This is a genomic window from Streptomyces sp. B5E4, assembly GCF_039871555.1.
Classification (GTDB): Bacteria; Actinomycetota; Actinomycetes; order Streptomycetales; family Streptomycetaceae; genus Streptomyces.
Genome location: NZ_JBDPMI010000026.1, coordinates 54,536 through 109,598, shown reverse-complemented (window position 1 = coordinate 109,598; position 55,063 = coordinate 54,536). Strand labels below are relative to the sequence as shown.

General features: G+C 73.7%; 53 protein-coding genes and 1 pseudogene (1 of these 54 only partly in view). 30 read left to right on the top strand and 24 right to left on the bottom strand.

Going from position 1 to position 55,063, the window contains the following annotated elements:
- Positions 1-222: the final stretch of a sugar phosphate isomerase/epimerase gene (locus ABGA99_RS27625; RefSeq protein ID WP_347583657.1), read on the top strand. It extends 648 nt beyond the left edge of the window; 222 of the gene's 870 nt are visible here — the last part of the coding sequence; the start codon falls outside the window, past its left edge; it ends in the stop codon at positions 220-222.
- A 228-nt stretch (positions 223-450) separates the two neighbouring features.
- Positions 451-3,555: a ThuA domain-containing protein gene (locus tag ABGA99_RS27620; RefSeq protein WP_347583656.1), complete on the top strand. Its 3,105-nt coding sequence runs from the start codon at positions 451-453 to the stop codon at positions 3,553-3,555.
- Positions 3,556-3,626: 71 nt separating this feature from the next.
- Here ABGA99_RS27620 and ABGA99_RS27615 read toward each other — a convergent pair whose 3' ends face one another.
- Positions 3,627-4,373 (bottom strand): peptidoglycan DD-metalloendopeptidase family protein, encoded by a 747-nt coding sequence (locus ABGA99_RS27615; protein ID WP_347583655.1) that lies wholly within the window; start codon positions 4,371-4,373, stop codon positions 3,627-3,629.
- A gap of 51 nt (positions 4,374-4,424) precedes the next feature.
- Entirely contained in the window at positions 4,425-4,838 is a 414-nt protein-coding gene (locus ABGA99_RS27610; protein WP_347575299.1) for an organic hydroperoxide resistance protein, read from the bottom strand.
- Positions 4,839-4,924: 86 nt separating this feature from the next.
- On the opposite strand from ABGA99_RS27610, the gene ABGA99_RS27605 reads away from it, so the two are divergent.
- Positions 4,925-5,491 (top strand): TetR family transcriptional regulator, encoded by a 567-nt coding sequence (locus ABGA99_RS27605; protein ID WP_347575298.1) that lies wholly within the window; start codon positions 4,925-4,927, stop codon positions 5,489-5,491.
- A gap of 45 nt (positions 5,492-5,536) precedes the next feature.
- Here ABGA99_RS27605 and ABGA99_RS27600 read toward each other — a convergent pair whose 3' ends face one another.
- Positions 5,537-6,982, bottom strand: coding sequence for an MFS transporter (locus ABGA99_RS27600; RefSeq protein ID WP_347583654.1), 1,446 nt, complete (start codon positions 6,980-6,982; stop codon positions 5,537-5,539).
- Between the two features lie 98 nt (positions 6,983-7,080).
- On the opposite strand from ABGA99_RS27600, the gene ABGA99_RS27595 reads away from it, so the two are divergent.
- Positions 7,081-7,689 (top strand): TetR/AcrR family transcriptional regulator C-terminal ligand-binding domain-containing protein, encoded by a 609-nt coding sequence (locus ABGA99_RS27595; RefSeq protein WP_347575296.1) that lies wholly within the window; start codon positions 7,081-7,083, stop codon positions 7,687-7,689.
- A 21-nt stretch (positions 7,690-7,710) separates the two neighbouring features.
- Here ABGA99_RS27595 and ABGA99_RS27590 read toward each other — a convergent pair whose 3' ends face one another.
- From ABGA99_RS27590 to ABGA99_RS27575, 4 genes are all read right to left on the bottom strand, one after another.
- Entirely contained in the window at positions 7,711-8,592 is an 882-nt protein-coding gene (locus tag ABGA99_RS27590; RefSeq protein ID WP_347575295.1) for a phosphatidylinositol-specific phospholipase C/glycerophosphodiester phosphodiesterase family protein, read from the bottom strand.
- 218 nt (positions 8,593-8,810) lie between these two features.
- Positions 8,811-9,218, bottom strand: a complete 408-nt coding sequence (locus ABGA99_RS27585; protein WP_347575294.1) for a nitroreductase family deazaflavin-dependent oxidoreductase — start codon at positions 9,216-9,218, stop codon at positions 8,811-8,813.
- A 94-nt stretch (positions 9,219-9,312) separates the two neighbouring features.
- The gene (locus ABGA99_RS27580; RefSeq protein ID WP_347575293.1) at positions 9,313-10,056 is read right to left on the bottom strand and encodes an ABC transporter permease; all 744 of its coding nucleotides are present in this window, start codon (positions 10,054-10,056) and stop codon (positions 9,313-9,315) included.
- Positions 10,057-10,085: 29 nt separating this feature from the next.
- Complete coding sequence (locus ABGA99_RS27575) at positions 10,086-10,289, bottom strand: hypothetical protein (protein ID WP_347575292.1); 204 nt, start codon at positions 10,287-10,289, stop codon at positions 10,086-10,088.
- 134 nt (positions 10,290-10,423) lie between these two features.
- Between ABGA99_RS27575 and ABGA99_RS27570 the strand changes: the two genes are divergently transcribed.
- The gene (locus ABGA99_RS27570) at positions 10,424-11,017 is read left to right on the top strand and encodes a TetR/AcrR family transcriptional regulator (protein ID WP_347575291.1); all 594 of its coding nucleotides are present in this window, start codon (positions 10,424-10,426) and stop codon (positions 11,015-11,017) included.
- Between the two features lie 329 nt (positions 11,018-11,346).
- Here the strand turns inward: ABGA99_RS27570 and ABGA99_RS27565 are convergent, their stop codons facing one another.
- A complete protein-coding gene (locus ABGA99_RS27565) occupies positions 11,347-13,020 on the bottom strand; it encodes an acyl-CoA dehydrogenase family protein (protein ID WP_347575290.1) in 1,674 nt (557 codons plus the stop codon).
- On the bottom strand, positions 13,004-13,648 hold the full coding sequence (locus tag ABGA99_RS27560; protein WP_347575289.1) for a TetR family transcriptional regulator: 645 nt from the start codon (positions 13,646-13,648) through the stop codon (positions 13,004-13,006). Before ABGA99_RS27560 ends, ABGA99_RS27565 begins: the two co-directional genes overlap by 17 nt.
- Before the next feature lie 80 nt (positions 13,649-13,728).
- Between ABGA99_RS27560 and ABGA99_RS27555 the strand changes: the two genes are divergently transcribed.
- The 4 genes from ABGA99_RS27555 to ABGA99_RS27540 all read left to right on the top strand — a co-directional run bounded on the left by ABGA99_RS27555 (position 13,729) and on the right by ABGA99_RS27540 (position 17,100).
- On the top strand, positions 13,729-14,181 hold the full coding sequence (locus tag ABGA99_RS27555; RefSeq protein ID WP_347575288.1) for a GNAT family N-acetyltransferase: 453 nt from the start codon (positions 13,729-13,731) through the stop codon (positions 14,179-14,181).
- A 93-nt stretch (positions 14,182-14,274) separates the two neighbouring features.
- A complete protein-coding gene (locus tag ABGA99_RS27550) occupies positions 14,275-15,459 on the top strand; it encodes a helix-turn-helix transcriptional regulator (RefSeq protein ID WP_347575287.1) in 1,185 nt (394 codons plus the stop codon).
- Between the two features lie 107 nt (positions 15,460-15,566).
- A complete protein-coding gene (locus ABGA99_RS27545) occupies positions 15,567-15,989 on the top strand; it encodes a recombinase family protein (protein WP_347575286.1) in 423 nt (140 codons plus the stop codon).
- Positions 15,990-16,281: 292 nt separating this feature from the next.
- Positions 16,282-17,100 (top strand): SAM-dependent methyltransferase, encoded by an 819-nt coding sequence (locus ABGA99_RS27540; RefSeq protein ID WP_347575285.1) that lies wholly within the window; start codon positions 16,282-16,284, stop codon positions 17,098-17,100.
- A gap of 1,306 nt (positions 17,101-18,406) precedes the next feature.
- On the opposite strand, the gene ABGA99_RS27535 is transcribed toward ABGA99_RS27540, so the two are convergent.
- Positions 18,407-18,628 carry a DUF2277 domain-containing protein gene (locus ABGA99_RS27535; RefSeq protein ID WP_347575284.1) on the bottom strand — a complete coding sequence of 74 codons (222 nt, stop codon included), beginning with the start codon at positions 18,626-18,628 and terminating at the stop codon, positions 18,407-18,409.
- A gap of 69 nt (positions 18,629-18,697) precedes the next feature.
- The gene (locus tag ABGA99_RS27530) at positions 18,698-20,143 is read right to left on the bottom strand and encodes a hypothetical protein (protein ID WP_347583653.1); all 1,446 of its coding nucleotides are present in this window, start codon (positions 20,141-20,143) and stop codon (positions 18,698-18,700) included.
- Positions 20,144-20,256: 113 nt separating this feature from the next.
- Between ABGA99_RS27530 and ABGA99_RS27525 the strand changes: the two genes are divergently transcribed.
- On the top strand, positions 20,257-21,546 hold the full coding sequence (locus ABGA99_RS27525) for a molybdopterin-dependent oxidoreductase (protein ID WP_347583652.1): 1,290 nt from the start codon (positions 20,257-20,259) through the stop codon (positions 21,544-21,546).
- Between the two features lie 257 nt (positions 21,547-21,803).
- Positions 21,804-22,322 carry a hypothetical protein gene (locus ABGA99_RS27520; RefSeq protein ID WP_347583651.1) on the top strand — a complete coding sequence of 173 codons (519 nt, stop codon included), beginning with the start codon at positions 21,804-21,806 and terminating at the stop codon, positions 22,320-22,322.
- On the opposite strand, the gene ABGA99_RS27515 is transcribed toward ABGA99_RS27520, so the two are convergent.
- The 3 genes and pseudogenes from ABGA99_RS27515 to ABGA99_RS27505 form a co-directional block, all read right to left on the bottom strand.
- Positions 22,210-23,133: a class I SAM-dependent methyltransferase gene (locus ABGA99_RS27515; protein ID WP_347583650.1), complete on the bottom strand. Its 924-nt coding sequence runs from the start codon at positions 23,131-23,133 to the stop codon at positions 22,210-22,212. The genes ABGA99_RS27520 and ABGA99_RS27515 overlap by 113 nt on opposite strands.
- The gene (locus ABGA99_RS27510) at positions 23,130-23,843 is read right to left on the bottom strand and encodes a DUF2064 domain-containing protein (protein ID WP_347575279.1); all 714 of its coding nucleotides are present in this window, start codon (positions 23,841-23,843) and stop codon (positions 23,130-23,132) included. The genes ABGA99_RS27515 and ABGA99_RS27510 overlap by 4 nt, the downstream gene beginning before the upstream one ends.
- A gap of 326 nt (positions 23,844-24,169) precedes the next feature.
- A pseudogene (locus ABGA99_RS27505) lies at positions 24,170-24,820 on the bottom strand (glycosyltransferase family 2 protein); the annotation flags it as partial.
- A 124-nt stretch (positions 24,821-24,944) separates the two neighbouring features.
- Here ABGA99_RS27505 and ABGA99_RS27500 point away from each other — a divergent pair.
- Positions 24,945-25,751 (top strand): response regulator transcription factor, encoded by an 807-nt coding sequence (locus tag ABGA99_RS27500; RefSeq protein WP_347583649.1) that lies wholly within the window; start codon positions 24,945-24,947, stop codon positions 25,749-25,751.
- Positions 25,748-26,896 (top strand): HAMP domain-containing sensor histidine kinase, encoded by a 1,149-nt coding sequence (locus ABGA99_RS27495; protein WP_347583648.1) that lies wholly within the window; start codon positions 25,748-25,750, stop codon positions 26,894-26,896. The genes ABGA99_RS27500 and ABGA99_RS27495 overlap by 4 nt, the downstream gene beginning before the upstream one ends.
- 4 nt (positions 26,897-26,900) lie before the next feature.
- On the opposite strand, the gene ABGA99_RS27490 is transcribed toward ABGA99_RS27495, so the two are convergent.
- On the bottom strand, positions 26,901-27,953 hold the full coding sequence (locus ABGA99_RS27490; RefSeq protein WP_347583647.1) for an NAD-dependent epimerase/dehydratase family protein: 1,053 nt from the start codon (positions 27,951-27,953) through the stop codon (positions 26,901-26,903).
- A 156-nt stretch (positions 27,954-28,109) separates the two neighbouring features.
- Here ABGA99_RS27490 and ABGA99_RS27485 point away from each other — a divergent pair, with 156 nt between their 5' ends.
- Positions 28,110-29,519: a family 2B encapsulin nanocompartment shell protein gene (locus ABGA99_RS27485; protein ID WP_347575275.1), complete on the top strand. Its 1,410-nt coding sequence runs from the start codon at positions 28,110-28,112 to the stop codon at positions 29,517-29,519.
- An 83-nt stretch (positions 29,520-29,602) separates the two neighbouring features.
- Here ABGA99_RS27485 and ABGA99_RS27480 read toward each other — a convergent pair whose 3' ends face one another.
- Positions 29,603-31,999 (bottom strand): phosphoketolase family protein, encoded by a 2,397-nt coding sequence (locus ABGA99_RS27480; RefSeq protein ID WP_347583646.1) that lies wholly within the window; start codon positions 31,997-31,999, stop codon positions 29,603-29,605.
- Positions 32,000-32,170: 171 nt separating this feature from the next.
- Between ABGA99_RS27480 and ABGA99_RS27475 the strand changes: the two genes are divergently transcribed.
- Together ABGA99_RS27475 and ABGA99_RS27470 are read left to right on the top strand one after the other, a co-directional pair.
- The gene (locus ABGA99_RS27475; protein WP_027753143.1) at positions 32,171-32,365 is read left to right on the top strand and encodes a hypothetical protein; all 195 of its coding nucleotides are present in this window, start codon (positions 32,171-32,173) and stop codon (positions 32,363-32,365) included.
- Positions 32,366-32,551: 186 nt separating this feature from the next.
- Positions 32,552-32,791, top strand: a complete 240-nt coding sequence (locus ABGA99_RS27470) for a DUF397 domain-containing protein (protein ID WP_018835984.1) — start codon at positions 32,552-32,554, stop codon at positions 32,789-32,791.
- A 620-nt stretch (positions 32,792-33,411) separates the two neighbouring features.
- Here ABGA99_RS27470 and ABGA99_RS27465 read toward each other — a convergent pair.
- Positions 33,412-33,900 carry an ATP-binding protein gene (locus ABGA99_RS27465; RefSeq protein WP_347575273.1) on the bottom strand — a complete coding sequence of 163 codons (489 nt, stop codon included), beginning with the start codon at positions 33,898-33,900 and terminating at the stop codon, positions 33,412-33,414.
- A 284-nt stretch (positions 33,901-34,184) separates the two neighbouring features.
- Here ABGA99_RS27465 and ABGA99_RS27460 point away from each other — a divergent pair, with 284 nt between their 5' ends.
- The 7 genes from ABGA99_RS27460 (at position 34,185) to ABGA99_RS27430 (ending at position 41,774) form a co-directional block, all read left to right on the top strand.
- On the top strand, positions 34,185-35,045 hold the full coding sequence (locus ABGA99_RS27460; protein ID WP_347575272.1) for a helix-turn-helix transcriptional regulator: 861 nt from the start codon (positions 34,185-34,187) through the stop codon (positions 35,043-35,045).
- Positions 35,046-35,136: 91 nt separating this feature from the next.
- A complete protein-coding gene (locus tag ABGA99_RS27455) occupies positions 35,137-36,594 on the top strand; it encodes an aldehyde dehydrogenase family protein (protein ID WP_347575271.1) in 1,458 nt (485 codons plus the stop codon).
- Between the two features lie 135 nt (positions 36,595-36,729).
- A complete protein-coding gene (locus ABGA99_RS27450) occupies positions 36,730-37,173 on the top strand; it encodes a CBS domain-containing protein (RefSeq protein WP_347575270.1) in 444 nt (147 codons plus the stop codon).
- 143 nt (positions 37,174-37,316) lie between these two features.
- The gene (locus tag ABGA99_RS27445; protein ID WP_347575269.1) at positions 37,317-37,934 is read left to right on the top strand and encodes a helix-turn-helix transcriptional regulator; all 618 of its coding nucleotides are present in this window, start codon (positions 37,317-37,319) and stop codon (positions 37,932-37,934) included.
- 81 nt (positions 37,935-38,015) lie between these two features.
- Entirely contained in the window at positions 38,016-39,056 is a 1,041-nt protein-coding gene (locus ABGA99_RS27440; RefSeq protein ID WP_347575268.1) for an ATP-binding cassette domain-containing protein, read from the top strand.
- A complete protein-coding gene (locus ABGA99_RS27435; RefSeq protein ID WP_347575267.1) occupies positions 39,053-39,889 on the top strand; it encodes an ABC transporter permease in 837 nt (278 codons plus the stop codon). The genes ABGA99_RS27440 and ABGA99_RS27435 overlap by 4 nt, the downstream gene beginning before the upstream one ends.
- Positions 39,890-40,115: 226 nt before the next feature.
- Positions 40,116-41,774 carry a threonine/serine exporter family protein gene (locus ABGA99_RS27430; RefSeq protein ID WP_347575266.1) on the top strand — a complete coding sequence of 553 codons (1,659 nt, stop codon included), beginning with the start codon at positions 40,116-40,118 and terminating at the stop codon, positions 41,772-41,774.
- A gap of 189 nt (positions 41,775-41,963) precedes the next feature.
- Here the strand turns inward: ABGA99_RS27430 and ABGA99_RS27425 are convergent, their stop codons facing one another.
- The gene (locus ABGA99_RS27425) at positions 41,964-42,458 is read right to left on the bottom strand and encodes an inorganic diphosphatase (protein WP_047016456.1); all 495 of its coding nucleotides are present in this window, start codon (positions 42,456-42,458) and stop codon (positions 41,964-41,966) included.
- An 86-nt stretch (positions 42,459-42,544) separates the two neighbouring features.
- Here ABGA99_RS27425 and dacB point away from each other — a divergent pair, with 86 nt between their 5' ends.
- From dacB to ABGA99_RS27410, 3 genes are all read left to right on the top strand, one after another.
- The gene (dacB, locus tag ABGA99_RS27420) at positions 42,545-44,101 is read left to right on the top strand and encodes a D-alanyl-D-alanine carboxypeptidase/D-alanyl-D-alanine-endopeptidase (RefSeq protein ID WP_347583645.1); all 1,557 of its coding nucleotides are present in this window, start codon (positions 42,545-42,547) and stop codon (positions 44,099-44,101) included.
- Positions 44,102-44,402: 301 nt separating this feature from the next.
- Positions 44,403-45,461 (top strand): NlpC/P60 family protein, encoded by a 1,059-nt coding sequence (locus tag ABGA99_RS27415; protein ID WP_347583644.1) that lies wholly within the window; start codon positions 44,403-44,405, stop codon positions 45,459-45,461.
- Between the two features lie 313 nt (positions 45,462-45,774).
- Positions 45,775-47,190 carry a SpoIIE family protein phosphatase gene (locus ABGA99_RS27410; protein WP_347583643.1) on the top strand — a complete coding sequence of 472 codons (1,416 nt, stop codon included), beginning with the start codon at positions 45,775-45,777 and terminating at the stop codon, positions 47,188-47,190.
- A gap of 15 nt (positions 47,191-47,205) precedes the next feature.
- Here the strand turns inward: ABGA99_RS27410 and ABGA99_RS27405 are convergent, their stop codons facing one another.
- The 4 genes from ABGA99_RS27405 to ABGA99_RS27390 all read right to left on the bottom strand — a co-directional run bounded on the left by ABGA99_RS27405 (position 47,206) and on the right by ABGA99_RS27390 (position 49,283).
- Positions 47,206-47,538: a DUF2516 family protein gene (locus ABGA99_RS27405; protein ID WP_347575262.1), complete on the bottom strand. Its 333-nt coding sequence runs from the start codon at positions 47,536-47,538 to the stop codon at positions 47,206-47,208.
- 102 nt (positions 47,539-47,640) lie between these two features.
- On the bottom strand, positions 47,641-48,273 hold the full coding sequence (locus ABGA99_RS27400) for a hypothetical protein (RefSeq protein WP_347583642.1): 633 nt from the start codon (positions 48,271-48,273) through the stop codon (positions 47,641-47,643).
- A complete protein-coding gene (locus ABGA99_RS27395) occupies positions 48,270-48,740 on the bottom strand; it encodes a helix-turn-helix transcriptional regulator (RefSeq protein WP_347575260.1) in 471 nt (156 codons plus the stop codon). Before ABGA99_RS27395 ends, ABGA99_RS27400 begins: the two co-directional genes overlap by 4 nt.
- Positions 48,741-48,902: 162 nt before the next feature.
- Positions 48,903-49,283 carry a VOC family protein gene (locus tag ABGA99_RS27390; RefSeq protein WP_347575259.1) on the bottom strand — a complete coding sequence of 127 codons (381 nt, stop codon included), beginning with the start codon at positions 49,281-49,283 and terminating at the stop codon, positions 48,903-48,905.
- 126 nt (positions 49,284-49,409) lie between these two features.
- Here ABGA99_RS27390 and ABGA99_RS27385 point away from each other — a divergent pair, with 126 nt between their 5' ends.
- Both ABGA99_RS27385 and ABGA99_RS27380 read left to right on the top strand, forming a co-directional pair.
- Positions 49,410-50,468 carry a MerR family transcriptional regulator gene (locus ABGA99_RS27385; protein ID WP_347583641.1) on the top strand — a complete coding sequence of 353 codons (1,059 nt, stop codon included), beginning with the start codon at positions 49,410-49,412 and terminating at the stop codon, positions 50,466-50,468.
- Positions 50,469-50,602: 134 nt separating this feature from the next.
- Complete coding sequence (locus ABGA99_RS27380; RefSeq protein WP_347583640.1) at positions 50,603-51,610, top strand: hypothetical protein; 1,008 nt, start codon at positions 50,603-50,605, stop codon at positions 51,608-51,610.
- Here ABGA99_RS27380 and ABGA99_RS27375 read toward each other — a convergent pair.
- Entirely contained in the window at positions 51,513-52,376 is an 864-nt protein-coding gene (locus ABGA99_RS27375) for a GNAT family N-acetyltransferase (RefSeq protein WP_347583639.1), read from the bottom strand. The two genes, ABGA99_RS27380 and ABGA99_RS27375, sit on opposite strands and share 98 nt — an antisense overlap.
- A 43-nt stretch (positions 52,377-52,419) precedes the next feature.
- Complete coding sequence (locus ABGA99_RS27370; protein ID WP_347575255.1) at positions 52,420-53,202, bottom strand: TetR/AcrR family transcriptional regulator; 783 nt, start codon at positions 53,200-53,202, stop codon at positions 52,420-52,422.
- A gap of 107 nt (positions 53,203-53,309) precedes the next feature.
- Here ABGA99_RS27370 and ABGA99_RS27365 point away from each other — a divergent pair, with 107 nt between their 5' ends.
- Together ABGA99_RS27365 and ABGA99_RS27360 are read left to right on the top strand one after the other, a co-directional pair.
- Positions 53,310-54,251 (top strand): ATP-binding cassette domain-containing protein, encoded by a 942-nt coding sequence (locus ABGA99_RS27365; protein ID WP_347575254.1) that lies wholly within the window; start codon positions 53,310-53,312, stop codon positions 54,249-54,251.
- On the top strand, positions 54,244-55,008 hold the full coding sequence (locus ABGA99_RS27360; protein WP_347575253.1) for an ABC transporter permease: 765 nt from the start codon (positions 54,244-54,246) through the stop codon (positions 55,006-55,008). The genes ABGA99_RS27365 and ABGA99_RS27360 overlap by 8 nt, the downstream gene beginning before the upstream one ends.
- Positions 55,009-55,063 lie beyond the last annotated feature (55 nt).

Genomic DNA, 55,063 nt, shown 5'->3' with positions numbered 1-55,063 from the left:
GCCAACGACCGGGGCGCACCCGGCGCGGACCACCTGGACTGGCCCGGTTTCCTCGGCGCGCTGGACGAGGCGGGCTACCGCGGCCCGCTGTGCATCGAGTCGTTCACGGCGCACAACGCGACCATCGCGGTGGCCGCGTCGGTGTGGCGGGCGCTGGCGCCGAGCCAGGACGCCATCGCCGTCGACGGCCTCGCCTTCCTGCGCCGCGCCTTACACACCTGACGTACCCGCCCATCCCCGTCCCGTACGCACCCTGACCGCGTACGCACCCCACCCCCGCATCGCACGCACCCCCCGCGCCACACGCCGCCGGGCCCGGACCTCCGGGACGCAGAGCCGGGCCCGGCGGACCACCCCTGCGCGCACTCCTGCGCGCACGGCGCCCCACGAACCCCTCTCACCGACCGGTACGCCCATCCCATTCCGCACACCGAAGGAGAGGACCGATTCATGAGCTGTCATGCTCGTGACATAGGCAGGTCGTTGGTCACCTTGCTGGCCGCCGTCCTGCTCGCGCTCACAGCGCTGCCGTCATCAGCGGCGGAGAAGGCGCCCGCCTTCAAGGCGCTGCTGTTCACCAAGGCCGTGGGCTACGTCCACGGCTCCATCCCGGCGGGCATCCAGATGGTCCAGGAGGAGGCGGAGGAGAACGGGTTCGAGGTCGACCAGACCGACGACTCGACCGTCTTCAACGACGCCGCGCTCGCCGAGTACGACGTGATCATCATGCTGCAGAACTCCGGCATGGTCTGGGACACGGACGAGCAGCGCGCCGCCATGCAGAAGTACGTGCAGTCCGGCGGCGGCGTCGCGGCCATCCACAACACGCTCGACATGGGGATCGAGAACGAGTTCCCGTGGTGGGACGAGCTGATCAACGGCGGCGCCCACATGCCGAGCCACTCGCCCGGCGTGCTGCAGGGCACCGCGAAGGTCGCCGACAAGGTGCACCCCTCGACCAAGGGCCTGCCCGAGCGCTGGGAGCGCCCCGAGGAGTGGTACAACTTCGACGTCAACCCGCGCGGCGACGTGCACGTCCTCGTCACCGCCGACGAGACGACGTACAACCCGGGCAACGACGCCATGGGCGCCGACCACCCGATCTCCTGGTGCCGTAACGCCGAGGGCGGCAAGGTCTGGGCCACCGCCATGGGCCACGACACCCCCGCGTACAGCGAGGAGGAGTTCCGCGAGCACGTCATCGGCGGCGTGAAGTGGGCCGCCGGCGCCGAGCCCGGCGACTGCGGCGGCACGGTCTGGAACGGCTACGAGAAGGTCACCCTCGACGACGACACCGCCGACCCGATGGAACTGGACGTGGCCAAGGACGGCCGCGTCTACTACGTCCAGCGCGCCGGCGAGGTCCAGGTCTTCGACCCGGCCACCCACCAGACCACCACCGCGGGCAAGCTCGACGTCTACACCGGCGGCGAGGACGGCCTCGTCGGCATGGAGCTGGATCCGGACTTCGCCAAGAACGGCTGGATCTACCTCTACTACGCCCCGGCCGGCAGCGCCGAGGACGTGAACCGGCTGTCGCGCTTCACGCTCAAGGACGGCAGGCTCGACACCGCCAGCGAGAAGAAGCTGCTCGACGTGCCCGCGTACCGGGACCGCACCTTCCCCGAGCCCGGACACACCGGCGGCGCCGTCGAGTTCGGCCCCGACGGCTCGCTCTACCTGGGCACCGGCGACGACGTGCCGCCGAACCTCAGCCCCGACTGGCAGGGCTACGCGCCGATCGACTGGCGCGAGGGCGAGGAGATGCTGGACGCCGCCAGGACCGCGGGCAACACCAACGACCTGCGGGGCAAGATCCTGCGGATCAAGCCCACCAAGGGCGGTACCTACACCATCCCCAAGGGCAACCTGTTCGCGCAGGGCACCGAGAAGACCCGTCCCGAGATCTACGCGATGGGCTTCCGCAACCCGTTCCGCTTCACCGTCGACCAGGAGACCGGCTACGTCCACGCCGCCGACTACGGCCCCGACCGCGGGCTGCCGACGACGGACCGCGGCCCGGAGGGCATGGTCGAGTACAACGTCATCAAGAAGCCCGGCAACTTCGGCTGGCCCTTCTGCCACGGTGACAACCAGCCGTACGCCCCGTACAACCCGGACACCGGCGAGATCGGCGCGAAGTTCGACTGCGACAACCTGACGAACCCCTCGCCGAACAACACCGGCCTGACCGAGCTGCCCGACGTCCAGAAGCCGGACGTCTGGTACGGCTACGGCCTCTCCGAGCAGTTCCCCGAGCTGGGCCAGGGCGGCTCGGGACCCATGGGCGGCCCGGTCTACAACTACGACCCGGACAACCCCTCCGAGACGAAGTTCCCCGAGTACTTCGACGGCGCCGGCTTCCTCTACGAGTGGACCCGCAACTACGTCAAGGAGGTCCGCTGGGACGAGAACGAGGAGCTGCTGAAGATCAACGACTTCCTGTCCTCGGCGAAGTTCAACAAGCCGATGGACATGACCTTCGGCCCGGACGGCTCGCTCTACGTCCTGGAGTGGGGCAGCGCGTTCGGCGGCGGCAACAGCGACTCGGGGCTGTACCGCATCGACTACAGCCAGGGCAAGCGCTCCCCGGTCGCCAAGGCCGCCGCCTCGGCGACCAACGGGCCCGTGCCGCTGGCGGTCGACTTCTCCAGCGAGGGTTCGAACGACCCCGACGGCGACTCGCTCAGCTACGAGTGGGACTTCGACGGTGACGGCACCTTCGACTCCACCGAGGCCAACCCCAGCCACACCTACGAGACCAAGGGGGACTTCACCGCCCAGCTCAAGGTCACCGACTCCTCCGGCAAGACCGGCTACGCCAACATCCCCATCACCGCGGGCAACACCGCGCCCGAGGTGACGATCGACACCCCGGTCAACGGCAAGCTGATCGAGTTCGGCGACCAGATCCCGTACAAGGTCACCGTGACCGACGCGGAGGACGGCGCGATCGACTGCTCGAAGGTCTTCGTCAACCCGGCGCTCGGGCACGACGACCACGAGCACTCGACGAGCGACCTGCCGGGCTGCGAGGGCACGGTGGACACCGGTGACCTCGGCGGCCACCCGGAGGGCGCGGACCTGACGTACGTCCTGAACGCGCGCTACGAGGACGGCGGCGGCGACGGCGCCTCCTCGCTGACCGGGTACGCCAAGTCGGTCCTGCAGCCCAAGCACAAGCAGGCCGAGTACCACGACGACCAGTCAGGAACCCGGATCGTCAGCCAGGCCGGGGCCGAGAACGGCAAGCGCATCGGCGACATCTCGAACGGCGACTGGGTCGCCTTCGAACCGATGTCCGTCGAGGGCATGAGCCAGGTCTCGTACAAGCTGTCGTCGCCGTACGGTGTCGGCGCCATCGAACTGCGCGCCGGCTCCCCGGACGGGCAGCTCCTCGCGACGACACCGGTGCAGAACACCGGGGGCTGGGACAACTACCAGGCCACGGCGGCCGTGCCGGTCGAGGCGCTGGAAGGGTCGCACAAGCTCTACCTGAAGTTCACGTCGCCGCAGAACAACTCGTTCGACGTCGACTCGGTGACGTTCGGCTAGTCATCGGGAGGTGAACCGACGGCGGCGCCCCGGGCGAGGAGCCCGGGGCGCCGCTGTGCCCGCGTGGTGTCTCAGATTTCGATGCCGTAGGAGGCGAGGTAGGCGACGGGGTCGATGTCCGTGCCGTAGTCCGTGCCGGTGCGCACCTCGAAGTGCAGGTGCGGCCCGGTGGAATTGCCGGTGTTGCCGGAGTCGCCGATGCGGGTGCCGCCTTCGACACGGTCGCCCGGGGCGACGGACATCCGGTCGAGGTGGGCGTAGAGGACGTAGTGGCCGTCGGCCATCCGGATCAGGAGGTGGTTGCCGTACGGGCCCTCGGTGGAGGTGCTGTGGACCTCGCCGGGGCCGACGGAGTACACCGGGGTGCCGGTGGGGACGGCGAGATCGACGCCGGTGTGGTAGCCGGCGATCCAGCTGTCGCCGGGGACGCCGTATTCCGCGGAGATCTCGTACTCGACGTCGACCGGGGCGGTCCAGCCGGGCACGGGCGCGACGAGGATCTGGCCGGGCCGCAGCAGGTCGGGGTCGGAGCCGATCACGGATCTGTTCGCCTCGTACAGGCGCTCCGGCGGCACCCCCAGCCGGCGTGCGATCGCGGTGAGGGTGTCGCCTGGGCGTACGCGGTACGGGGGCGGCGCCGGCTCCGCGAGCACGGCGCCGGCGACTTGCCGGCCGTACGCGGCGGGAGGCCCGGCCGGGGAGGCGGAGGCAGCGCCCGCGGGGCTCGCTCCGGCGACAAGGGCCGCGAGCAGGGCGGCGAGGACAACGGCGAGGGAGGCGCGCCGCTTTCGGGGGGTGACATAACGGTGAGTTGACACGGCGTCACGCTAGGTGTCCGCCTGCCCCGTTCCGGCGACGGCGCGCCGGGGTCACTCCACGACAAGTCGTACCGGGATGTTGCCGCGGGTCGCGTTCGAGTACGGGCACACCTGGTGCGTGGCCTCCAGCAGCTCCTTGCCCCGCTCGGCGGAGATGGCGTCGGGCATCTCCACCCGCAGGGTCACCTCCAGCGCGAAGCCGCCCGCGTCGTTCGGGCCGAGGCCGACCTCGGCGGTGGTCGAGACGTCGGAGACGTCGAGGTCCATGCGCTTGGCGACGACGCCCATGGCGCTGGTGAAGCAGGCGGCGTAGCCGACGGCGAAGAGCTGCTCGGGGTTGGTGCCCTCGCCGGTCCCGCCCAGCTCGGGCGGCGGGGAGAGGGTGACGTCGAGCTTGCCGTCGGAGGTGACGCCGCGGCCGTCGCGGCCGTTCGCGGTGGCGACGGCGGTGTAGAGAACGCTCATGGGAGGTGCCTCTCCGGAGGGGAAGTGAACAGACAGGTCTGTCTTGTGCCTCAGACTAGACAGACCTGTCTGCTACCGTCAACCAGGTGACCGCGCCACCGAAGTCTCCCGCTCGCAGCCGCGTCCTGGACGCCGCGACGCGGCTCTTCTACGCCGAGGGCGTGCACGCGGTGGGCGTCGACCGGATCATCGCCGAGGCCGGGGTGGCGAAGGCGACCTTCTACCACCACTTCCGTACGAAGGACGACCTGGTCGCGGCGTACGTGACCGACCAGTGCCGACGCCAGCAGCAGGCCGCCGCGGCCCTCGCGGGCGGCGCCCCGCGGGCCACGGTGCTGGCCGTCTACGACTACATCGGCGAGGCCGGCGCGGGCCCCGGCTACCGCGGCTGCCCCTTCATCAACGCCGCCGCCGAGTACCCCGACCCGGGCCACCCGGTGCGCCGCGCGGTGACGGACTACCGGCGGTGGTTCCGCGGGCTGATGCGGGACCTGCTGGCCGCGGACGGCCACCCGGACGCCGAGCGCACGGCTGACATCCTGCTGGTGCTGCGTGACGGGCTCGTCGTGGGCAACGACCTGGACGACGCGGCGGAACTGCGGAAGCTGACGCGGGACGCGGTGGAGCGGGTGCTGACCCCGCGGGCGGCCTGATCCGGGCGCGTACGCGTACGGACCGGCCGGCCGCCGGGTACGGGCTCATCGCCCCGGCGCCGTCGCCTCCCGCCGGCGCCCGAGCAGCGCCCCGGCGGTCAGGGCGCCGGCGAGGACGAGCGCGGCGTTGACGCCGACCGCGGTCCGCACCCCGGAGAGCACGGCCTCCGGGCCTGCGCCGCCGGCCGAGGTGATGCGGGCGGTCGCGAGGGCGCTCATCACCGGGATGCCCATGGTGATGCCGACCTGCTGGGTCATCGTGGCGAGGCCCGTGGCCAGGCCCTGCTCGGAGTCGGGCAGTCCCGAGGTGGCGGTGACCATGAAGCCGACGATCATCAGCATGTTGCCGACCCCGCCGGCGAACGTCGCCGCGAGCAGCAGCCAGATCCAGTCGCCGGAGGTGCCGAGCGCGAGCAGCGCCGCGGTGGCGACGGCCTGGGCAACGCCGCCGTAGACGATTGCCGCGCGGCTGCCGACGCGGCCGACGACCCGGCCGCCGAGGGTGCCGCCGAGGACGGTGCCCAGGCCCAGGACGCCGAAGGCGAGGCCGGTGGCGAGCGCGGTGTAGCCGAGGACTTCCTGCAGGTAGAGGGTGAGAAGGAAGACCAGGGAGGTCTCGGTGAGGAAGGCGACGAGCCCGGCGGCGTTGCCCCACACGACGGTGGGCCGCCGCAGGATCCGTACCGGCACGAGCGGCTTCTGCGCGCTCCGCTCGACGAACCAGAACGCGGTGAGCAGCGCGGCGCCCGCGCCGAGCGCGGCGAGGGTGACCGGCTCGGTCCAGCCGGCCTCGCCGGCGTGGGTGAGCCCGTAGACGACGGCGAGCAGCCCGCCGGTGACGGTGACCGCGCCGGGGACGTCGAGCCGGGGCCGGCCCGCGGGGCGGGAGTCGGCGATGACGGTGGGGGCGACGGCGAGGATCGCGGCGGTCACGGGCACGTTGACGAGGAAGGCCCAGCGCCAGGAGAGCAGGTCGGTGAGCAGCCCGCCGAGCACGGCGCCCGCGGTGAACCCGGCGGACATCAGCGCCCCGTTGAGCCCGAGTGCCCGCTGCCGCAGCGGGCCCTCGGGGAAGGCGGTGGTGAGCAGGGAGAGCCCGGCCGGGGTGACGGCGGCGGTGGCCAGTCCTTGCAGGACGCGGGCGACGAGCAGCATCCCGGGGGAGGTGGCGAGGCCGCCGAGCACGGAGGAGAGGCCGAGCAGCGCCATGCCGCCGAGGAAGAGCCGCTTGCGGCCGAAGAGGTCGGCGATGCGGCCGAAGAGGAGGGTGAAGCCGGCGGCGGCGAGCGCGAAGGCGGTGGCGATCCACTGCAGGTGCGCGAGGGGGAAACCGAGCCCCGTGCCGATGACGGGGAGGGCGACGTTGAGGATGGAGAAGTCCACCGCGACCATGAACTGGGCGCCGAGGAGAAGGGTGAGCACGAGCTTTTGCCGCCCGGTCATGCGCGGGGCGGGGGCCGCGCCGGTGGCGGCCTTGTCGAGCACGGACATGGAGATTCCCTTCGGGCGGGCTAACGGGACTCGTGTTCCGTTAAGCTGAGGTCGAAGGTAGCAGAGAGGGTGCGACTAATGAAACTGGAGAACCGTTAATGAGTTCCGAGCCCGATCCCGGCACCCTCCGGCCCGGCGGCCGTACCGCACGGGTCCGCGCGGCGGTCCTCCGGGCCACCGGGGACGCCCTGGCGGAACAGGGCTTCGCCCACCTCGACCTCGCCGACGTCGCCCGCCGCGCCGAGGTCGGCAAGACCACCGTCTACCGCCGCTGGGGCTCCGCCACCGGGCTCATCGCCGACCTGCTCGCGGACATGGCGGAGCAGTCCGTACCGCGTACGGAGACCGGCACCCTCCTCGGCGATCTGCGCGCCAACGCCCGTCTCGTCCTGGACACCCTCACCGACCCGCGGCAGGGCGCGCTGTTCCGCGCCGTGATCGCGGCGGCCACCTGCGACGACCGCACCGCGGCGGCCCTGCACCGCTTCTACGCCATCCGCATCGCCGAGTGGGCCCCCTGCGTCGAACAGGCGGTGGCCCGCGGCGAACTCCCCGCCGGCACGGACCCGCACGAGGTCGTTCGCGCCGTCTCCGCCCCCCTGTACTACCGCCTGCTCGCCAGCGGCGATGCCCTCGACCCCGCGGCCGCCGACCGCGCCGCCGAGGCGGCGGCAGTGGCGGCGCGGGAGGGGGCGTACGTCGTGTGAGTGCCGAGGGCCCGCGGGGCGTCAGGCGTCGTGCCTGCGCAGGAAGGTCTGCAGGCCCGGCAGGTCGTCGGTGTTGATCCAGTCCACGTTCGCGTCGAGCAGCGTGCGCCACAGGTTGTCGCGCGCCGGGCCCGGGGCGTCGGGCGTGGCCCAGAAGCGAACGGTCTGGCCCTGCTGGTGGGCGGTGTGGACGATGAGGTTCAGCCAGTTGCGCTCGGCGGCCGGCATCGTGCCGGTGCCCTGCCAGGTGAAGCTGGAGTTCCAGTTGCCGCTGACGAGCGGGATGAACGACGCGGGGACACCGGAGTTGAGGTCGTCGTGGCGGCCGTCGTAGAAGGCGTGGCGGAGCTTCTCCGCCTCCATCGGCGCGCGGGCTCCGCGGTCGCCGGAGATGACGGCGGTCACCGCGCGGCGGCGGACCCGGCCGCCGGTGGCGGAGCTGAAGATCGAACCGTAGCCGCGCAGCACCTCGGACAGCGCGCGGTACGTGGGGTCGCCTGCGGTCTTGAGGTCGATGAGCAGTTGCAGGGTCAGCTTGTGGCCCTTGTAGACGCGGCCGCCGTTGGCCCGTATGCGGCGGGCCAGCGGGTCGAGGTAGAGCGCCTGGAGCGTACGGGCCGGGTCGAGCTGCGACTCGTCGTGGGCGACGAGGAGTTGGCCGTCGACCAGCCAGATGTCCGACTCGACGCTGGCGAAGCCGTGGTCGAGCGCGTCGAGGAGCGGGCGCCCGTGGAGGTAGTCGTTGTGCGCGTGCGCCCGCTTCAGCGGCGCGGGGCCGCGGCCCCGGCCGGTGGCGCCGCGCTCGGCGGCCTGGGCGGACGCGGGGAGACCCCCGGCGAGCGCGCCGCCGGCGACGGCGGCGGACAGCGTGGCGACGGCGCGGCGTCTGGAGTAGGCGGACAAGGGTCCCTCCCCTGGTGCGGCGTGCAGGATGGACCGAAGTATCGACGGCGCGGGGCGACTTGCACAGGGTGCCCGCGGTGAACGGGAGTTGGCCGCGTACGGCACGGGCGGCCGGGTCCGGCGCGGGCGGGACAGGCCACCGGCCGGTGACGCAACTGCGGGATCGCGTCGCGAATATCGCGGGCATCCGCGTTGCGAGGCCGACATCGTGAAGAGGGTCAGGAGTTCCCGGGCCGTCCCGCCGGATCTTCGACGGTCGTGAAGGTGGCGTAGTCACGGACGCGTGCCAGCGTCATCACGGCACGTGCCCAGCGTGGCAGCAGCCGTCGTCCCGGGTTGCCGTGGACGCATTCGGGCCGGGCGAGTTCGTGGCGCCGTCCGCGGCGTACCAGATGTCCGCCGCCGGCCGCGAGCGCGTTCTGGATCCAGTGGACGTCCCTGCCGTATGCCAGGGCGATGACCCAGCCGGTCTCCGTGCGGAACGCCTGCACGGGCGTCTGGTACCGCTTGGCGCTGCGGCGGCCGACGTGTTCGATCACGGCGAGGGGTGGCATGCGGCGGGCGAGGGGGAGCACGGCCGGGTTGAGGGTGCGGCTGATCCGGCGGAAGGCGCGCGGCATGGTCATGGCTGGATCTCCTCGTACACGGGTGGCTGGGGTTCGTGGGGCAGGGGGTGTGGCGCAGCCGGCGGCGCCGGGCGGGCCCCGTCCGGGGGCCGCCTCAGGAAAGGGCTTCCTGTGGCTGCGCGCGCGACGGCCGCGGGTCGCCGATCGGTTGTGCGGGGCGGCGTGACGTACGACGGAGTCCGGCGGCGTACAGGGTGATGCCGCCGGCGAGCCAGCAGACGAGCACCAGCGCCGGGCGGAGGCCGCCGGCGCCGTCGAAGTAGGCGACGGAGCGCAGCAGGCTCCCGGTGGCGCCGGGAGGGAGCATCTGGCCGAGCGTTCCCCAGCCGGCCGGGAGGAGTTCGGGGGCGCTGGACAGACCGGACAGCGGATTGCCGAGCACGATGAGCACCACTGCGCCGCAGGCCAGGCCGGCGTTGCCAAGGGCGGTACGCAGGCCGAGGATGGCCCAGGCAGTGGCGGAGATGCCGAGGACCGCGGCGCCCGCGGTCGCCCAGTAGTCCCCGTCGAGCGAGCCGAAGGCGAACTGCAGCAACGCCGTCAGGCTCAGGCCGCCCAGGGCCGCGAAGGCCACAGCCGCCGCGGCCTGGCGCCGGGCACCGCGGACGGCCGCGAGCACGGCAACGCCGCCGATCCAGCCGCCGAGGGCCAGTGGGAGCGCCCCGGCCGCCAGGCCCGCGCCGGTGGGATCGTCGCCCGGCAGCGGACGTACGTCCTCCACGGGCCCGACGGCCCTCCGGCCCGATTCGAGGCTGCGCGCCAGATCGTGCAGGCGTTCGGCCACCACAGGACCGGCCGCGGTGGCCACCAGCAGTCTCGTCTGCGTGGGGGATGTCACGAGGGCTCCGTAGACTTCCCGATCCATGATCATTTCCCGTGCGCCGCGTCTGTTGCCGTGTGCAGCTCCCAGGCGTCCGGCTGCCGCGAGACCAGATGCTCGCGCGTGGCCGCGGCGGAGGACGGCTCACCACCCACGGCTAGGGGCACGTGGTGCGGGCCCGCGTGCAGGGGCGGCAGCGCGAAGGCCGACAGGAGGACGACCAGGAGCGCCGTCAGGATTCCGACGATCACGCCGATTCGTCCCCATTCCGTCCTCGCCGGGCTCGGTTCCGGCATGGGAGCACCTCCAAATAAGAAACTCCTAGTACCTTAAAGCCTCGCACAGGCGGGCACAATAAGAAACCAGGCGATCCTTAAGGAGTGGGATGACCGAGTCCCCCGCAACCCGGCGCCGCGGCAAGGCGCTTGAGACGGCGATCATGCATGCGGTGTGGGAGCAGCTCGCCGACGTCGGCTACGCGGCCATGACCGTCAAGGACGTGGCCGCGCGCGCCCGTACGAGCAAGGCGGTGCTCTACCGGCGGTGGCCGAGCCGCGCAGAACTGGTCTTCGCCGCGATCGTCCACGGGGTGCCGACGCCGGACGACCTTCCCGACACCGGCACCCTCCGGTCGGACACCGCCCAGTTGCTCCAGCAGATCGCCGACAGATTCGCCACCGTCGACACCGACGTGCTGTGGGGACTGCTGGCCGAGAGCGCCCGCGACCCCGAACTCCTCGGCCTGATCCGCTCCGAACTCCTCAGCGACGTACACCGCGGCCCCACGGCGGTGCTCGTCGACCGCGCCGTCGCCCGGGGCGAGGTCGATCCCTCGCGGCTGACCGAGCGACGGATCGCACTGCCGCTGGATCTCCTGCGCAACGAGATACTCGTACGGGGATCGATCACCCCGGAGGCCATCGCCGAGATCGTCGACGAGGTCTTCCTCCCGCTGGTCCGCCCGAATCCGCCGGGCTGAGGACGGGCCCACACGGGCCCTTCGCCGGTCGCCCGAGGGCTGGCGGGCGCCTCACGGAGCTTGGGGACGTCGGAACGAGAACCGCCTCCAGTCCTCATGAGGGCTGCGGATAGCCGATCCCGGAGATGTCCTGGGTCAGGTCCGCCAGAGTGCCCTCTGCGTTCAACGACGACACGAGTTCCCGGCTCAGCGGTCGCAGGGCATACACGTCACCCACCGCCCTCAGATCGATTCCGGAGCCGGACAGGTCGGCACAGGCGGGCGGCCTCCGGCTCCGTGCCGTACGAGCAGGCGGGGGCGCGCTCCGTGCCGTACGAGGGCTCCCCGCCTCAGCTCCTGCCGTACTCGCCGCCCGACGGCCGGGCCCGCTTGAGGATCGCCTCCGTGTCCACCCCCGGCGGCAGCGTGCCGAACGCCAGGCCGCCGTCGCCGTCGAGGCGGCTCGCGCAGAAGGCGTCCGCCACCGCCGCGTCGCCGTGCCGGTGCAGCAGCGCGCCCTGGAGCACCAGCGCCATCGACTCGACCACGCGCCGCGCCCGGTACTCCACCGCCGTCACGTCCGCGAGGTCCCTGCGCAGCCGCCCGATCGCCGCGTCCAGGCGTGCGTCGGCGCCCGCGGCGGCGTCGACCTCGGCGAAGAACGCCGTCACGGTCTCCGGGCTGCGGGCCATCGCGCGCAGCGCGTCGAGCGCGGCGACGTTGCCGGAGCCCTCCCAGATCGACGGCAGCGGCGCCTCCCGGTACAGCCGCGGCATGCCGGACTCCTCGACGTACCCGTTGCCGCCCAGGCACTCCAGCGCCTCCGCGGCGTGCGCGGGACCGCGCTTGCACACCCAGTACTTGGTCACCGCCAGCCCGATCCGCCGGAACAGCGCCTCCTGTTCGGCGTCCGGCCCGCCGGCGGCGCCCGTCTCGCCGCGGTCGACGGCACCCGCAAGGCGCATGCTCGCCACCGTCGCCGCCTCGGCCTCGACGGCGAGGTCGGCGAGCACGTTCGTCATCAGTGGCTGGTCGGCGAGCCGCGCGCCGAACGCCCGCCTGTGCTCGGCGTGGTGCAGGGCCTGGACGACGCCGAGGCGCATGCCGCCCGCGGTGGCGAGGGCACAGTCGAGCCGCGTCATGTTGACCATCTTGATGATGGTCTTCACACCGGCCCCTTCCTCGCCGACGAGGTGGCCGACCGCCCCTTCGTACTCGATCTCGGCGGAGGCGTTGGAGCGGTTGCCGAGCTTGTCCTTCAGGCGCATGAGGCGGAGGGCGTTGCGGGTGCCGTCCGGCAGCACCCGCGGGACGAGGAAGCAGGACAGCCCGCCGGGCGCCTGGGCGAGGGTCAGAAAGACGTCGGACATGGGCGCGGAGGTGAACCACTTGTGGCCGGTGAGCGCGTACAGCCCGTCGCCGTCACCGGTGGGGACGGCGCGGGTGGTGTTGGCGCGTACGTCGGAGCCGCCCTGCTTCTCCGTCATCGACATGCCCGCGATGAGGCCGGACTTGGTGGTGGGCGGGCGAAGGCCGAAGTCGTAGTCGGCGGAGGTCAGCAGGGGCTCGTACGCGGCGGCGAGGCCGCGCGAGGTGCGCAGGGCGGGGACGGCGGCGTACGTCATGGAGACCGGGCACAGGTGGCCGGCGTCGGTCTGGCCCCAGACGAAGAGCTTGGCGGCGCGCGCGACGTGCGCGCCGGGGGTGCGCTGCCGCCAGGGCGCGGCGTGCAGTCCGTGGGCGACGGCGGTACGCATCAGCTCGTGCCAGTGCGGGTGGAACTCGACCTCGTCGACACGGTGCCCGTAGCGGTCGTGGGTACGGAGGACGGGCGGCTGCTCCTCGACGTTGCGGCCCCACTCCTGGGCCTGCGGCCCGCCGGCGAGGAGCCCCAGCTCGCGCACCTCGTCCTCGGCCCAGCCGGCGCCGTGGGCGCGGAGGGACTCCAGGAGGGCGGGGTAGGCGGAGACGTCGTAGGAGGTGAGGGGCGGGGGCTGGTTGGTGACGTCATGCGTCGTCGGCACGGGGGACTCCCAGGGCTCTGAGGGTGAAGGCGACGAGGTGCGCGGGGGTGTGCGGACCGGGGGCGTACGGAACGGGGGCGCGGGAGCCGTCCGCCGCCGCCCCGGAAAGCGGACCGATCAGCGCCTCGGCGCAGGCCCCGACGAGCGCGGCCGCGGTGAGCTGCGGGTCCTGCCGGGGCAGCCGCCCGGAGGCCGAGCCCTCGGCGATGCGGTCGGCGAACACGTCGCGGAACGCCCGCCGGAAGACGAGGCGTTCGGCCTCGACGGCGGTGTCGACGGGCTCGGCGAGCAGCGCGTACGCCAGCCGCGGCCTGCGCAGTGCCCGGCGCGCGAATGTCTCCACGGCGGCGGCGACGCCCTCCGCGGGGTCGGCGGGCCGGCGGGCCGCGGCGGAGACGGCGTCGACCTCGGCGGTGACGACGCTGCGGAACAGCTCGACGGCGAGCACGGACTTGCTGGGGAAGTGGCGGTACACGCTGCCGGTGGCGATACGGGCCCGCGCGGCGACGGCGGCGACGGTGCAGCCGGCGTAGCCCTCGTCGGCGAGGAGCGCGCGGGCGGCGTCGAGGAGGGCGTGCCGCCGGTCGTCCATCCGCGCCTGGACGGCGGGGGTGCGGCGGTAGGGCATGGGAAGGATTGAAGCAGCGATTCACTGCTTCAACAAGACGCCGGGGTGCGATGTCAGTGGGGGGTGCCAGACTCGGAGGCATGAGTGAGGAACTGCTGCTGAGGGATGTGGCGGAGGAGGACCTGGAGGTCTTCCTCGCCCACGAGCACGACCCGGAGAACGTGCGGCGGTCGCACTTCCCGCCGCGCGAGCGGGAGCGTTTCCTGACGCACTGGCGGGAGCGCGTCCTGGGGGACCCGACGGGCCTCGTGCAGACCGTGGTGGTCGACGGGCGGGTCGCGGGGAACGTGGTGGCGTGGTGGGACGGCGACCGGCGGTTCCTGGGCTATGTCCTCGGCCGGGAGTTCTGGGGCCGCGGGATAGGCACGCGCGCGGTAGCCGCGTTCCTGGAGCTGGAACGGCACCGCCCCCTGCACGCGGACCCGTACGTGGGCAACGAGGGCTCGGTCCGGCTGCTGGAGCGGCTGGGCTTCCGCCGGACGGGCTCGGAGTGGAACGGGGAGGACGAGCACGTGATGCTGGTCCTGGGGTAGGGGGACGCTCCCGGGTGATGACGGCCGTTCGCGGGGTACGCGCGGGGTGTCCCGTGGGTACGGTTCTGGTGTCACCTCAGAACGGGAGTCAGTATGTCGGACCATCCCGAAGAGCACATCGGCGACCGTGTGCGTGCGGTTCGGAAGCGCCGCGGGCTGTCGCAGAAGGAACTGGCCGCCGCCGCTGACCTGTCCGTTTCCCTCGTCCGCAAGATGGAACAGGGTGAACGGCGCGACGTGCGGATGGAGACGGCGCACCAACTCGCCCGCGCGCTTGACGTCTCCACGACGCACCTGCTCACCAAGGCCCCGGAGCCGTGGCGGCCGAATGTCCCCGCGGACATCTGGCAGCCGGTCGTGACCGCCCTGGCGGCGCCCCCGCCGCAACTACCCGAGGCGCCCACCGCGGCCGGCGTCAGTGGTGCCCTGGCGGGCGGGCGGGCGCTGTTCGCCACGGAACGGTACGACGACCTCGGCAGAATGCTGCCTGCGCTCCTGCGGGATGTGCGCGCGCTGGAAGGCCCCCAGGCTCGCCGCCTGCTCTATCAGACGATGCAGCTCACAGTCAGCTTCCTGGGTCAGGTACGGCAGTACGAGGCGGCTGCCGACGCCGCTCAACGGACGCTGGACGCTTCGACGGACGCTCTCGACGGGGCCGCCGCGGTGGTGGCTCAGTGCCAGCAGCTCCTGCGCGGAGGTCACTTGACCGAGGTGGCGGAGCTGGCGACCCGGTGGGCCGACGACGTCGAGCCGCGGGTGTCCAAGGCGACGCCGCAGGAATTCGCCGTATGGGGCGGACTGCAGCTCCGCATCGGGGCGGCAGCCGTCCGGGACAACCGGAAGCCGGAGGCCGCAACCGCGCTTCGTATGGCGCGGATCGCCGCGGTGGGCCTGGGCACGGAGGTGGTCACCGCACCCGACTACCTACGTCACTTCGGGCCGGCGACCGTCACCCACCAGCGCGCCGAGCACGCCGCCATCCAGCGGAATCCCGTCAGAGTGCTGAAGCTCCATGACACGGTGAGCAACTGGAGCCCGGCCAGGGGCGGCGGGAAGTCCGGCAGGTGCCGCCACATGCTGGACGTCGCAGACGCCCACCTGCGCCTCCACGACGACGAGCGGTGCGTGCACGTCCTTCGGCAGGTCTGGGACGACGCCCCGCAGTGGATCACCGCGCAGAGGTACGCGCAGGACATCATGGGCCGCGTGATCGAGGGCCGACGGACACTGACACCGGAAATGCGCGAGCTGGCCGACGCGTTGGGAACCCCCATGTAGCGCTGCGTGGCACCCCCCGCCGGGGGCGGTCCAGAGTGCCATGGCGCCCATGGCAACGACGGCCTTACGGTCGGTGACGACCTGATCACCGACGACAGGCGAGCGTCATGGACACCCCCGCCCCACGCACACCCACCCGGCCCACTCTCGCGTTCCTCTACGACCGGCACGCCACGCTGGCGACCGCCGCTCTGGACGAGCGGATAACGCGATGCCGCCGGTACGCCGTCGAGCGGAACTGGGTGATCGCCGGGGAGTGGGTCGACCGGGGTGACCATGCGCTGACGAACTGGCCGCGACCGCAGTGGGACGCGATGACGTACGCCATGCGGCAGTCCGCCGCACGGGCCGTGTGTCTGGTCGACTCGTGGGACCGGATCAGCCGGGACCGGGAGGCCAGTGCGATCCTGCGGCTGGCCGTCCACCAGGCCGGTGGGTGCTGCATGACCACCACCGGCGAGAACGACCTCGAACTCGGCCACGGGCGGATCACCGTAACGGCGCCCGCGCCGCGGAAGGCGTGGCCGTGAGCGATGGTCCGTGGGTCCGTATGTCGGACCCGGTCCACTTACCCGACGTGCGGCCGCTGGTGGAGCCCGAACCCGTCGCCGGATGCGGGCGGTGTGCCGAGCTGGCCGTGGGCCGGACCGCGGCCCGTAGAGCGGGCGATCTGTCCGGCGTCAGCGACGCCAACGTCCTCCTCCGCAGACACCCCGGGCACTGAACTCCCGCCCCCTGGTCCCCGGTACTCGCGCCAGGGGGCGGGCCCGCGGCCGTATCCCGCTAGGTTGGGCCGCACAGACGCGAAGGAGGCGACTCCTCATGGACCACGACCCCCGCCCAGGGGTGGACACCGGTGTGGCGCACTCGGCGCGGGTGTGGAACTACCTTCTCGGCGGCAAGGACAACTACGCCGCCGATCGCGCCGCCGCCGATCAGTTCAAGGCCGTCTTTCCGCAGATCGTCGGCATCGCCCGCGCCGACCGGGCGTTCCTCGGGCGTGCCGTGCGGTTCGCGGTCGGCGAGGCAGGGGTGCGGCAGTTCCTGGACATCGGTACCGGACTGCCGACGATGGACAACACGCACGAGGTCGCGCAGCGCGTCGCGCCGGAGGCGCGCATCGTGTACGTCGACAACGACCCGCTTGTCCTCGCCCACGCCCGGGCTCTCCTGACCAGTGCCCCCGAGGGGCGTTGCAGCTACATCGAGGCCGATCTGCGCCGGCCGGCGGACATCCTCGCCGGGGCGGCGAAGACGCTGGACTTCGGCGAGCCCGTCGCCGTCATGCTGCTCGGCATCCTGCATTTCGTCCCCGATGTCGACGAGGCGTACGGCATCGTCGCCCGGCTGCTCGACGCCGTGCCCTCCGGCAGCTTCCTGGTCGCCACGCACGCCACCATGGATCCCTCGCTCGCCGACGAGACCGAACTGAGGGCGAACGCCGAGGCCCGGGAGGACTGGGACGAGCGGGCGGCGACTCCGCTGTTCCCCCGTGGTCCGGAGGAGTTCGGCCGCTTCTTCGACGGACTCGAACTCCAGGAGCCGGGGCTGGTCTCCATGAGCCGCTGGCGCCCGGAGCCCACCGTGTTCGGCGAGCCCCCGAAGGTCCTGGGGCTGGCCGGAGTGGGCCGTAAACCGTAGCGCTGTGCGGGCCGGGGCCGCGCAGGGCCTACGCCTTGCGCAACAGGTTCGTGTGGTGTGTGCAGGGCCCGTTTCCCCTCACGCCCGCCCAAGGGTATGCCGCTGGTCTGACAGTGCGGGGGCATCGGGGCTCTGAGCTGGTACGTCGTGTCTGTGCGGGCCGGGTGCGGGGGTACGGCGTCGGGCTTGCGGTGCTTCGCCAGGTGGGCCGGGTACGGGGGCACGGCGTCGGGCGAGCCGTGGTGCGTGGGGTGGGCCGGTGTACGGGGGAGCGGCGAAGGGAGAAGGGTGTCGTTGGGGCTCCCCCCGGGCCACCCCGCTTTTGAGTGTGCGGGCCTGCGTCCGCCGTCAAGGGCGTCCCTCTCCGCTGCGCTGCGAGGGGCGTCGCTGCGCGATGGGGCTTCGCCCCACCCCTGACTGCGGACTCCGGCCCGTGACAGACCGGCGGCTATGGGTGGCCCGGAGGGAGCGGGCGCCCTCTGCTGGGACTACGGAGGCGGAGCCCCGCGGACGGGGGACCGGGCCGCCCGGCGTTGGGCTCGTCCCGATCGCCGATGCCCCGGCCGACGTGGCCCGGCAACCGGAGGCGGGCCCGCCGTGTTCGCGGGTGCCCGCGGGGGACGGGGCCGGGCTGCCGGGAGTTGAACCGGGCCGGATCGCGACGCCCCGGAAGACGAGGGCCGGGGTGCCGGAGGCGGGCCGGCGTGGATCGCCGACGCACTCACCCCGCCGTGGCCCGCCACTGACCACCCGGGCCGCGCGACATGCGTGCCGCGGAGACGAACTCGCGGTAACCCATCCTCGAAATCGGCCTAAAACGCCCACTGGGCCGGACTTTCGCTCATCCGTACGCACTCGCGGGACGCGGGCGAGCCGGCCGCGCCTCAGGCGACTCCAAACGGAGGAAACCGAGTCGAACTCGCGGTAACCCATGCCCAATACCAGCTCAAATCGCCCGGTGGGTCAGACTTTCGCCCACCCACGCGCGGCGGCGACGGCGACCGGACAGACCCCAGATCCGTGGGTCTGCCCCCGTCCGCCGGGGAACACCGGCGAGGGGGGTGGCCCGGGGGGAGCCCACGCGACACGGCTACTCCCCTCGCCGCACCCCCGTACACCGGCCCACCTGGCAAAGCACCGCCCACCCGACGCCGTACCCCCGCACCCGGGCCCCGCACCCCCACGCCGTACCAGCTCAGCACCCCGCAGACCCCGCACTGTCGGACCAGCGGCATACCCTTGGGCGGGCGTGAGGGGAAACGGCGGCCTGCACACACCACAGCAGCCTGCCGCCGATCCCGCCGCCCTACGCCGCGCCCTTGCCGCCGCGGACGACGAGCGAGTCCAGCAGCTCCTGAGTCGCCGCCGCGATCTCCTCCACCGCCTTGTCGAACGCCTCGGCGTTGTGCGGCGCGGGGTGGCGGAAACCGGAGATCTTCCGGACGTACTGCAGAGCCGCGGCCCGCATGTCGTCGTCGGTGACGGTGTCGGCGAACGGGGGGCGCAGGGTTTTGATGCTTCGGCACATATGTACGACGGTACGCCGTACCACTGACATCCGGAGAGGACCGGACGCGGGCCGGAAAGGGCGGGGGGTCTACCAGCTCGTGATCAGCAGATGGCCCACGACCAGCGCGACCGCGGCCTGCGCCGTCAGCCAGGCGCGGTGGTCGCGGGCCGGGAGCAGGGCGGCGGCCGGAAGCAGCCAGAGCGTGAACGGCAGCCAGATCCGCTCCGTCTCCGCCTTGCTGAGCCCGGAGAGGTCGGCCGCCACGATGCATGCGAGCCCGGCGACCGCCATCACGGCCACGGCGTACGCGGACGGGGGCGCGGAGCGCCGCGGCCAGGCGGTGCGTACGGCGCGGCGGGTGCCCGCCACCGCCGCCAGGCCCGCGCTGAGCGCCGCGACCGCCAGGTTCGCCCACACCCAGTAGCCGTACGGGCGCTCTCCGCCGAAGCCCTGGTAGTAGCGCTCGTGCAGCAGCTCGTACCCCTCCCACCACCGGAAGCCCGCCGCTGTGAAGGCCACCGCGACCGGCAGCGCACCCAGCGCCGCCCACGGCACCGTCCGCAGCACCGCGCCCCGCCGCCCGCCGCGGGCGGCGTACCCGAGCACCGCCGCCACCGGCAGCACCAGCAGCGTCAGCCCGTACGAGAGGTACACCGCCCACCCCAGCAGCAGCCCCGCACCCGCCGCCGCCACCGCGGGACGCCGGGCCGTCCCCGTCGCGGCGAGCGCCAGCAGCGCCAGGGCCCACGCGGCCACCGCCGCGAAGTAGCCGTCCGCCGACACCCCGGCCCAGATCGCCCACGGCCCCAGCACCAGGAACGGCGCCGCCCGTCGCGTACGCTCCTCGCCGCCCAGCGTCCGCAGCGTCACCAGCACCGCGACCGCCGCGGATCCCCCCACCGTGATGCAGAAGACCCCCGCCCACGCCCCGCCGCCCAGTCCCGCCCGGTCCAGGCCGACGAAGGTGAGGATCGCGGCGGGCGGGTGCCCGGCGATGTGCGCGGGCCAGTTGTCGGGGGTCTGGATGAGGATGTGCCCGGTGAAGGTCCGGACGGCGTGCCCCAGATCGGCGAAGCGGGCGACGCTCTCCGGCCGGGCGTACTCGTTCGGCGCCGTCAGTTGGTCGGCGACGCCCTCCCGCCAGCCGTCGACCAGCGCCAGCGACCAGATCCACGCCATGCCCGCCCCCCACGTGGCGAGGAGCAGCCGCCGCCACGGCAGCCTGTCGGCGAGCGGCGGCCCGTACGCGACGACGGCCGCGGCCACGGCGAGCGCCGCGGGGGTACCGGGCCCGTAGTGCGGCACCCAGACGGCGGACAGGGGCGGGAAGCGTACGTGCAGGACGTCGGAGCCGTTGACGGCCCGCCCGACGACGACGGCCGCGGCGATCGCCAGGGCGGCGAGTCCGGCGGCGAGGAGGTCCCAGCGGCGCCCGGCGGCGGTGACGGCCTCCGCCACCGCTCCGGGGGCAGGGGCGGTTCCGGTTGCTGTCTCCGTACCGGCGGCGGGCGGCCGGGTGGGCGAGGAGGTCACGCCGCCACGCTAGGCAGCCGGGGGGCGCGCGCGCCGGGAACGCGCGGCGACGTCACGCTTTCGTCAGGAGTCGGTGCGGTGATACGGGCGTATCCGCGGCCTACGGTCGGTCCATGTCCGCCGTACGCCCGCCGGCCCCCCACCGGAACCCCCGCCCCGGCCCCGCCGCGGGCCCGGGGTCCGGCCTTCGCCCGCCCGGCCCCTTCCGCCCCGCCTTCTGGCGCAGCCCGCTGCGCGGCCCGTGGTTCACCGCGCTCCTCGGCACGGTCCTCCTCGCCGGCCTGCCCCTGATCCTGCTGACCGGCTTCCTCTCGTACGCCGCCTACAACCCCGGCCTCCCCGGCAACGACACCACCCCCGGCAAGGGCCTCCTCGGCTTCTACCTCTTCTCCTGGCCCACCGACCCGCACTGGCTCTACCGCCTCACCCAGGGCGTCCACGTCACCCTCGGCATCGCCCTCGTCCCCGTGCTGCTGGCCAAGCTCTGGTCCGTCCTGCCCCGCCTCTTCGCCTGGCCGCCGCTGCGCTCCGCCCGGCACGCGCTGGAGCGCGGCTCGACGCTGCTGCTGGTGGGCAGCGGGCTCTTCGAGTTCGCGACCGGCATCGTCAACATGCAGCTCTTCTACGTCTTCCCCGGCTCCTTCTACGCCCTCCACTTCTACGGCGCCTGGGTGTTCCTCGCCGCCCTCGCCGTCCACCTCGCCACCCGCGTCGGCAAGCTGCGCCGCGGGCTGCACGACCGGGGCATGGACGAGCTGCGCGCCACAGAACCCGAGCCGCCGACGATCTCGCGGCGGGGGGCCGCGGCGCTGGTGGGCGCCGGTTCGCTGGGCCTGGTCGCGGTCACCGCGGGGCAGAGCATCGGCGGCCCGCTGCGCCGCACCGCGCTCCTGGCCCCGCACGGAGGCGGGAACCCGGGCGAGGGGCCGAACGGCTTCCAGATCAACAAGACCGCCGCGGCCCTCGGCATCGAACCGGCCGACATCGGCGAGCGCTGGCGGCTGGTCGTACGCGCCGGGCGGGGCCGCCCCGCGGTGCTCACCCGGGCGGAGCTGCTGGCCCTGCCGCAGCACACGGCGGAGTTGCCGATCGCGTGTGTGGAGGGGTGGTCGACGGACGACCAACTGTGGCGCGGGGTCCGGCTCGCGGACCTGGCCGCGCTGGTGGACGCGGGGGAGGGGGACGGGGTGTTCGCGGAGTCGGCGCAGCGGAAGGGTGCGTTCCGTGCGGCGTCGCTGCGGGCCAACCAGGTACGCGATCCCCGGTCGTTGCTGGCGCTCCACGTCAACGGCGCGGCGCTGTCGCGCGATCACGGGTATCCGGCGCGGATCATCGTCCCGGCGAACCCGGGTGTGCACAACACGAAGTGGGTCACGAGGCTGACGTTCGGGGAGCTGCCGTGAGCGCGGTTCGCCCTCCGGGCGGATCCGGGCGGGAGCCGGGGGCGGAGGAGCCGGACGCGCAGGGTGCCGGGCACCCGGGTGCGCGGGATGCCGTGGGGCCGGACGCGCGGGACGTACGGCACGCACATGACGCACGGGACGCGCCCCACGCACCTGACGCACGTGACCCGGGGGGTGTGCGGGATACGCCGGACACCGAAGGGACTGCGGAGCGGCCGGACGGAGGCGGATCGCGTACGGAACGGGCCCCCGGGTCCGTGGGCCACCGCCTCCGCGCGCTCCTCCGCCGCACGCCCGCCCCCGCGGCCGTACGCCGTCTGCTCGCGCCCGGTCCGCTCCCCACCCTCGTCCTCCTCCTCGCCTCCTTCGCGCTCACCGGCTACGCCGGTGTCCGGCTCTTCGACAAGGACCCCCTCGGCGTTGCGCTGTGGCTGGCCGGTGCGGCGGTGCTGCACGACCTGGCGCTGGTGCCCCTGTACTCGCTCGCCGACCGCGGCGCACAGCGCGTCCTGGGGCCGCGGCTGGTGAACTACGTCCGCTTCCCGGCCGCCATCTCCGGGCTGCTGCTGCTCGTCTACTTCCCGCTCATCACCCGCCAGGTGGGCCGCTACGAGACGATCACCGCGCTGCCCGCCGACGCCTTCCTCCACCGCTGGCTGCTCCTCACCGCCGCGCTGTTCGCGGCGTCCGCTCTGGTGCTCGCAGCGCGGCGAACCGTCGCCCGCCCGCGGTCCAGCGGTCCTCCTCCCGCCAGCGGCCCGCCGCCGCGTACCTGAGCAGGGCGGGCAGCCCGACCCGGGCCCAGGGGAAGCCGTGGTGGGCGCGGTCGGCGCGGCGGCCGGCGGGGTGGCCGCGGGTCCCGTCGGTGACGTGGACGTGCACGCGCTCGTCCACGTCGTCGTCCGCGGCGGCCTCCACGACCAGCCGCCCCCGCGGGCGCAGCAGGGCGGCGGCACGGGCGAGGAGGGCGGCGGGGTCGCCGCCGATGCCGACGTTGCCGTCGACGAGCAGCGCGGTGCCCCAGCGGCCCTCGCCGGGCAGCGGCTCGAACACCGACCGGCGCAGCGCGGCGGCGCCCCGCGACCGGGCGTGCGCGACGGCCGCGGAGCTGACGTCGACGCCGAGCGCGGGACGCCCCAGCGCCGCCAGCGCGGCCACGAGCCGACCGGGCCCGCAGCCGATGTCCAGCACGGGCCCGGTGCACCGCCGCAGCACGGTCACGTCACCCCCGTCGGGCACGCCGCACCACCGCTCCACGTCGAGCGGCAGCAGCCAGCCGTCGCCCCGCCGGAGGAAGAGCGGCCCGGCGCCGCTGCGCAGGGCACGGGCGTAGGGGTCGGCACGGTCCCAGGCGTCGCCGGGGGAGTCCGGGGGCGAGGGCGGCGGGAGAGCGGCGGGGTGGGAAAGCGGGGGGCCCGGCGGGGCGCCGGCGGGTCGTGGGCCGTACGGACCGGGCGCGGGCGGCCGGGCGGGTGGGGTGCCCCCGGGCCGGGGCGCGCCGGGCCCGGCCGCGTCGGCCCGAGGGCCGAGGGCGGCGGCTGCGTCCGGGTGGGGGTCGGGCGGGCGGCGGGGTGAGGGCGACGTCATCCGGCGGCTCGGCCGAGTGCCACGCCGTCCGCCGCCCCATCGGCCACCGCCGCGGCGGCGGCTGCGGTCGCGCGGTCCCGGGCTGCCAGGCGGTGCGCCGTGGCGGCGAAGCGGCTGCCCGGGGCGGTGGCTTCGGCGACCGGTGGGACGTCCGCCGGGGTGTCCACGTCGCGCAGCGGCGGCAACTCCCGCACGCGCAGGCCCGCCTCCCGCAGCCTGCGGTGCTGCGCGGCGCCGGTGTGGGGCGTCGACATCGGTACGCCCCGCAGCAGTTCCGGGTCCGGCCGCGCCAGCCCCAGCGCCCAGAAGCCGCCGTCCGGCGCCGGGCCGAGGTAGGCATCGCAGGCCGACCAGGCGTCGTCGGCGAGGGCGGGCGCCAGCAGGGCGGCGGTGAGTTGCGGGGTGTCCATGCCGACGAGCAGCGCGGGGCCCGTACATCCGCCGAACGCGGCGGCCAGCCGCTCGTCGAGCCCGCCGGCGGCCTGCGGTACGACGGTGAAGCCCGGCGGCAGCCAGTCGCCGGGAGCGCCGTCGAGCACGAGCACGCGGCGCCGGGCGGGCAGGTCCCGTACGACGGCGAGGGTGTCGGCGAGCGCGGCCTCCGCGAGCCGGGCGGCTTCGGCGGGGGTGTACGCGGGGGTGAGCCGGGTCTTGACCCGGCCGGGCCGGGGCTCCTTGGCGATGACGAGCACGGTGACCCCGCCACTCACCGCCCGGCCCCCGCACCCCGGCCGCCCGCGGCACCACCACCGCCGGAGCGACGTACCGCCCCGCCGGCCCCGGACGCCCGGGTCCCGGCGCCGCCGCCCTCCGGACGGCCGGAACCCGACCGGGGTCCCGCCCCGGGACCGGAGCCCGCCCCCGAGCCCGCGGCTGCGCCCGCCCCCGCGCCTGCGCCGCCGCCACCCGCGCCCGCGCCTGGATCCCCGGCAGCCGTCGTCTCCCCCGTTCCTCCGCCCGCCTCCGGACGCGCACCCGCACCGGCTCCAGCGCACGACCCCGATCCCTCCGCGCCCCCGTGGCCTCCCGCACCCGCCGGGACGTTCCGCAGGACGCCGCTCATGTCGTGGACCGCCTGCCATGTCCCCCGCCACGTGCCCGTCACCTTCGACTTCCCCGTCCGCGGCGTGTACGGCACCGGCAGTTCCGCGATCCGCCACCCCGCGTCCGCGGCCCGTACCACCGTCTCCAGCGGGTATCCGCTGCGCCGGTCCGCCACGTCGAGATCCAGCAGCGCCGCCCGCCGGGCCGCCCGCATCGGGCCCAGGTCGTGCAGCCGCACCCCGGTGCGGCGGTACAGCATGCGGGCCAGCGCCGCGTTGCCCGCGCGGGCGTGCAGCGGCCACGCCCCGCGCGTCGTCGGGCGGCGGCGGCCGAGGACGAGGTCGGCCGTGCCGGCGGTGACGCGGTCGGTGAGCAGGGGCAGCAGGCCGGGGTCCAGCGAGCCGTCGCAGTCGCAGAAGCAGACCAGCTCGGCCGTGGCCGCCCGCAGGCCCGCCGCGCAGGCGGCGCCGAAGCCGCGCCGCGGCTCGTGCACGACGGTGGCGCCGAGGCCGCGGGCGAGGTCGCCGGAGCCGTCCGTGGAGCCGTTGTCCACCACGATCGCGCGCCAGCCGGCGGGGATCCGGTCCAGCACCCAGGGCAGCGCGGCGGCTTCGTCCAGACAGGGGAGTACGACGTCGGTCATGGCCCCCACCCTACGAGCGCAAATGACGCATACCGGACGCGAGGTTCTTACGAATCACGGACGTCGCCCGCCGCCATCCGTTCGGCCCCCGCCGCCGTCCCCCCGGCCGTGCCACGCTGACGCCATGGACCTCGTCCCGCCCGCCAGGACCCGGCCGACCGGCCGGCCGGCCCGCGTGCTCGTCGTCGACGACGACCCCACCGTCGCCGAGGTCGTCGCCGGCTATCTCGACCGTGCCGGCTACGCCGTCGACCGCGTCGAGGACGGCCCGCAGGCGCTGGCCGCCGCCGCCTCCGCGCGCCCCGACCTCGTCGTGCTCGACCTGATGCTGCCCGGCATGGACGGGCTGGAGGTCTGCGCGAAGCTGCGTGCCACCGGCCCCGTACCGGTGATCATGCTCACCGCCCGCGGCGACGAGGACGACCGCATCCTCGGCCTCGAACTGGGCGCCGACGACTACGTCACCAAGCCCTTCAGCCCTCGCGAGCTGGTGCTGCGCGTGGAGTCCGTGCTCCGCCGCAGCCGCGCCGTGGCGCCCCGCGGCGGCGAACTGAGCGGCGCCGGGCTCACCGTCGACCCCGCGGCGCGCCGGGCCGCCAAGCACGGGGCCGAGCTGGCGCTGACCCTGCGGGAGTTCGACCTGCTCGCGCACTTCCTGCGGCACCCGGGGCGGGTGTTCGGGCGGGAGGAGCTGATGCGGGAGGTGTGGGGCTGGGAGTTCGGCGACCTGTCGACGGTCACGGTGCACGTACGGAGGCTGCGCGGCAAGGTCGAGGACGACCCGGCCAGGCCCCGGCTGATCACCACGGTCTGGGGCGTCGGCTACCGCTTCGACGCCGCGGTACCGGACCGGGCGTACGACGGCGCCACGGGCCCGGAGCGCGAGACCGGCCTCCGACCCGGCCCCGGCCTCCGGGGGGAGCGCCCGTGAAGGACATCCTCCTCATGGCCGCCTTCGCCTTCCTCGGCGCCGCCGTCGCCGGCCTCCTCGGCGCGGTCGCCCTGCGCCTGCTGCGCAACCGCTCCCTCGTCGTCTCCGTCTCCGTCGTCGCCGCGACCGCCGTCACCGCCATGCTCCTCGGCACCCTCGCCGTCGCCCGGGAGATGTTCCTCTCCGGCCACGACCTCACCGTCGTCAGCATCGTCTGCCTCATGGCCGCCGTCGTCGCCCTCGCCACCGCCGTGCTCCTCGGCCGCTGGGTCGTCGCCCGCAGCAACGCGCTGGCGGCGGCGACCCGTTCGTTCGGCCACGACTTCGACGCGGGCGGTTCCTTCGCGCCCCCCGCGGGCGGCGCGACCGCCGAGCTGGCGGCGCTGAGCCGGGAGTTGGCGGCCACCGCCGAGCGGCTGGCGCAGTCGCGGCAGCGGGAGCGGGCGCTCGACGCCTCCCGGCGCGAGCTGGTCGCGTGGATCTCGCACGATCTGCGTACGCCCCTGGCCGGGCTGCGCGCCATGGCGGAGGCGCTGGAGGACGGCATGGCCGCGGACCCCGTGCGCTACCACCGGCAGATCCGCGCCGAGACCGAGCGCCTCGACGCCATGGTCGGCGACCTCTTCGAACTCTCCCGCATCCACGCGGGCGCCCTCGCGCTCGCGCCCACCCGGATGTCGGTCCACGACCTCGTCGGCGACGCGCTCGCGGGCGCGGATCCGCTGGCGCGCGAGCGCCGCGTACGGCTCGTCGGCGAGCCGCCGGAGCCGGGGGCGGCGGTGCCGGTGGAGGTCGACGGCAAGGAGATGACACGGGTGCTGGGCAACCTCCTGGTCAACGCCATCCGGCGCACCCCCGCCGACGGCACGGTCGCGGTGACCGTCGCGGTCCGGGAAGGGGAGGGCGCGGCGGTCGTCGTCTCGGTCACCGACCAGTGCGGCGGGATCCCGGAGGAGGACCTGGCGCGGGTCTTCGACACGGGGTGGCGGGGCAACCACGCGCGGACGCCGGTGCCGCCCGCGGGGGCCGGGCTGGGGCTGGCGATCGTGCGGGGGATCGTCGAGGCGCACCGCGGGCACGCGGAGGTGCGCAACGTGCCGGGCGGCTGCCGCTTCGAGGTCACGCTCCCCGCGGCCACGGGCTGACGCGTCAGGGCGCCGCTCCCAGCGGCGACTTCGCGAACTCCGTCACCCCGTCCGCGAACCCCACCGCCGGCCGCCATCCCAGCTCCGCCCGCAGCCGCGCCGAGTCCGCCGTGATGTGCCGTACGTCCCCGAGCCGGTACTCGCCCGTGATCCGCGGCGCGGGGCCGCCGTACGCCGCGGCCAGCGCCGCCGCCAGCTCGCCGACGGTGCGGACGTCCCCGCTGCCCGCGTTGTACGCCGTGAGCACGCCCGCCGCCGGGCCGTCCTCGTCCCCGTACACCGCCTCCAGTGCCCGGACGTTGGCCTGTGCGACGTCCCGTACGTGGACGAAGTCCCGCCGCTGCGCCCCGTCCTCGTACACCCGCGGCGCCTCGCCCCGCTCCAGCGCCGAGCGGAAGAAGGAGGCGACGCCGGCGTACGGGGTGTCGCGGGGCATCCCGGGGCCGTAGACGTTGTGGTAGCGCAGGGACACCGCACGCGCGCCGGTGACGCGCGCCCACACGCCCGTGAGGTGCTCCTGGGCCAGCTTCGTCGCCGCGTACACGCTCCGCGGGTCCACCGGGGCGTCCTCCGCCACCAGGCCCGGCGCCAACTCCGCGCCGCAGTGCGCGCACCGCGGCTCGAAGCGCCCGCCCGCGAGGTCCGCCGCCGCCCGCGGCCGCGGCCGTACGGCGCCGTGCGCGGCGCAGTCGTAGCGCCCCTCCCCGTACACGACCATCGACCCCGCCAGCACCAGCCGCCGCGCTCCCGCTTCGGCCATGGCGGCGAGGAGCACGGCGGTGCCGAGGTCGTTGACGCCGACGTACGCGGGCGCGTCCGCGAAGTCCTCGGTGAGGCCGACCATCGCGGCCTGGTGGCAGACGGCGTCCACGCCGGCGAGCGCCGCCGCGACGGCGTCGCGGTCGCGTACGTCGCCGCGCAGGTACGTGCCGCACATACGGCCGGGCGGTCCCCCGTCCCGTACGTCCAGCACCACCGCCTCGTGCCCCCGCTCCGCGAGGGCGGAGACCACGTGCGATCCGATGAACCCGGCGCCGCCGGTGACGAGTACGCGCATGCCGGCGAGCCTAGGGTCGCCGGGGGCGGCGGGCGCCGGCTGCCACGCCCACCGTCATACTCCGGTAAGAGCCAGCCCTATCCAGGAATCAAGACAGATATTCCTACTCTTTCGAGCGATTGCTGCCGCTTTGCGCCGAAGCCTAGCTTCGGTGCCATGACGACCTCGCCAGAAGAAACGTCCGCGTCCGTCGAACTCCCCGCCCGGCTCAGCCTCGACACCGCCGCCGCGCGGAACCTCACGACCACCACCAAGACGCCCCCGCAGATGCAGGGGATCTCCTCCCGCTGGCTGCTCAAGGCGCTGCCGTGGACGGAGGTCAAGGGCGGTGCGTACCGGGTGAACCGGCGCCTCACCCACACGCTCGGCGACGGACAGGTCGAGTTCACCTCCGTCGGCGGCGAGGTGCGCGTCATCCCGCAGGAGCTGCGCGAGCTGCCGCAGTTGCGCGCGTTCGAGGACGAGGAGGTGCTGACGGCGCTGGCCGACCGGTTCGAGCAGCGGGAGATCGCGCCGGGGGACGCGGTCGTGTCCGCGGGGGCGGCGGCGGACCAGGTGGTGCTGGTCGCGCACGGGCGGCTGGAGCGGGTCGGCACCGGGAAGTACGGGGACGAGACCGTCCTCGGCGTCCTCGCCGACGGCGACTACGTCGGCGGGGAGGCGCTCCTCGAATCCGACGGGACATGGCCGTTCACGGTGCGGGCCCAGACCCGCGGCACGGTGCTGGTCCTCCCGCGCTCCGCGCTCGACGAGCTGCTGGCGCAGGCGGCGGGGCTGCGCGCGCACCTGGAGGCGTTCGGCTCCCTCCCGCAGCAGCGGCAGAACAGCAAGGGCGAGGCGGAGATCGAGCTGGCCTCCGGCCACCACGGCGAGGCGGACCTGCCCGGCACGTTCGTGGACTACGAGCTGACGCCCAGGGAGTACGAGCTGGAGGTCGCGCAGACCGTGCTGCGCGTCCACAGCCGGGTGGCCGATCTGTACAACGACCCGATGAACCAGGTCGAGCAGCAACTGAGGCTGACCGTCGAGGCGCTGCGCGAGCGCCAGGAGCACGAGCTGATCAACAACCGCTCGTTCGGCCTGCTGCACAACGCCGACCTCAAGCAGCGCATCCACACCCGCTCGGGCCCGCCCACGCCCGACGACCTGGACGAGCTGATCTCCCGCCGCCGGCAGACGCACGTGCTGCTGGCGCACCCGCGGGCGATCGCGGCCATCGGCCGGGAGTGGAACAAGCGCGGCATCTACCCGCCGCGCACGGAGTACCTGGGCAGCGAGGTCAACAACTGGCGCGGCATCCCGCTGCTCCCCTGCAACAAGATCCCGATCACCCGGGAGGGGACCAGCTCGGTGATCGCGATGCGGCTCGGCGAGGCCGACCAGGGCGTGGTGGGGCTGCACCAGACCGGGCTGCCGGACGAGATCCGGCCGGGGATGAACGTCCGGTTCATGGGGATCAGCGACAAGGCGATCATCTCGTACCTGGTGAGCGTCTACTTCTCCGCGGCGGTGCTCGTCCCCGACGCGCTCGGCATCCTGGAGGACGTCCAGGTCGGCGCCCACTGACCGGGAGGTGAAGGCACCCGGCCGGCCCCGCGGAAGGAACCGCGCCGGCCGGGTGCCGCCCCCCGGCCGGCCTCGGCCCGTCCTCAGCCCGGCCACGTCCAGTCCGCCACCTCCGGCAGGTCCGTGCCGTGCTCGCGGATCCAGGCGTGGTGCCTGCCGCGTACGTCCTCCATCCGCTGCCGCACCGCCGCAGCCCGCACCGCCAGGCCGGGGACGCGGTCGATGACGTCCATCACCAGCCGGTAGCGGTCGAGGTCGTTGCGTACGACCATGTCGAAGGGCGTGGTCGTGGTGCCCATCTCCTTGTAGCCCCGCACGTGCAACTGGTCGTGCCCCGCGTGCCGGTAGGCGAGCCGGTGGATCAGCCACGGATAGCCGTGGTACGCGAAGATGACCGGTGTGTCGCGGGTGAACACCGAGTCGAACTCCCGGCCCGTCATCCCGTGCGGATGGTCCTCGTGCGGCATCAGCCGGGCGATGTCGACGACGTTGACGACCCGTACCGCCAGCTCCGGCAGGTGCTCGCGCAGCAGCCCCGCCGCGGCCAGCACCTCCTGCGTCGGCACGTCCCCGGCGCACGCCAGCACCACGTCCGGCGCCTCGCCGGTGCGTTCGGTGCCGGCCCACTCCCAGATGCCGACGCCGCGCAGGCAGTGCGCCCGTGCCTGCTCCAGCGTCAGCCAGTCGAACGACGGCTGCTTGCCGGCGACGACGACGTTGACGACGTCGCGGGTGCGCAGCACGTGGTCGGCCACGCACAGCAGGGTGTTGGCGTCCGGCGGCAGGTAGACCCGTACGACGCCGGGGCTCTTGTTGAGGATGTGGTCGACGAAGCCGGGGTCCTGGTGGCTGAAGCCGTTGTGGTCCTGCCGCCAGACGTGCGAGGTCAGCAGGTAGTTGAGCCCGGCGACCGGCGCCCGCCAGGGCTCCTCGTACGCGGTCTGGATCCACTTGATGTGCTGCGCGGCCATGCTCGCGACGATGTGCGCGAACGCCTCGTACGAGGAGAACAGCCCGTGCCGGCCGGTGAGGACGTACCCCTCCAGCCAGCCCTGGCACAGATGCTCGGAGAGCACCTCCATGACCCGGCCGTGCGGCCCGTGGTGCTCGTCGGTCCGCTCCGTCTCCGCCTGCCACGCGCGGTCGGTGACCTCGAACAGCTCCTGCAGCCGGTTGGACGCGGTCTCGTCCGGGCCGAAGACGCGGAAGTCGCGGCGCTCGGCGGTATCCGCCATCACCTGCCGCAGCATGGCGCCGAGCACCCGGGTCGGCTCGTGCATCCGCCCGCCGGGCCGGTCGACCGCGACGGCGTACGTCTCGGGCCCCGGCAGCGGCAGCGCGCGCAGCAGCCGGCCGCCGTTGGCGTGCGGGTTGGCACCGAGGCGGCGGTCGCCGTGCGGCACGCAGGCCAGCACCTGGGGGCGCGGCCGGCCGTCGGCGCCGAAGAGCTTCTCCGGCTCGTACGAGCGCAGCCACCGCTCCAGCTCCGCCAGGTGCTCGGGGTTCTCGCGCACCTCGGGCAGCGGCACCTGGTGGGCGCGCCACGTGCCCTCGACCGGTGTGCCGTCGACGTCCTCGGGTCCCGTCCAGCCCTTGGGGGTGCGCAGCACGATCGCCGGCCAGCGGGGGCGCCCGCGCAGGCCGCCGCGGGCGCGCGCGGTCTCCTGGAACTCGGCGATCCGGTCGAGCGCCGTGTCCATCGCCGCGGCCATGTCCCGGTGGACGCGCGCGGGGTCGTCCCCGCCGACGTGCAGCGGCTCGTGGCCGTAGCCGCGCAGCAGCTCGTCCAGCTCGCGCTGCGGGATACGGGAGAGCACGGTGGGGCCGGCGATCTTGTAGCCGTTGAGGTGCAGGACCGGCAGCACGGCGCCGTCGTACGCGGGGTCGAGGAACTTGTTCGCGTGCCACGACCCGGCCAGCGGCCCGGTCTCCGCCTCGCCGTCGCCGATGACGCAGGCCGCGACGAGCCCGGGATTGTCGAAGGCGGCGCCGTAGGCGTGCGCGAGCGAGTAGCCCAGCTCGCCGCCCTCGTGGAACGACCCGGGGATCACCGGCGCCACATGGCTCGGTGTCCCGCCCGGGAAGGAGAACTGCCGGAACAGCCGCGCCATCCCGGCGGCGTCGCGCGAGACGTCGGGGTGCACCTCCCCGTACGACCCGTCGAGCCACGCCCCGGCGTAGACGGCGGGACCGCCGTGGCCGGGGCCCCAGACGCAGACGGCGTCGAGGTCGCGGGCGCCGATGACGCGGTTGAGGTGGGTGTAGACGAGGTTGAGGCCGGGGCAGGTGCCCCAGTGGCCGAGCAGCCGCGGCTTGATGTCACCGGGCGTCAGCGGCTCGGTGAGCAGCGGGTTGCGGGTGAGGTAGATCTGGCCCGCGGCCAGGTAGTTGAGGGCGCGCCAGTGGGCGTCGAGGTCGGCCAGCTCCTGCTTCTTCATCGTCGTCCCATCGACGAAGGGGGTGGTAGGCGGTACGGGCAAGTCTTACGGCCCGGGGGCGCGCTCACCACCCGACGGCACGCGACGCGCGCCCGCCCGCCCCGGACGGCCCCGCTATCACCCGAATGGCAGGTACGGCTCGCGCGAAACGCGGGGTACGGGTGGGACAGACTGCCACGTATGTGGACGGCGAACCCGGGGACCGGTGATCAGATGGCCGTGTCGGTGTCGGTCGTGCTGCTGCTCTTGGTGCTGGCCGTGGTGTTTCTGCGCAGCGGTTCACTGAAGACCTCGCACGCCGTGGTCTGTGTGCTCCTCGGCTTCTATCTCTCCGGAACCACCGTGGCCCCCACGATCCAGTCCGGTCTGGAGGCCACGGCGAACGTGGTGAGCAGCATCCGGCCGTGAATGTGGCCGGGCCGGGAACTATTCGGTACCGCCTTGTGCGTTGAACCCTCGGGGGATGGCCTTGGTGGGTGCCTGATCGGAATCAAGCGCGCACGCTGTGTGCACGTGCATTTGCGCGTGCACCTAGCCGCCAACACAGCTATGATCCCCGACAGTTGACATTGGCAACCACCTTGGAGAAGCGCTGTGGCCCACGCATACAACGGCATTGCGGCCAGAGATCTTCACGGCGCCGCCTGGCAGAAGAGCCGGCACAGCAACTCGCAGGGTTCCTGTGTGGAGTTCGCCAGACTTCCCGGCGGCGAGATAGCCGTTCGCAATTCCCGATTTCCCGAAGGACCCGCCCTCGTCTACACCCGTGCCGAGGTAGAGGCGATGCTGCTGGGCGTCAAGGACGGAGAGTTCGACCATCTCATAGTTGACTGACACCCCCCTATTCCCGGCTGCACCGTCAGCTTCTGCCATCGGCGGGCCGACACCGCGGCCGGCTGTCATCCGGATCCCGGCTGAGATATCGCCCACAGCAGGCGTTGATCGCGGTACGTCCGTCGATCCGCACAGAATGCGATCGCTTCCTTTCCGTCCGCGAACGGTCCCGGAGCGTGAATCACCCGGTATCCAGGGCGCGGCGAAGCGTTGCCGTCGCCGCGCACAGTTCCGCCTCCGGCACTTCGGCCCGGACGTTCGCGACCCCGTCGTCGCGTGCCGCCGCGCCTCGGCGCAGGGCTGGGAGGCCGGTGACGCGTTCCACGAATCGTTCAGCGGGGGCGAATCGGAAGAGCGCGCGGCGGACGAGGGCGAGGAGGGCGCGCCGGCGCGCCCGTAAACCGGACCCCGGGCGGCTCCGGCCCTCGGGCGGTCCCGGACGCGCCGGCCCGCTGCGGTGCCCGCCGCGCGGCGTCCCGCTGCTGCCCGCTCCCCGGGCAAGCCTCGGCAGCGGGCAGCGGGCAGCGGGCAGCGGGCAGCGGGCAGCGGTCGACGGTCGACGGCCGGTCGGACGGGTGCAGGTGCCGGAGTGGACGTAAGGGGAGTTCGCCCGCGGGCCGTCAGTCCGCCGCCGGCGACGGCAGGTGGAACACCGCCCACACCACCTTGCCGCGCAGTGAGCCGTCCAGCGGGTGCCAGCCCCAGCTGTCGCTGAAGGAGTCGACCAGATAGAGCCCGCGCCCGGACTCGGCGCCCACGTCGGCCACCCCGGCCACCGGACCCGCGGTGCTCGGGTCGCGTACGGCGCACACCAGCCGGGACGCCCAGCGCAACAGGTGCAGCCGCACCGCGGGGTCCTGTCCGTTGCAGCCGGTCAGGGCGTGCCGGAGCGCGTTGGTGACCAGCTCCGAGACGACCAGTGCGACATCGTCGCTGAGGTCGGTCAGCTCCCAGTGCCGCAACGTGGTGTGCGTAAAGGCGCGCGCGCCGCTCACTGACTCGGGGCTGCCGGATATCGCACAGGATGCGGCACCGTCGACGGGGCCGGAGTCCAGCGGGGGCAGCCCTCGCCATAAGGGCGCGAGCACGGCTGCTGCTTCGGTCCCCATGCGCGGCACTCCCCAGTCGCGTGCGTGTCTGTCGTCACCGTGCGAGTGCCCATGCTTCCGAATGCCTTTGGCAGATGCAAGGGCAGATGCACGTGCACGCGCGAGGAATGTCTAGCAACTTACCGGTTCATGGGCATTGCCCGACAAGATTTTCTCGGTTGGGTAACCGTTCGGGCACGCAATGATACGGAGTGGTGGCAGTATGGGCCGGTGGCGCCGGGGGCGCGCTTGTAGTGCCATGTCCTTTGTAAGTGCCATGTCGCCGAGGTGGGTGGAGGGCTCCGATGGCCGTGGACGGATCAAGCGGATCGGTCGTGCGCCGTATCCTGCTGGGCTCCCAGCTCAGACGGTTGCGGGAAGAACAGGGGATCTCGCGCGACGCCGCCGGATACGCGATCAGGGCCTCGGAATCCAAGATCAGCCGGATGGAGCTGGGCCGGGTGAGTTTCAAGAGCCGAGACGTGGAGGACCTGCTCACGCTGTACGGCGTGACCGATCAGACCGAGCGCGACGCCCTCGTCGGCCTCGTCAGCGAGGCGAACACGGCCGGGTGGTGGCACAGCTACAGCGACGTGCTGCCGGGCTGGTTCCCCACCTATGTGGGACTGGAGTCGGCCGCCGCCGGTATCGACGTGTACGAGGTCCAGTTCGTGCACGGCCTGCTGCAGACCGAGGAGTACGCGCACGCGGTGGTCACCGCGGGCCTGCCCCTCTCGCCCGCCGAGGCGGACAAGCGCGTGGGCGCCCGGCTGGAGCGGCAGAAGAGGCTGTACGCCGAGCACCCCGCCCAGCTCAGGGCGGTCCTCGACGAGGCCGCGCTCAGCCGCCCGTACGGCGGCAGGCAGGTGATGCGCAAGCAGTTGCAGCACCTCCTCGACGCCTCCGAGATGCCGAACGTGTCGCTGCGGATCATCCCGCTGGCGCAGCACGGCCACACCCCCGACTCCGGCGCCTTCACGATCCTGAGCTTCCCGGAGGAGGACCTCTCCGACGTCGTGTACGTGGAGCATCTGACGAGCGCCCTCTACCTGGACAAGCCGGAGGACGTCGCGACGTACACGAAGGCCATGGACCTGCTGCGCGTCGCCGCCCAAGACGAGACGGAATCACGGGAGTTGCTGCACAGGCTCATCCGGGAGGTGTAGCGAGGGCGCTTTCGCGCACCAGTACGATGGCGGGTCAGCGGTCACAGCCGTGCCCGCCGTCCGCTGTGCGCAGGGGGGTGCAGCCTCGCTCATGTCTCTCTTCTCCGACCTGGCCCTGCAGTACATCGACGGCAAGTGGTGTCCCGGCGCGGGCTCGTGGGACGTCATCGACCTCGACCCGTACACCGGCGAGCAGCTCGCGGCCGTCACCGTCGCCACCGCCGCCGAGGTGGACGCCGCGTACCGCGCGGCGGAGCGGGCCCAGCGGCTCTGGGCGGAGCGCTCGCCGTACGAGCGGCGGCTGGTCTTCGAGCGCGCGCTGCGGCTCGTGGAGGAGCGCGAGGAGGAGATCACCCGCGCGATCGTGGCGGAGCTGGGCGGCACGCGCCTGAAGGCCGCCTTCGAGATCGCCCTCACCAAGGACGTGCTGCGCGAGTCCGTGTCGTACGCGCTGCGCGCCGAGGGCCGGGTGCTGCCCTCGCCGACGCCCGGCAAGGAGAACCGCGTCTACCGGCTGCCCGTGGGCGTCGTCGGCGTCATCAGCTCGTACAGCTTCCCGCTCTTCCTGGCCGCGAAGTCCGTGGCGCCCGCGCTCGCGCTCGGCAACGCCGTGGTGCTCAAGCCGCACAACCACTCACCCGTCGTCGGGGGCACGCTGCTCGCGTGGCTCCTCCAGGACGCCGGGCTGCCCCCCGGGCTGCTGAACGTCGTCGTCACCGACACCGCCGAGATCGGCGACGCCTTCATCGAGCACCCGGTGCCGCGCGTGCTGTCCTTCACCGGCTCCACCGAGGCCGGCCGGCACGTCGCGGGCGTCGCCGCCCGGCACTTCAAGCGCACGGTGCTGGAGATGAGCGGCAACTCGGCGATCGTCGTGCTCGCCGACGCCGATGTCGACTACGCCGTGGACGCCGCCGTCTTCAGCCGCTTCGCCCACCAGGGGCAGGTCTGCATGGCCGCCAACAGGGTGCTGGTGGACCGGGCGGTGCTGGCGGAGTTCGCGGAGAAGTTCGTCGCCAAGGCCAGCGCGCTGACCGTCGGCGACCCGTCGGACCCCGCGACCCAGCTCGGCCCGCTCATCGGCGCCCGCGAGGCCGCCGACCTCGCCGCCCAGGTCGACGCGGCGCTCGCCGCCGGCGCCACCGCGCTGCTGCGCGGGCACACGGAGGGCACGCTCGTCGCGCCCACGGTGCTGACCGGGCTGCCGGCGGACAGCGAGCTGCTGCGGCGGGAGTTCTACGGCCCCGTGGCGTTCCTGCTGCCGTTCACGGACGAGGACGAGGCGGTCCGGATCGTCAACGACACCCCGTTCGGGCTGAGCGGCGCGGTGCACACCCGGGACCTGGAGCGGGGCGTACGGCTCGCGGGGCGGATCGAGTCGGGGATGGTGCACGTCAACGACGGCACGGTCCACGACGAGCCGCTGGTGCCGTTCGGCGGCGAGAAGTGCTCGGGCATGGGGCGGCTGAACGGCGAGTCGACGATCGACGCCTTCACGACGCTGAAGTGGATCTCCGTCCAGCACGGCCGGACGCGCTTCCCCTTCTGAGCGGCCGTACGGACTCCCCCGGGCGCCGTTCACCCGTTCGGCGGCGCGCATCTCGCCCGGCCGGCCGAGGGCCCGGAGCATGGCGGTGACGGAACCCCTTCCCGTACCCCCTCCGCTAAGGACAGGTGACCCACGATGGCCGCTCCCACCACCGCCAGGACCGCCCGCGACCTCATGCACGAAGGCTGCGAGTGCATCGACTCGACCGAGTCCATCGCCACCGCCGCCGCGAAGATGCGCTCCATGGACGTGGGCGTGCTGCCGGTGTGCGGCCAGGACGGCAAGCTCGCCGGCATGATCACCGATCGTGACATCGTCGTGGAGTGCGTCGCCCAGGGCCGGGACATGACGACCTGCATGACCGGCGAGCTGGCGGCCGGGCGCCCCGTGTACGTCGAGACCGGCACCCCGGTCGAGGAGGTGCTGCGCACGATGGAGCAGCACCAGGTGCGCCGCGTCCCGGTCATCGAGGACCACCGGCTCGTCGGCATGATCAGCGAGGCGGACCTGAGCAGGGGCCTGACGGACGAGCAGATGGCGGCCTTCTGCCGCGGTGTGTACGGGGGCGGCCACCACTGACCTCCGTACGCCCACCGGACCGGCACAGGGCCGGGCTCCCGCGCGGGGAGTCCCGGCCCTGCGTCGTGCCGCCCCCGCGGCGCCTTCTAGTCAAGGTTGACTAGGCTGGGAGGGCACACATTCCCGCGGGAGAGAAGGTCCAGTTGTCCGCGACTCGCCTCCTGGTCCTGGGCGCCGTCCGCCGGCACGGCCGGGCGCACGGCTACCAGGTCCGGGCCGACCTGGAGTACTGGGGCGCCCACGAGTGGTCCAGCGTCAAGCCGGGCTCGATCTACCACGCGCTCAAGCAGATGGCCAAGCAGGACCTGCTGATCGCCCACGAGGTGGCGCCCAGCACGGCCGGCGGCCCGCCGCGCACCGAGTACGAGATGACGGCCGAGGGCGACGCCGAGTACTTCCGGCTGCTGCGCGAGGCGCTGCGCCGTCATGACGAGAAGATCGACTTCCTCACCGCCGGCGTCGGCTTCCTCGTCGACCTGCCGCGCGCCGAGGCCGTCGCGCTGCTCAAGGAGCGGGTTGCGGCGATGGAGGAGTGGCGCGCCGCGGTCCTGCAGCACTACTCGCCGCAGGACGGCGAGGACTACGGCCACATCGGCGAGATCATGCGGCTCTGGCTGCACACCGCCGAGGCGGGGGCCGAGTGGACCCGCGCCCTGATCGCGCGGCTGGAGGGCGGCGCGTACGTGATGGCCGGCGAGGGCGATCCGTGGGCCGGGATGGCGACGAGCCCGGAGGGGCCGGGCGCTCCCGATCCTCATTAATCAAGTTTGACTAATGGTCGGGCCGGGGATACCTTCGGGTCGGTGGTCAAACTTGACTACTTGAGGGAGTGGAGGAGGCGTATGACGGCGATCCTCGCCGAAGGACTGCGCAAGACCTACGGGAAGAAGAGCGCCCCGAAGGCGGCCCTCGCGGGGCTGGACCTCGCGGTCCCCGCGGGCACGGTGCACGCCGTGCTCGGCCCCAACGGCGCGGGCAAGACCACGGCCGTACGGATCCTGGCCACCCTGCTGCGCCCCGACGCCGGCACCGCGCGCGTCGCCGGCCACGACGCCGTACGGGAGCCGGACGAGGTCCGCTACCGCATCGGGCTGCTCGGCCAGCACGCCGCGGTCGACGAGGTGCTCAGCGGCCGGCAGAACCTGGAGCTGTTCGGCCGGCTCTACCACCTCGGCAGGGCCGGCGCCCGGCGGCGGGCCGCCGGGCTGCTGACGCAGTTCGGCCTCGACGACACCGGCGACAAGGCGGTCGGCCAGTACAGCGGCGGCATGCGGCGCCGGCTCGACCTGGCCGCGAGCCTCCTGATGCGGCCGCAGGTGCTCTTCCTCGACGAGCCCACGACCGGCCTCGACCCCCGCGGCCGTACGGAGGTGTGGCAGGCGGTCCGCTCGCTCGTCGGCGACGGCACCACCGTGCTGCTCACCACGCAGTACCTGGAGGAGGCCGACCAGCTCGCCGACCGGGTCTCGGTCGTCGACCACGGCCGCGTCGTCGCCGAGGGCACGGCCGACGAGCTGAAGTCCCGGCTCGGCGGCGACCGCATCGACGTCGTCGTACGGGACGCGGAACTGCTCGGCGCCGCCGCTGCCGTCATCGGCATGGCAGCCCGCGCCGACGAGGACGCCGTCGAGGTCGACGCCGACGCCCGGCGCATCAGCGCCCCGGTCGCCGACCGGATGGCGGCGCTGGCCGACACCGTGGCGGGGCTCGGCGCGGCGGGGGTGGCGGCGGAGGACGTGTCGCTGCGCCGGCCGACGCTGGACGAGGTGTTCCTCCACCTCACCGGCCGCAAACCGGAGCAGGACCGGGAGCAGGACCACGGGCAGACAGACGACGGCGCCGCCGGCCGGGCGGGCGCCGTAGCGGAAGGGAGCGCCGTATGACCGCCACCACCCTCGCCCCTCCGCCGCCCGCCCGCACCGCGGGCGGGCGGCTGAAGTGGGCGGTCGTCGACGGGCTGACGATGACCGGCCGCGGCTTCGCGCACTGGGCCCGCCGGCCGGGCCAGGCCGTGGTGAGCCTGGTCTTCCCGGTGATGATGCTGGTGGTCTTCACCTACCTGCTCGGCGGCGGCATGGCCGTCAGCGGCGGCGGCAGCTACCGCGAGTACCTGGTGCCCGGCATGCTCGCGCTCGCGATGTCCTTCGGGCTGGAGGCCACGATGGTCTCCCTCACCTCCGACCTCGGCAAGGGCGTCGTCGACCGCTTCCGGACCATGCCGATGGCCCCGTCCGCGGTCCTCGTCGGCCGCGCGCTCACCGACATGGCCGAGTCGGTCGCCGGACTTGCCGCGATGGCCGGTGCGGGGCTCGCGGTCGGCTGGCGCTGGCACGGCACGTGGGCGGAGGCGCTGGCCGCGTTCGGGCTGCTGCTGCTCCTGCGGTTCGCGATGCTGTGGGCCGGGATCTTCCTCGGTCTGGTGGCGGGCAAGCCGGAGATGGTGCAGGCCGTGCAGATCCTGGTGTGGCCGGTGGCGTTCCTGTCCAGCGCGTTCACCTCGCCGGAGACGATGCCGGGCTGGCTGGGCGCCGTCGCGGAGTGGAACCCGATGTCGGCGACGGCGGGCGCGATCCGCGAGCTGTTCGGCAACCCCGGCTGGACCGGCGACTCGTGGGCGGCGCAGCACCCGGTGCTGCTGGCGGTGGTGTGGCCGCTGGTGCTGCTCGCGGTGTTCTTCCCGCTGGCGGTGCGCCGGTACCGGCGCCTGGGGCGCTGAGGGCGCGTACGAGCGGGTGGCGGGCGGCGCCCGCGGGCGTGGGCGACAGCGCTCTCGACGCGAGTGGCGCCCCCGCTGCGCGCCAGTGGCGCCCCGTTCGTACGACTTGATCCGATGTGCCGCCGTGCCTCCGTACCCTACCGACCCCCCGGGGGCGTTCTTCATGCGGCCGACTTATGCTCGCGGGCGTAAACCTTTCGGCACGTCCGCGGGGGGTGATGGTCCAGTGGGTCAGGAGCCCGAACCGGAAAACGGCGAGGAGAAGCCGCAGTCCGACGAGGCGCACAGCGCGTTCACGCCGCCCTTCGGCGTGCCCCTCCCCCCGCCGCCTGAAGACGGGCAGACGACCTCGGAGTTCGCCCGCCCCGCGGGCGTCGGCGAGCACGCCGCCGAGGACCACGGCAACGGCCACTCCGGCTTCCGGCCCCCGCGCGGCGGCCCCGCGGCCGCCGCCGGGGTCGGCCCGCCGCCCCCGCCCGCCACGGGTCCACTGTCGCGATCGACGCCGTGGCAGGACCGGATGCGTGTCATGCTCCGTACGCCCATGACGGAACGCCCCACTCCCGAGCGGACGCTGACGCCCACCGAGGAGACCGCGCTGCCCGTGCCGCGTGTGCTCGACCTCACCCTGCGTATCGGCGAGCTGCTGCTCGCCGGCGGCGAGGGCGCGGAGGACGTCGAGGCCGCGATGTTCGCCATCGCCCATGCGTTCGGCCTGGACCGCTGCGAGCCGACCGTCACGTTCACCCTGCTGACGGTCACGTACCAGCCGTCCCTGGTCGACGATCCGGTGACGCTCAGCCGCACGGTGCGCCGCCGCGGCACCGACTACAACCGGCTCTCCGCCGTCTACCGCCTCGTCGACGCCATCGTCGACGAGGCCGCCGCCGTCAGCCTGGAGGAGGCGTACCGCGGCCTCGCCGAGATCCGGCGCAACCGGCACCCGTACTCCAAGTGGGCCCTCACCCTCGCCAGCGGCGGCCTGTCGGGCGCGGCGGCGACGCTGGTGGGCGGTGGGCCGCTGGTGTTCTGCGCGGCGGCGATCGGCGCGATGCTCGGCGACCGGCTCGCGTGGCTGGCCGCGGGGCGCGGGCTGCCGGAGTTCTACCAGTTCGTGGCCGCCGCGATGGCCCCGGCCGCGGTCGGCGTCACCCTCAACATCGCCGCCGTCGAGGCCCAGTCCTCCGCGGTCATCACCGGCGGGCTCTTCGCACTGATCCCCGGGCGCGCCCTGGTCGCCGCCGTCCAGGACGGCCTGACCGGCTATTACATCACCGCCTCCGCCCGCCTGCTCGAAGTGCTCTACCTCGTCGTCGGCATCGTCGTCGGCGTGCTGATCGTGCTCTACGTGGGCGTGCAACTCGGCGCCGAGCTGAGCCCGGACGCAGCGCTGCACCGCCAGGAGCGGCCGGTGGTCTCCCTGCTCGCGGCGATGCTGCTGACGCTGGCGTTCGCGGTGCTGCTCCAGCAGGAGCGTTCCACCGTGATCGCCGTGACGCTCAACGGGGGCGTCGCCTGGCTGATCTACGCGGTCATCGCCCACCAGGCGAACAAGTCGCCGGTGGTGGCCACTGCGCTGGCCGCAGGGCTCGTGGGGCTCTTCGGCCAGCTCTTCTCGCGCTACCGGTTCATCTCCGCGCTGCCGTACGTCACGGCCGCCATCGGCCCGTTGCTGCCCGGCAGCGCCACGTACTTCGGCCTGCTGGGCTTCGCCCAGGACAACCTGAACGCCGGCGCGCGCTCGCTGCTGACCGCCGCGGCGCTGGCGCTGGCCATCGCGATCGGGGTGAACCTGGGCGGCGAGATGGCCCGGCTGTTCATGAAACGCCCCGGCGAGAAAACGGCCCCCGCCCGCCGAGGCGTCAAACGCACCCGCGGCTTCTAGGAGCCGTCCCCCACCGGTCCGCTGCCGGCGGACACCTCGCCGCCGTCGGTGAGCCCGTAGGTCTCCGCGTCCGCGGCCGGCCCGGAGCCCCGGCACGACGCTGCCGGCCTCCGCGCGGGAAGCCGGCAGCGTGGGCAGTGCGTCACCCCGGAACGGACGTATGGCCGGGACGGGATCAGCGGGGGCCGGTCAGTGGTGGCCGCCCGATGCCTCCAGGCGCTTCTTGGACGCCTCGATCTCGGCCTCCGCGTCCTGCCGGCCCACCCAACTGGCGCCCTCCACGGACTTGCCGGGCTCCAGGTCCTTGTACACCTCGAAGAAGTGCTGGATCTCCAGCCGGTCGAACTCCGACACGTGGTGGATGTCCCGCAGGTGCTCCACCCGCGGGTCGTGCGCTGGGACGCACAGCACCTTGTCGTCGCCGCCGGCCTCGTCGGTCATGCGGAACATGCCGATCGTGCGGCACGCGATGAGGCATCCGGGGAACGTCGGCTCGTCCAGAAGGACCAGCGCGTCCAGCGGGTCGCCGTCCTCTCCGAGCGTGCCTTCGATGAAGCCGTAGTCTGCGGGGTAGCTGGTCGAGGTGAAGAGCCGCCGGTCCAGGCGGATCCGGCCCGTCTCGTGATCCACTTCGTACTTGTTCCGCGAACCCTTCGGGATCTCGATGGTGACGTCGAACTCCACGGGTGGCTCTCCTTCAAGATCAGCATGGTTCAGATGATTAAGTGTCCCCCACGCAGCGGGGTGGTGGCGAAAGGGGCTGGTCCCTGGTGAGGGTCGGGGTCGCGGTGGCACGGCGGAAGGCCGCCCGCTGGGTACGGCACTGGACCCTGCGGTGGGAAGCGCAGCCCCTGCACACCCGTCGTACGGTGCGGCTGGTGGCCGCGTCCGGCGCGCTGGGCGGCGTCCTCGCCGCCGGCGTGATCACCGCGGCGGGGCCCTGGGACTCGGGTCAGCGTACGGCGGAGAAGCAGAGGGCCGCGCGCGCCGACGCCGCCGGAGGCCGTACAGGTGACGCGGATCACGGCTCCTCCGACGGCGTACCGGGCAAAGGCGCCCCCGGCGACGGCCTGCAGGGCGCCGGCGCGGGGGCCCCGCGCGTGCTCACCCCGCTCGGCCCGCAGGACGGTACCCGGCCCGTCGCCGCCCCCCGGCCGACCGGAGCCGGGCTCGCCAAGGAACTGGCCCCGCTGCTGAAGGACCCCGCCCTCGGCTCCCCGACCACCGCCGCCGTGTGGGACGTGACCACGGGCCGCGAGCTGTACGGCGAGCACGACACCACCGGCGTCGTCCCCGCCTCCACGGTCAAGCTGGCCACCGGCGCCGCCGCCCTCGCCGCCCTCGGCCCCGACCACCGCATCCCGACCGCCTCGCTCGCCGAGGGCGGGGAGGTCTTCCTCGTCGGCGGCGGCGACCCCACACTGTCCGCGAAGCGGCTGAAGGGGCTGGCGCGGGACACGGCGCGGAAGCTGAAGAAGGACGGCGTGCGGAAGGTGGCCGTACGGTACGACGCCACCGCGTACGCCGGTGACGTCCTGCACGAGATCGGGCCCAACGAGAACATCGCCCCGGTCACCCCGCTCATGGTCAACGAGGGCCGCCTCGACGACTCCTGGCACGGCCCGGCGCCCCGCGCCACCGACCCGGCGCGGGACGCCGCGGACGCCTTCGCCGGGGAACTGCGCGAGGCGGGCGTCCAGGTCGCGGGCGAGCCGCGGGCCGAGCGGGTGCCGGAGAAGGCCGACGAACTGGCGGCCACGTACTCGGCACCGCTGGCGGAGCTGACCGAGCGGATGCTGACGTACAGCGACAACGACCTCGGCGAGGCGCTGGCCCGGCAGACGGCGATCGCGGCGGGGCGGGACGCGAGCTTCACGGGGTCGGGGCGCGCGGTCGCGGGGCAGCTGAAGAAGCTGGGGCTGCCGGTGCGCGGGGCGCGCTTCGCCGACGGCAGCGGCATCAGCCGCGGCAACCGGGTCTCGGCTGACCTGCTGGCCCGGCTGCTGGTGACGGCGGCGGACCCGGACCGCCCGGAGCTGCGGTCGCTGCTGACGGGGCTGCCGGTGGCGGGGTTCAACGGCACGCTGCGGGACCGGTACGGGGACGGGGGCGACTCGGGCTCCGGGGGCACGGCGGCGGCGCGGGGCGTGGTACGGGCGAAGACGGGGACGCTGACGGGGGTCAACTCGCTGGCGGGGACGGTGGTGGACGCGGACGGGCGGCTGCTGGCGTTCGCGTTCTTCACGATGGGCGCGACCGACCGCACGGGGGCGGGGGACGCGCTGGACCGGATGGCGGCGGCGGTGGCGGGCTGCGGCTGCCGCTGAAGGGCCGCGGCTTTCCTCCCGGAGCTCCCCGGTACCCCCTGGGATCCCTGGAACCTCTCTGAACGCCTGGAACCCCTCTTAGCCCCTGGAAACCCCCGAACCGCCCGAACCGCCCTGTGTCTCAACCGTGTGGCAACTCCTCATCCGGTTATCCACAGGTCTGTGGATGAGGGCTGCGGGAGTTGCGGCCGATATGGCAGCATCCGAGGCATGTGATCGCGCGGGGCCGGCCAGAGCCCCGGGACGGGCCTGCCGAGAGGAGGGGCCCGGCGGACCACGATCGGGGGAGTGGGGGAGACGCATGCGCGGAATCGGGGAGCTGCGGGCGGCGGGAGCACGCCGGCGCAGAGGCATCGTCCTGGCCGTCACCGGGCTGCTGGCGCTGCTCGTGCCGCTGACCGGGCCGGCCGCCGAGGCGGAGCCGAAGCCGACGGTCGAGGAGGTGCACGCCCGCGTGGAGCGGCTGTACCGCGAGGCGGAGGCCGCCACCGACGCGTACAACGACGCGGAGGAGAAGGCGAAGAAGCAGCGCAAGGAGGTCGAGCGGCTCGACAGGGCCGTGGCCGACGCGAGCGAGCGGCTGGCCGGGCTGAAGGACGAGGCGGGCGCGCTGGCCCGGGCGCAGTATCGCGGCGGCGGGGTGCCGATGGAGGCGCAGTTGCTGCTCAGCGACGACCCGGAGGAGTTCGTCGACGACCTGCGGCTGGCCCGCAAGGGGCAGCACGCGCAGCGGCGGCTGATCACCGAAGTGACCGGCACGCAGAAGCGGTTGGACGGCCATGCGAAGGAGGCTGCCGGGACGTACGAGCGGCTGGAGCGCAGCCGCGAGGCCAAGGCCGGGGCGAAGGAGCGGATAGAGGAGCGCCTCGCCGAGGCGAGGGAGCTGGAGAAGAAGCTCAAGGCCGAGGAGCGGGAGCGGCTGCGCCGGCTGGAGCGGCAGCGGGCCCGCGAGGCGCAGGCGCGCTGGCTGGACTCCGGGGCGCTGGGCGAGATCGACGCCGAGGCGACGCCCGCCGGCAAGAAGGCCATCGCGTATGCCACGGACCAGCTCGGCAAGGACTACGTGTGGGGCGCCGAGGGGCCGGAGACGTTCGACTGCTCGGGGCTGACGATGCGCGCCTGGGAGGCGGCGGGGGTGCGGATCCCGCGGACCTCGCAGACCCAGTTGGCCGGCCTTGAGCGGATCGACGTGAACGACATGCGCCCGGGGGACCTGATCATTTATCACTCCGACGCCAGCCACGTCGGCATCTATGTCGGTGACGGCGCGATGGTGCACGCGCCGCGGCCCGGCCGGCAGGTGACCGTGGCCGGCGCGGGCACCATGCCGATCAAGGGCGTGGTACGTCCCGACGCGTGATCTGCGTCATGCGGCCGACCGCTCGGATACGGGGCGGTAGGGCCCGGCACGGGCCCTCCCAACAGGGCAAAGGACCGGGAAAGCGGCCGCGTTCCGGGCCGCGTCGCCCGTTCCGTATCGGCGGGCGATCACGCTAGGGTCCCTCCTTGGCGGTTTTGCCGTAGTGGGCACGAGCCGCCGGACACGGCCGCAGGCGCGCTCGCGCCCGGCCGTCACCCTCGGGGGGAGGGAAGGAAGAGCGATGCCCGTACCCGGGCGTTCCCCGGCCTCCGGACCGTCCGGCGGGCCCGACCAGTCCGCCGCAGGTGCCGGGGTGACCGAGACGCATGCCGCGACGCGGCGACGGCACCCGCAGCCGTCGGCCGCGCACGCGCCGTCGCCGCAGCCGCACGCGCCGTTGCCGGCGCAGCGCTCGGGACACGGCCCGGTGCCCGGGCCGCCGCACGCGCGCCAGCGGGCGGTGCCGGAGGCGCTGACCCTGCTGCTGATAGAGGCGGAGCCGGGCAGCGGGCCCGGCATCGCACGGATGCTGGAGCAGGCGGGCGCCGGCCGCCACGGCGAGCGGATCCGGGTGCGTACGGCGCGCAACCTCACCGAGGCGGAGCGGCTGCTCGGCCCCGACGTGCACTGCATCCTGCTGGACCTCAGCGTGAGCGGCGAGGCGGCCACCGCGGAGGACGCCGAACCGGTGGACGGGAGCGACGAGCTGGAGGCGCTGCGCGAGGTGCTGGCCATGGCCCCGCTGCACGCGGTGCTGACGCTCACCGACGAGGACGACGTCGAGCTGGCCGCGGAGGCCGTCCGCGTCGGCGCGCAGGACTACCTCTTCCGCGGCGAGCTGGACGGCCGCGTGCTCGGCCGCGCCATCCGGTACGCGGTCGAGCGCAAGCGGGCCGACCTGGCGCAGAGCCGGCTGACGTCCTCGCGGCTGCGGGCGCAGGAGAACGCCCGGCTGGAGCGGGGGCTGCTGCCCACGCCGCTGCTCGCCGGCTCCGGCCTCGGCTTCGCCGCCTGCTACCGCCCCGGCCTGCCGCCGCCCGCCGCCGGCGCCACCCCCACCCGCGCGCTGCTCGGCGGCGACTTCTACGACGCGGTACGCACCCCCGACGGCGCGGTGCACGCCATGATCGGCGACGTCTGCGGCCACGGCCCGGACGAGGCCGCGCTCGGCGTGGAACTGCGCATCGCCTGGCGGGCCCTGACGTTCGCCGGCCTGGTCGGCGACGAGCTGCTGGCCACGCTGCAGCAGGTGCTGGAGAACGAGCGGGCGGACGACGAGATATTCGCCACGATGTGCACCGTCGACGTCTCCCCCGACGCCCGTCGCGCCGGCCTCTACCTGGCGGGCCACCCGGCGCCGCTGGTCGCCGTCCCGGGCGGCCGGCCGCGGCTGCTGCCGCAGGAGCTGGGCGGCCCGGCGCTCGGCCTGCTGCCGCGTGCCCGCTGGCCGCGTCAGCAGGTGGAGCTGGGCGGCGCGTGGAGCCTGATGCTCTACACCGACGGCCTCATCGAGGGCCGTACCGGCCCGGGCCGCGGCCGGCTCGGGCAGGAGGGCATGCTCTCGCTCGTCGGCAGGCTGCTGGACCAGGGCCTGGGCGGCGACGACCTGCTGCACGGCGCGGTCACCGAGGCCCGGGTGCTCAACGGTGGCGACCTGACCGACGACGTGGCGGTGCTGCTACTGGACCGGCCCCCGGGCCCTTGCGGACCCGGGGACCGGATGTCGTGATCGCCGACGCGCGGGTCAGCGCCCGTTGAACGGGCCGTAGGGTCCGTCGGAGCTGCTGCCCCCGCGCCGCGGCCCGCCGCCGACCTGCTTGAGCGCGGGCCGTACGTCCACCATGAAGACGATGGCCGCGATCAGCGCGATGATCGGCAGGAACGACATGATCGGGAAGATGACCATCACGGCGAAGCCGACGCCGAGGATGATCAGCCAGAACTGCTTGGTGTTCTTGTCGGCGGCGCGGTACGCGTCCTCGCGGGCCAGGGCCGCCAGGATCAGGGCCGCCCCGGCGAACACCGTCAAGGCCAGGCTGAGCAGCCCGAGCAACGAGTAGAAGCCAGAGATGAGCACGCGGTCCACCGCCTATGAGTCCGACTAGTGTTCAGGGATCCGGCGCAGACACCGTACCCGGATAACGCCCCGGGCACGCGAGGGGTGCCCGGAGCGTAGAGCTCAGGAGTCCGCTTTGGGGGTGTTCTTCCTGGCGGCGGACTTCTTCGCGGTGCCGTTGGCGCCGGCCCGGGGGGCGCGCTTGCGAGGAGCGGCCTTCTTGGCAGCGGGCTCGGCAGCGGCGGGCTTGGCGGCGGCGGGAGCCTCGTCGGCAACGGTCTCGTCGGCAACGCCCTCATCGGCGGCGGTCTTCTCGCCGGGCCGGATGATCTCGGTGGTCACCTGGACCGCGTCGGCGGTCTCGCCGCGCCACTCCGCGACGGCACCGCGGCCGCGCTCGGCCAGCTCGTCGTAGGTCTCGCGGGCCTTCACCGCGTACTCGGCGGCGCGGCCGACGCCCTGAAGGGCGAGATCCTGCGCCGTCTCGCGCAGCTTCTTGATGTCGGTGTCCAGGTCGCCGAGCCGCTCGGCGACCTTCGCCTGCGCCTCCTTGGCCTGCTTCGACACCCGCTCCTGCACCTCCCGCGGGTCGGTCTCGCGCACCGCGGACAGCCGCTCGGGCGCCTCGGCGCGCAGCCGCTCCACCAGCGCGGGCACCTCACGCAGCTTCTCCAGCGCCAGATCGGCGGTGCCCGCGACGGCGTAGAGGGGCGTCGGGTCGCTGAGCGTCTTGCGTACGTCGTCGGTCATGGTCATGGCGTTCTCCTCCGGTCACTGGCAGGCGTCGCGTCGCCCTCACCCCGCCCGCCGTCCGGCCGCGGGGCATCCCCGTTCGTCTGTCCCCCCTCCGCGTCGCCGCCCGCGTCGTCGCGCGCGTTCTCCTTGCGGAAGGAGTCGTAGATCTGCAGCAGCACCTGCTTCTGCCGCTCGCTGATCGCGGGATCGGTGAGTATCGCGGTATGCACCGCCATCCCGTCGACCCCGTCACCCCGGCGCTCGTCAAGGATCCCCGCCTGCACGTACAGCGTCTCGGCAGAGATCCGCAGCGCCTTCGCGAGCTGCTGCAGAATCTCGGCGCTGGGCTTGCGCAGCCCGCGCTCGATCTGGCTGAGGTACGGATTCGACACCCCGGCGGCATCGGCAAGCTGCCGCAGACTGAGCCGCGCACTGCGCCGCTGCTCCCGCAGGAACTCCCCGAGGTTGCCGACGTGTATCGAACCCATGCTTCGATGCTGCCGCACCCGTGCTAACTATTGCAAGCACTTGCTTGCAAGTGTGTCGCACGCCACATATCGCGATACTCTATCGCGAGTCCCGGGGTGGTCGCATGCGCGTGGCGACGGGCGCCGCGCCGCCGAGCGCGGGACGTCACAGCCCTCAGAGCTTCACGGAGACGGGACTCCGGCTCTGACGATGCAGAAGGGGTGCCCCGCCGGATCGGTGAGGACCCGCCACCTCTCCTCCTGAGGCTGGTCGGCCGGCTTGCCCGCGCCCAGGTCCAGGAGCCGGGCCTCGGCCTCGGCCAGCTCCTCCTCGACCGTGAAGCAGAGGTGGAGCTGCTGGGGAACGGCCTGGGTGGGCCAGGTCGGAGCCCGGTAGCCGTCGACCCGTTGAAAGCCGATGACGAGTCCGTCGGCACCGGTGAGACCCGCGAAGTCGGCGTCCGACTTCGGGTGGAGGGCGAGGCCGGTGGCCTCCCGGTAGAACGCCGCCAGCACCGGGGGGTCGGGGCAGTCGAGTGTGATCGCGCTCAGCTTCATCTGCATGACGGCTCCCGGGTACCGGCCGGTGGACTTCCCTCGACGAGCCTAGAGGCTGCGGTTGACCTTCACCTGGGGGGAAGCCGCAGCATCGGTCGGGCCGGGCGACCGCTCGGCAGGAGGAGGGACGGCATGGGGCTGCTGACCATCGGGGCCTTCGCACGGGCGGCCCGGCTGTCGGCGAAGGCGTTGCGGCTCTACGACGGGCTGGGGCTGCTGACCCCCGCCCGCGTCGACCCGGTGACCGGCTATCGCCTCTACGCGCCGGAGCAACTGGAGCAGGCGCGGCTCGTCGCCTGGTTGCGGCGGCTCGGGATGCCCCTGGCCCGTATCCGGCACGTCTGCTCGCTGGACGCCGGGGCGGCCGCGGCTGAGGTCCGGGCGTACTGGGCGCAGGTCGAGGCCGACACCGCCGCGCGGCGGGAGCTGGCCGCCTTCCTCGTCGGCCATCTGTCGTGGAAGGAACCCGCCATGCCTCTGGGAATCCGTTACGCCGCCCTGTCCGACACCGGTCTCGTACGCGAGAGCAACCAGGACACCGCCTACGCCGGGGACCGGCTGCTCGCCGTCGCCGACGGGTACGGGGGGCGGGGGGCGCCCGCGAGTGCCGCCGCCGTCGACGCGCTCAGGCGCCTGGAGACCGACGGCATTCCGGCGGGCGGTCTCCTCAACGTGCTGGAGGAGGCGATCGAACAGGCCAAGCACGCGGTGCACGGCGTCGCCGCCACCTCACCCGCGGACGCCGGGACCACGCTCACCGCGATGCTCTGGACCGGGTCGCAGCTCGCCCTGGTCCATATCGGCGACTCCCGCGCGTACCTCCTGCGCGACGGCGAGCTGTTCCTGATCACCCACGACCACACGATGGTGCAGTCGATGGTCGACGACGGCCGTCTCACCCCGGAGGAGGCCGCGTCCCACCCCGAGCGCTCCCTGCTGCTCCGGGCCCTGGGCCGGGATCCCGACGCCACCCCGGACATGCGGCTGCACGACGCCCGGCCGGCGGACCGGTACCTGCTGTGCTCCGACGGGCTGTCGGCCGTCGTGCCGGGCGAGGAGATCCGCCGGGTGCTCGCGGGAGGCGGCGAGCCCGAGGAGACGGTCCGCGCGCTTGTCACCCTGGCCAACGGCTCCGGTGGCCCCGACAACGTGAGTTGCGTGGTGGCCGATGTCGCGGAGCTCCAGCCGTAGCTACGGGTTCCTCCGTCCGCCTCGATGACGAGAGCGGCCCCCGCCGTGCGAGGGAGGCGAACACCCCCGGCGGTGGACGTACCCGGGCGGGTGAAGGCCGAGCCTGGAGTTCCTGCCGAGGGAGGGGACATCCGGTGGAAGCCTGGGACCGAGTCGGCCGGTGGTCGGGATACGGGGCGGCGCTGGCCCTGGCGCCGTATGCGCTGATCAAGGTGTCCTGGGTGGTCGGGGCGCTCCTGGGGGTGGCGCCGGTCGGCGGCGGCTTCGACCTGGCCGGCTGGCTGCTCCTCAATACCGTGACCATCGGTATGGCGGGGATCGGCATCGCCCTGGGGCTCGCACTGGTACGTCCGTGGGGTATGCGGATACCGGCGTGGCTGGTGGCGTTCTGCGCCTGGGTCGGGTCGGGGTTCCTCGTGTCGATCCTTCCCTACGCCGTGGTCAGCACGCTGTGGGACGCCGCGCGCGGCGACTCGGCCCCCGGCGGTTCGCCGGACGGCGACGACCCGGTCATGCCCGGCTGGGAAGCCGCCCTGATCCAGTTCAGTTTCGTGTCGATGGGTGTGGGGCTTGCCCTCGCCCTGCCCGCCTACCTGCGGCGGCGCTGGCCGGAGGCGTTCACGGGGCGGGCCGGGGACCGTCCCCGTACCGTCGCGTCATGGGCGGCCGGTGTCGCCGCCGCCGTCGGCCTGGTGTGGCTGTACTGGGCCGCCGGCGGCACCGCAGGCGTTGCACACTCGGCCGAACGAAGCGCTGACGGGCGCCTGTTGACCGTCCTTGGCGCGTTCTGGGCCCTTGCCGGGGCCGGCGCCGTCCGCGCACTCGTCCGGACACGTCCGGCCCCAGTGCCCCACCGGCTCCTGCTCGCAGCCGGCTGGCTCGGCTCCGGTTCTCTCTTCGCGTGGAGCGGCTGGAAGCTGCCCCTCACGGTGTTCGTGGCCCTGGCCCGTCCCGCCGACGTCACCCTGGCCGAGAACCCCGCCGTCGCCGCTGTGCTGCACCTCGCCGCCGTCGTGGCGGGGCTCGGCATGCTGAGAACGCTCGTCAGCCCTGCGCGAACGTGTACGTCGTCCAGTCGGCGAACACGTCGTAGCCGAGGCGCTGGTAGAGGGCGTTACTGGTGGGGTTGGTCGCGTCGGTGAAGAGCGCCACCTCCGTGGCGCCCGCGGCGAGCGCCGCGCGGGTCACCGCCGCCGTCACCCCGGCCGCGTAGCCGTGGCCGCGGTGGGCGGACGGGGTGTAGACGGGGTCGACCTGGGCGAGGCCCGCGACCGCCGGGTTGACGCCGGCCATGGAGACCGGGGTGCCGTCCGGGGTCTCCCAGAAGGTGTAGTGCTTGTCGGCGTAGCGGGTCGTGGGCCAGGTGGCGGCGTCGATGGTGACGTCCTCGCCGACGTCGGCCGCGAAGCCGCGGCAGAAGTCCATGAGTTGGTCCCGGTCCGCCTCGCCCGCGCGCCGGGCCCGACCCGGCGGCGCGGGTTCCGGCGGCGTGAGCGTACCGAGGCGGCGCAGACGGAGGCGGACGGCGGGGGTCGGGGTGGCGCCCGTGTGCCGCTGCCAGGCCGTCGCGAAGGCGCTGGTGGTGTCGTGCTCGCCGCCGACGCCCGGCGGGGTGCGGCCCAGGGCCGCGAGGTGCACGGCGAGGGAGTCGGCCTGTTCCGCGGTGAGCGGGGTGAGGCCGAGGCTGCGGCCCGGCAGTTGGTGGCAGACGCCGAGCACCGACCCGGCCCGCGACAGCCGGCCGAGCAGCGGGCGCCCGCCGCCGTACGGGCCCGTGCCGCGTGCTCGCAGGCGTGCCGCCCAGGTCAGGGCCATGATGTGCGGTACGGGCCTGGCGCGCAGGAACTCCTCCGCTTCGGCCAGGAACGCGTCGAGGTCTTCGGTGAGGTGCCAGCCGTCCGCGCGCATGCCACATGATCCCCCGGGGCCCCCGGCCCGCGGAAGGGCCTGATCATTCCTGGCGGCGGCCGTCGATCAGCGCCTCGATGCCGTCGAGCACGCGCTCCAGGCCGAACGCGAACTCGTCGTAGTCCGACGGGTTCTGCGGCGCCTGGGTGTCCGGCTCGTCGAAGGCGCCGCCCTCCACCGCCGTACGCAGATGGGGCAGGCCACCGGCGTCGGAGACCCGGAGCAGGAAGCGGCTGTACTCGTTCATCAGCCGCTCCAGGTCCGGGCTCCCGCCCATCGCCAGGGCGATCGTCACCTCCGCGCGCACCTGGTTGCTCACCAGCAGCGCCGTGGCCACCTTCTCGAACTCCGTGAGCGGGGTGTCGCGGAGGATGTAGAGGGCCTGGTCGAGCGCCGCGAGCTGGTTCGGCGTGACCGGCGGGCCGCCGCTCGGCACGTGGGCCACGGCCCACGGGTGGGCGAACATCGCGGTGCCGACGGCCCGGTACCAGTGCCGCAGCCCCGCCCGCCAGTCGCCCTCGGCCTCCGCGGGCAGCGGCGGCGGCGGGCCGAAGGCCCCGTCGACCATCAGCGTGACCAGCTCGTCCTTCGTGGCCACGTACCGGTACAGCGCCATCGTCGAGACGCCCAGCTCCTTGGCCACCCGCCCCATCGACGCCGCCTCCAGGCCCTCCGCGTCCGCGACCGCGACCGCCGCCGCCACGATCCCGTCCAGCGTCAGCCCGCGCTTCGGGCCCTTCTGCGGCCGCGGCCGCAGGCCCCACACGGCCTCGACGCTGGCGGGTACGGCTCCGGTGTCGCGCTTGTCCTCGCTGGCGGCGTCCATGTGTTCAGTTTACGCCATACGCAGTGTCGTGTATGGTCTACGCAGTAGTGCGTATGGCATACGCAGAAAGCGGCTCTACGGAGCCTCCACCCGGAAAGGGGGCAACTGTGCCCCAGCCCACCCGCCCCGCCGTCGAGGCCGCCGGCCTCACCAAGGCGTACGGCGGCACGAAGGTGCTCGACGGCGTCGGCCTGACCGTTCAGCCCGGCACCGTCTTCGCCCTCCTCGGGCCCAACGGCGCCGGCAAGACCACCACGGTCCGGATCCTCGCGACCCTGCTGCGCGCGGACGCGGGCACGGCGAGCGTCGCCGGGTTCGACGTGGTCGCGGAGCGCTCGCAGGTCCGCCGGGCCATCAGCCTCACCGGCCAGTACGCCGCGCTGGACGAGCAGCAGACCGGCGCCGAGAACCTTCGCATGGTCGCCCGCCTCACGGGGCTGTCCCGCCCCGCCGCCGCCCGCCGCGCGGCGGAGCTGCTGGAGCGGTTCGGCCTCGCGGGCGACGCCGCCGGGCGCCGCGTCGGCACGTACTCGGGAGGCATGCGCCGCCGTCTCGACCTCGCGGCGGGCCTGGTCGGCGACCCCTCCGTGATCTTCCTCGACGAGCCGACGACCGGCCTCGACCCCCGCAGCCGCCAGGCCGTCTGGGACGAGGTGCGCCGCCTCGCCGACGCCGGCGTCACGGTCTTCCTCACCACGCAGTATCTGGAGGAGGCCGACCGCCTCGCCGACCGCATCGCACTCCTCGACGGCGGCCGGCTCGTCGCCGAGGGCACGGCGGCGGAGCTGAAGCAGCAGGTCTCCGCCGAGCGGCTGGACCTCACGCTGGTCTCCCCGGAGGCGTACGAGAAGGCGGCCCACGCCCTGGACCACCTCGCCGTTCGCCGCGACCCCGGCACCCGCACCCTGGGCGTCACCACCGACGGCCGCGCCGCGCACATACGCGACCTGCTCGACGCCATCGACCCCGACCGCACCCAGATCGAGCGCTTCGCCGTGCACTCCGCGACGCTCGACGACGTCTTCCTGAAGGTGACCCGCGATGGCTGACGCCCTGACCCACTCGGCGACGATGGTCGGCCGCTCCGTGCGGCTCAGCTCCCGCAACCCCGACGCCGTGATCACGGCGCTGGCGCTGCCCGTGCTGCTGATGCTCGTCTTCGTCTACCTCTTCGGCGGCGCGATCGACACCGGCGGAGGCTACGGGCGCTACGTGGACTACGTCGCCCCCGGCGTCCTCGTCCTGTGCGCCGGCTTCGGCGCCGGCACCACGGCGATGAGCGTCGCGGACGACATGAAGGGCGCCGTCATCGACCGCTTCCGCTCCCTCGACGTCGGCGGCACGGCCGTCCTCGCCGGCCACGTCGCCGCCAGCGTCGTGCGGAACCTGGCCGCCACGGTGCTGGTCTTCGGCGTCGCCTTCGCGATCGGCTTCCGCCCGGACGCGGGCGTCGGCGGCTGGCTCGCGGCGGCGGGCATCCTGCTGGCGGTGATCACGGCCATCTCGTGGGTCGCGGCGGCCGTCGGCCTGCTGGCCAACTCCCCGGAGGCGGCGGGCGGCTTCACGTTCTTCCTGGCCTTCCTGCCGTACCCGTCCAGCGCCTTCGTCCCCGTCGACTCGATGCCGGGCTGGCTCCACGGCTTCGCCGAGCACCAGCCGCTGACACCGGTGATCGAGTCGCTGCGGGGACTGCTGCTGGGCCGGTCGGTGGGCAGCAGCCCGTGGGAGGCACTGGCGTGGTGCGCGGCGCTGACGGTGGCGTCGGTGGTGGCAGCGGCGGCGCTGTTCAGGAGGCGGATGACGTAGGGGGCGTACGGCGAGCGGGGAAGGCGTTCGACGAGAACCGGTGATCCCCACGCCC

What these genes read in the sequence shown, in the direction of transcription:
- ABGA99_RS27570 (WP_347575291.1), top strand. Translation starts at nt 10,424, where the DNA reads ATGACCGAGTCCCCCGCAACCCGGCGCCGCGGCAAGGCGCTTGAGACG.
- ABGA99_RS27400 (WP_347583642.1), bottom strand. Translation starts at nt 48,273, where the DNA reads ATGACCATGACCGACGACGTACGCAAGACGCTCAGCGACCCGACGCCC.
- ABGA99_RS27555 (WP_347575288.1), top strand. Translation starts at nt 13,729, where the DNA reads ATGAGTGAGGAACTGCTGCTGAGGGATGTGGCGGAGGAGGACCTGGAG.
- ABGA99_RS27415 (WP_347583644.1), top strand. Translation starts at nt 44,403, where the DNA reads ATGCGCGGAATCGGGGAGCTGCGGGCGGCGGGAGCACGCCGGCGCAGA.
- ABGA99_RS27440 (WP_347575268.1), top strand. Translation starts at nt 38,016, where the DNA reads ATGACGGCGATCCTCGCCGAAGGACTGCGCAAGACCTACGGGAAGAAG.
- ABGA99_RS27390 (WP_347575259.1), bottom strand. Translation starts at nt 49,283, where the DNA reads ATGCAGATGAAGCTGAGCGCGATCACACTCGACTGCCCCGACCCCCCG.
- ABGA99_RS27460 (WP_347575272.1), top strand. Translation starts at nt 34,185, where the DNA reads ATGGCCGTGGACGGATCAAGCGGATCGGTCGTGCGCCGTATCCTGCTG.
- ABGA99_RS27370 (WP_347575255.1), bottom strand. Translation starts at nt 53,202, where the DNA reads ATGGACGCCGCCAGCGAGGACAAGCGCGACACCGGAGCCGTACCCGCC.
- ABGA99_RS27455 (WP_347575271.1), top strand. Translation starts at nt 35,137, where the DNA reads ATGTCTCTCTTCTCCGACCTGGCCCTGCAGTACATCGACGGCAAGTGG.
- ABGA99_RS27395 (WP_347575260.1), bottom strand. Translation starts at nt 48,740, where the DNA reads ATGGGTTCGATACACGTCGGCAACCTCGGGGAGTTCCTGCGGGAGCAG.
- ABGA99_RS27475 (WP_027753143.1), top strand. Translation starts at nt 32,171, where the DNA reads ATGGCCGTGTCGGTGTCGGTCGTGCTGCTGCTCTTGGTGCTGGCCGTG.
- ABGA99_RS27360 (WP_347575253.1), top strand. Translation starts at nt 54,244, where the DNA reads ATGGCTGACGCCCTGACCCACTCGGCGACGATGGTCGGCCGCTCCGTG.
- ABGA99_RS27550 (WP_347575287.1), top strand. Translation starts at nt 14,275, where the DNA reads ATGTCGGACCATCCCGAAGAGCACATCGGCGACCGTGTGCGTGCGGTT.
- ABGA99_RS27595 (WP_347575296.1), top strand. Translation starts at nt 7,081, where the DNA reads ATGAGTTCCGAGCCCGATCCCGGCACCCTCCGGCCCGGCGGCCGTACC.
- ABGA99_RS27515 (WP_347583650.1), bottom strand. Translation starts at nt 23,133, where the DNA reads ATGACGTCGCCCTCACCCCGCCGCCCGCCCGACCCCCACCCGGACGCA.
- ABGA99_RS27535 (WP_347575284.1), bottom strand. Translation starts at nt 18,628, where the DNA reads ATGTGCCGAAGCATCAAAACCCTGCGCCCCCCGTTCGCCGACACCGTC.
- ABGA99_RS27620 (WP_347583656.1), top strand. Translation starts at nt 451, where the DNA reads ATGAGCTGTCATGCTCGTGACATAGGCAGGTCGTTGGTCACCTTGCTG.
- ABGA99_RS27465 (WP_347575273.1), bottom strand. Translation starts at nt 33,900, where the DNA reads ATGGGGACCGAAGCAGCAGCCGTGCTCGCGCCCTTATGGCGAGGGCTG.
- ABGA99_RS27450 (WP_347575270.1), top strand. Translation starts at nt 36,730, where the DNA reads ATGGCCGCTCCCACCACCGCCAGGACCGCCCGCGACCTCATGCACGAA.
- ABGA99_RS27435 (WP_347575267.1), top strand. Translation starts at nt 39,053, where the DNA reads ATGACCGCCACCACCCTCGCCCCTCCGCCGCCCGCCCGCACCGCGGGC.
- ABGA99_RS27600 (WP_347583654.1), bottom strand. Translation starts at nt 6,982, where the DNA reads ATGTCCGTGCTCGACAAGGCCGCCACCGGCGCGGCCCCCGCCCCGCGC.
- ABGA99_RS27385 (WP_347583641.1), top strand. Translation starts at nt 49,410, where the DNA reads ATGGGGCTGCTGACCATCGGGGCCTTCGCACGGGCGGCCCGGCTGTCG.
- ABGA99_RS27375 (WP_347583639.1), bottom strand. Translation starts at nt 52,376, where the DNA reads ATGCGCGCGGACGGCTGGCACCTCACCGAAGACCTCGACGCGTTCCTG.
- ABGA99_RS27610 (WP_347575299.1), bottom strand. Translation starts at nt 4,838, where the DNA reads ATGAGCGTTCTCTACACCGCCGTCGCCACCGCGAACGGCCGCGACGGC.
- ABGA99_RS27485 (WP_347575275.1), top strand. Translation starts at nt 28,110, where the DNA reads ATGACGACCTCGCCAGAAGAAACGTCCGCGTCCGTCGAACTCCCCGCC.
- ABGA99_RS27545 (WP_347575286.1), top strand. Translation starts at nt 15,567, where the DNA reads ATGGACACCCCCGCCCCACGCACACCCACCCGGCCCACTCTCGCGTTC.
- ABGA99_RS27490 (WP_347583647.1), bottom strand. Translation starts at nt 27,953, where the DNA reads ATGCGCGTACTCGTCACCGGCGGCGCCGGGTTCATCGGATCGCACGTG.
- ABGA99_RS27560 (WP_347575289.1), bottom strand. Translation starts at nt 13,648, where the DNA reads ATGCCCTACCGCCGCACCCCCGCCGTCCAGGCGCGGATGGACGACCGG.
- ABGA99_RS27500 (WP_347583649.1), top strand. Translation starts at nt 24,945, where the DNA reads ATGGACCTCGTCCCGCCCGCCAGGACCCGGCCGACCGGCCGGCCGGCC.
- ABGA99_RS27540 (WP_347575285.1), top strand. Translation starts at nt 16,282, where the DNA reads ATGGACCACGACCCCCGCCCAGGGGTGGACACCGGTGTGGCGCACTCG.
- ABGA99_RS27525 (WP_347583652.1), top strand. Translation starts at nt 20,257, where the DNA reads ATGTCCGCCGTACGCCCGCCGGCCCCCCACCGGAACCCCCGCCCCGGC.
- ABGA99_RS27585 (WP_347575294.1), bottom strand. Translation starts at nt 9,218, where the DNA reads ATGACCATGCCGCGCGCCTTCCGCCGGATCAGCCGCACCCTCAACCCG.